This is a genomic window from Intrasporangium flavum, assembly GCF_001956915.1.
GTDB classification, from domain to species: Bacteria; Actinomycetota; Actinomycetes; order Actinomycetales; family Dermatophilaceae; genus Monashia; species Monashia flava.
In genome coordinates, this window is record NZ_MLJO01000004.1 from 1 (window position 1) to 57,671 (window position 57,671).

The following is a 57,671-nucleotide window of genomic DNA, read 5'->3' on the forward strand; positions in this document are numbered from 1 at the left end:
CCCCACGGTCCACCAGTGAGAAGTCAGGCGTCGACGGGGGCGGACCGGCGGATGGCGGGCGCGTCGAGGGCCCGGGTCCCGGCGCTTCGTCAGCCGCTCTCGGCGTACCAGGTCTGCTGGACGGTGCGGCGCATCGCGAGCCGCTGCCGGGTCTGGGCCACGATGCCGATCACGGCGAGGACGACCAGGGTCAGGTACCAGCCCCAGCCGGCGTGCACGGCCTGCGAGAAGTCCCCTCGGGTGAAGTCGGCGGAGTTGATCGTGCCCACCAGCAGCATCAGGCCGGCGACGACGCTGACGGCCCCGGCCAGCGCGCTGACGACGGCTAGGACGATCATCGGCAGGTTCGCGACGACCGCCACCAGGCCGAGCGCGGCGCCGACGACGATGCCCACGAGCACGGCGACCCAGTTCCAGCTGATGCCCAGGGCGACGACGAGGCCCGAACCGATCGCGAAGCCGAACGCGGCCATGGCGATGACGACGGCCACCGCGAAGTAGAGGTACGCCAGGAGGGCGAAGACCAGGGCGCACACGAACCCCGACACCCAACCCAGCACGGTGCCGAGGAAGTGCTCATCGGCAAGTTCCGCGAAAAGCCCTGCCCCGAAGGCGAATCCGGCGAAGAAGCCCCAGATGGGGAGGATCAGGCGCAGCACCAGTTGTCCGGCGAAGAGCATGAAGCCACCGGCAACGATCGCGAAGAGGCCCAGCACGATGTCTGCCATGCCCCAATGTAGGGCGCCCCGCGGTCGCTGCGTGCGTGAACGCAGCACCTTGGGTTCGGGCAGCCGCGCGGGTGGGCCCCCGACCGGCAGCGCGGTGTCGCTACTGCCACCAGGTCGCGGCCAACCAGACGGCCAACGCGACCTCGACACCGGCTCCCACCAGCAGCGTCGCGACCAGGAGGGCGGCCTTGGCGACGTTGGTCCGCGACGACAAGAGGATCCTGCTGTTGCACGGCAATGCCAACGCGACGACCAGCCACCCCAGGCTGCCCTTGATCGGCAGCCCCAGCAGGAACGGCAGCAGCGCCAGGACCTTCAGGCCGAGCGGGACCGGCGGCCCGACGGGGTACGCCGTACCGTCGACGACCAGCCGATGGGTCCCCGGCAGGGCACCCGTGACCGTGGCCTCGACGTTCGTCGGGATCCCCGGGAGGGTGACCCGGCGATGGAAGATGCCGCGCGGCCTGAAGCGCCGACCCTCCACCGTGAAGGCCAGGCCGTCCCAGAGCGAGAAGTCGCTGAGGACGGGGGCGGTCACACGGGGGATCCTCCCCACCTCGAACGGCATGGACGCGATGCTGGCAGATGGTCGTCGTCCACGGGGCCTTTCGGCCCCTCGCGCGCCCGAGACCGACGGCGGACGCCGGCCGAACCGTCCCGCCGCGCGGGTCAGCCCCGGTGGGTCACGCCGGGAAGCACGACGCGTTGGCGGACCCGGTGATCCGGACGTCCAGGCTCGCCACGTTGTTCGCGGGGTTCGGGTCGGTCGCGGTCCACGCCGACGCCGTGACCCACCACAGGCGTCGGGCCGGAGGGCCCCCGGCCTGAATGAGGCACGCAGTCGCGGAGAAGGTGACGGTGCGGGACTGCCCCGGCGCCAGGTCACCGATGACGCAGAACTGGTCCCCGCAGTCGGAGGTGAACCGGCCGAACTGGTCCGACCCGCTGGCCAGCACCTCGGCCGCAGGAGCGGTCGCGTCGCCCAGGTTCGTCACGGTCACCGTCCACGTCGCGGTCTCGCCGGACCGCACGTGTGGACCACCGGGTGCACCCCACGTGATCGTCACGCCGAGGTCCGGCGTGCCGTCCTCGGCCGAGGCCGGCCACGCGGTGCCGACCACGGCCAGCAGGGCCGCAAGTGTCGTCATGGCTCGTTTCATCGGATGCCCCCTGCACCAGTAGAGCCTCGAGCCGACCTCTGGCCGAGGAAGGCTCCTCGTGCGTCCACCGTCCTCCGCGGCGCGGCCGGGCGCCTCGTGCATCTGCGGTAGGCGCCCGCCCGCGAGGCACCCCGCCCGCGAGGCACCCCGCCCGCGAGGCGCATCGCCGCGCCGTCGGCGGTGGCTCAGCCGCGCAGCTCCATGCGCGTCTCCGGGGGCTCGTCGTCCGGCCAGCCGTCGGGAACTCCCTTGTCCACGAAGCCGACCCGCTCGTACGCGGTGCGGGCCCGGGTGTTGTCGCTGCGGACCATGAGGTAGGTCCTCCTGCCCTGACCCGCAGCCCAGTCCACCACTGCGCCGATGAGCCGGCCGGCGACACTCGTGCCGCGTGCAGACGGGTCCACCCACATGGAGATCAGCTCGACCCAGTCCTCTCCGTCGGGCTGCCCGCTCACGACGCCGAGCACCGCCGAGTCCTCGCGCGCCAGCAGCGTGAGCGGCACCTGCGTCAGGCGCGACCGCCAGCGCTCCGTGGGGGCCTCGACCCAGTCCCGGTAGCGGGAGCCGAAGGCAGAGGGGGACTCGGACAGCGAGGCCAGCCGCACCGCCCGGAACGTCTCCCAGTCGTCGGGCCCGATGCGCGTGATCTCCACGCGGCAGAACCTAGCAAGGGCCGACGCCCCGCCGGTCGTCAGAGGGGGACGAGACGGAGCGAGGCGAGCACGCGTTGCTGGTCGGCGAGGACGCGATGGCTCGTGTCCGGGAACCACGACCGCTCGACGAGAACCCGCTCGCGTCGCACGACGACGACCCACAGCTCGACGAGCTGGTGCTGGCCCGCCATCGGGCGGTAGGTCATGAGGCCGTTGTTGTCGCACAGGCCGGCCTTCGGGTCGTCGAGCCGAGCCACCAGGTGGACACCCGACCCTCCGAATCGCGTGACGGGAGAGGCGGGTTCGATGATGCGGAGCGGGTACCGCGTGACGATGGCGCGCGCCAGGTCGGCCGGGGTGGGGCCCGGGTCCGCAGGCGGGTGCTCCTGGTCCTGGCACGGTCCGTAGGGGATCGTCCCCAGCTCCATGACGCGGACGCCGGCGTCCTCCTGCACGAACGACGGCTGCTGCGTCACGACGCCCTGCTCGAAGAGCCACCAGCCGCCGCCCGGGACGGTGAGCTCCACGGCCAGCCGCGACCCTGACGCGACGGGGTAGAGGTTGCCCGGCATGCGCAGCCGGTAGGTCGCCCCGGGCCGGACGGCGCTCAGGGTCCGGAACGCGTACGCGTCCCGGTCGACGAGGGCCGGCGCCTCGGCGACGGTGTAGTCGCGAGACGCGCCCGCCGGCAGGGGCGTCGCGTCACCGTTCGCCTCGGGCGCCGACGCTCCGCCGGGCCGCGCGTCCGGGCGCGCGTCGGGGAGCACGCCCACCGGAGGCGACGCGGACCCACCTCGCGTCGAGCCGGTGCAGGCCGCGAGCCCCATGAGGAGCCCGACGAGGAGCCCGACGACGAGCGCGACGCCACCTGCGCCGCGCACCCCGCGGCCCCGACGCCGCCCGGTGACCGGGTGTCGCGGCGTCGGCCATCGTCGGCGACTCGCCACGCCGGCCACGGCGCCTCCTGCTCAGACCGTGCGGGGCCGAGAGGGTCCGGCCCCGCCACCCCCAGTCTGCGCCTGCCCACCCGGCCCGGCCCAGCACCGAACCGGTCGCCGACCGTCGAAGAGGGGTCAGCCGAGCGACTCGGCGAGGGAGACGATGATCCCGGACGGCCCGCGGACGTAGCAGAGCCGGTAGAGGTCCTCGTACTGCACGACCTCGCCGACGAGCTCGCCCCCGTGCGGACGCAGCGCCGTGACTGTGGCGTCGACGTCGTCGACGGCGAACATGACGCTGCGCAGGCCGAGCACGTTGCCGAGGGCGTTGCGCGGCTCGGGCTCCACCGAGGCAGGGGAGTGGAACCGCGTCAGCTCGAGACGGCCCTCACCGCCCGGGGTGCGCATCATCGCGATGTCGACGCGGATGCCGTCGAGTGCGTTGAGGCGGTCCACCGCCTCGCCCTCGATCGGCGGCTCTCCCTCGAGCTCGAGGCCGAGCGCCCCGAAGAACGCCTTGGCCCCCTCGAGGTCGTCGACGACGACGCTCACGTGGTCCATCCGGATCGTCATGCTCGTTCTCCTCCGTCATCGTCGCGGCCCGTCGTGGCCGCTCCTGCCCCCTGGGACGGAGCCGGCGTCGCGTTCTCGACATCGCCCGGCCCACCCCGCCGGACATCTCGGACGCGTCCGGCGTGCCCGACGTAGCAGAGCACGACCGTGGCCACGAGGTAGACGACGACCGGCCAGGTCCACGCCTCACGCGCCTGCAGCACGAGGACCGCGAGCACGGCCTGCATCGCGGCGAAGGTGTGACGCCGCACGCGGAACCGGCGCCGCAGGCCGACGGCGAGGGCGGCGAACACGGCGGCACCGCCCACACCCAGCACGGCCACGACGATCCCGATGCCGACGCCCAGCCCGGCGAGGTCGCTGCCGTTGTCGGGGCTGGCCGACTCGAGCGCGTAGACGACGCCGAAGCCCGCGGCGACCGCCGACGCCAGAGCCTGCAGGCACGCGATCACCACCACCGAGCGCTCGGCCACCCTTGCGAAGCCCGCCGGCGAGCCGGCGCCCGGAGGCGTCGGGTGTCGCTCGTCGGCGGAGGACCGACTCGTGCTGCGCATCCCCGTAGTCTGCTGCGCCGCCGCAGGACCCGCACCCCGGCCGATCCGGCGCTAGGGTCGGTGCCCACAGGGGAAGGGTTCGACATGGCCATCTACCGCAAGGGCGCCGACCCGGTCGCGCTGCGTGCCTCGGCACGCCGCCTCGAGCTGTGCGCGACGACGGCCGGCGAGGTCTGCGACACCGCCGGGCGGGCCGTGTCCTCGCTGCGCTCGCAGTGGGGCGGCGGTGACCTCGAGCACCTCGCCGGGTCCTGGCCGGCGGCCGAGTCGCAGATCCGCGCCCTGCGCGACACCATCACCCGGATGAGCCGGACGCTCGAGCGCCAGGCCGGCCAGCAGGACGACACGAGCACCGGCACCGGCACCGGCCCGTTCGCCGGCGGAGCAGGCGGCTCGGGAGGCCCTGCGCCCGTCCCCGACGGCGGCGACCCGCCGGCCGGGCCGACCCCCGGTCCGAAGCCGTACGTCCCGCCCGGGCCGTTCGACCAGGAGCACGTCGACGCCGCGAAGGACGCCGTCAAGGACGTCCTCGACGGACCGGGCTTCTGGTCGATGGACGGCAACCGCGACGACCTCGAGACGATGCGCGACCGCATCAACGAGCTGACACCCGCCGAGGCCGAGGCCTTCATCCAGCGGATGAGCCCGGAGGACCTCGCCCGTCTCGGCCGGATCATGAAGGACGAGGGCGGCTTCCTCTGGGTCGACGACGGGCTCGACCCGTTCGACCGGTCCGAGGTCACGAGCGGACTGCTGTCGAAGATCACGCCCGCGTCGGCGACCAAGCTGCAGGCGGCGATGCCGTGGAGCCAGCCGGGCTTCGACACCACCGACGTGGCCCTCGACGGCCAGCAGAGCCAGGACGGCGAGCACCGCAGCGACCTGCACTACGGCCTGCCGAGCGGCGAGCTCGGCACCGACGACCTCAGCGCCCAGGACGTCAACCAGGGCAGCTTCAGCGACTGCTGGGCCATCGCCTCGCTCACCGCGACGACCCAGGCCGACCCCGACTTCGTCAGGGACAACATCACCGTCAACCCCAACGGCACCGTCGACGTCCGGCTCTTCGACCACGACGGCAACCCGCGTGTCGTCACCGTCACGGCCGACCTCCCGCTCGACGCCAACGGCAACCCCGTCGGCGCACACGGCACCAACGGTGAGACGTGGCCGGCCTACTACGAGAAGGCGTTTGCCGTCGTGTACGGGGAGGACGACGGTGGCGCGCCCGACGGCAAGAGCGGCGCCCCGTACGACGTCGAGGAGCAGGGCACCTACGGCGCCGTCGAGTGGGACTACAACGACAAGGCACCCTCGTACATCACCGGCAACGAGGCCCACGGCGTCGACGGGTTCGACGGCGCCGTCCGGGCGTTCAACGACAAGCAGGGCGTCATCGTCAGCACGCCCTCCGACGCCCCGGCCGACGCGCCCGAGGGCTACGTCACCCGGCACGTGTACTACGTCCAGAGCGTCAACGCCGACGGCACCGTGACCCTCGGCAACCCGTGGGGGCCCGATGCCACGAAGATCACCGTGAACCACGACGAGTTCGACCGACTCTTCGACGACCCCCAGGCGATGCAGCCGAGGAGCTGACGTGACCCGCGACCCCCGCCCCGCCCGACGCGCCCGCACCCCCGCGCTCGCCGTCGCCGCCCTCGCCGCCCTCGCCGTCGTGCTCGGCGGCTGCCAGAAGGAGACCCCCATGAGCGACCCGACCTCGAGCGCCGACGCCTCGGCCTCGGCGTGCGAGAAGCAGCCCGGCGACGTGTCGGTGCTGCGCGGCGGCACCTTCCCGCTCGACGCCGCGGCGACGCTGCGCGCCGGCCTGCAGTACGAGGTCAAGGCGGACCCGCGCACGTGGAAGGTGATGTTCATGGGCGCCGGCGTCAGCGAGTCGCACGACCTCGCCGCAGGTGACACCGTCACGGTCGCCGGCCACACCGTCACCGTCCGCGACGCGTGCGCCGACAAGATCGTGCTCACCCTCGGCGACGGCGGTTCGGGCGCCACGGGCTGATCCCGTCGCCCCGGCCCGCCCCGCACCGGTCCCGTGCCCGACACCCCGGACACCGTCGACCTCACCCTCGAGGAGCTGCGAGAGGTCACCGCGTTCGCGACGCGCTGCGCCGAGACCGTCCTGCCGCTGTACGAGCGGGCCCTGCCGGACGACCCGCGCCCTCGCGAAGCCGTCGAGGCCGCAGGGGAGTTCGCGGGCGGAGCCGCGCGCAGCAAGGCCTTGAGGACGGCGGCCTGGGCCGCCTACCGGGCTGCCCTAGAGGCGCCCGACCCTGTGGCGTCGAACGCCGCGCACGCGGCCAGCGCCGCGTGCGGTGCAGCCTTCCTGCACCCGCTCGCCAAGGCGACCCAGGTCAAGCACGTCGTCGGCTCGGCGGCGTACGCGGCCCTCGCGGTCGAGCTGGACGCAGGCGACTCGGGCGCTGCCGACGCCGTCGTCGCCCGGGTGGTGGGCCACGCGTCGCCGGTCGTGGTGGACGTGCTCCGGCGCTTCCCCGACGCTCCCGGCGGTGGCGGACGCGTCGGTGGGCTCGTGCGGGCCGTCGACGCGGCCCTCCGCGCGCGCTGACCGTACCCGCCGGCCTCGCCCATCGATCTCGCGCCGTCCGGCGAGCCGCGCGGCCCGGCGGGCGGGATACTGGCCGGCAGGGACCGAGACACCCGACAGACCCGACGATCGCCGACGGAGGGCCGCCATGGGACGGACGCGTGCGCAGCTGTGCGCCGCCGCGGGCTCCGTCCTGCTCGCCCTCGGCGCACCTGCGCTCGGCGGCTGCACCTCGGCCGGGCCCGACCCGGGGCTCACGACGCGCGTCGGGACCTCCCTGGCGGGCGTCGAGGTGCTCCTGGAGACGCACTGCGGCGTGCGCTACCTCGTCGTCGACGGCAACTGGTTCGAGCGGGCCGGGGGACTGCTCGACGACGGTCAGGGCAACCCGCCCGCGGGCTGGGGCAACCCCTACCACGCGGGGCGCGTCGTCCTCCTCGACGGCATCGCACAGTTCTCCGACGACGCCGGGCACCACGAGACCTTCCACCGCCTCGGGGTCGCCCCGACGATCCGCTGCGCCTGACCGCGGCGCACCCAGCCGACGCACAGGCGTCGGTCCCGGGCCGGGCGTGTCCCATTGGTTAGCCTGCAGGAATGACCGAAGCCCCCAGGCGCGACCCTGCCCTCACGGCCGAGTCCACCTCGGGCGATCCCCGTGCCGACCGCGTCGCCGCGGCGGTGCGCACGTGGCAGCGCGCCCTCGTCGACCTCGGCGGTCGCAACACCCTGCTCTGGTACCGCGACCTGCCCTCCGGCACGCTCGACCTCACGACCGCCCACCCCGGCGGCGTCTCGATGCTGCTCGCCGGGCGCCGCACGCGCCTGTCCGACCTCTTCCGCGAGCCCGCGGCTCTGGAGGAGGCCCGACGCCGGGCCCGCGCCATCCGGTCCAAGGCCCTCGAGCTGCGCGAGGAGCGCGGCATCGCGGCCGGGTTCGTGGCCATCGGCATGGCCACGTGGTCGGTGCCCCGGGCCGCCCGCCCGCCGGCCGCCCCGGTGCTGCTGCGCGCCTGCGTGCTGCGCCCCACCGGCGCCGCCCAGGACGACTTCGAGATCGACCTCGGCCCCGAGGTGGAGTTCAACCCGGTGCTGCGCGAGTACCTGCGCTCCGAGCAGGGCATCGAGGTCGACGGCGACGCCCTGGCCGACCTCGCCACCGGTCCCGCAGGCTTCGACGCCCTCCCCGTGTACGACGCGCTGCGCGCGCAGTGCGCGCACGTGCCCGACCTGCGGGTCGAGGAGCGCATCGTCCTCGGCACGTTCTCGTACGCCAAGCTGCCGATGGTGGCCGACCTCGCCCTGCAGGGCGGGTCCCTGGCCGACCACGACGTCGTCGCGGCCCTCGCCGGCGACGAGTCGGCGCTCGCGGCGGTGCGCCTGCGCGTGCCCGACAGCGAGCCCGACCCCGACCCGGAGCACGAGTACCTCGTCCTCGACGCCGACTCCTCGCAGCACGCGGCCATCGACGCCGTGCGGGCCGGGGCCCACCTCGTCGTCAAGGGACCGCCCGGCACCGGCAAGTCGCAGACCATCGCCAACCTCATCGCGGCGCTCGCGGCCGAGGGCAAGTCGACGCTCTTCGTCGCCGAGAAGCGTGCCGCCATCGACGCCGTGCTCACCCGCCTCGACCGTCTCGGCCTCGGCGACCTCGTCCTCGACGCCTACGACGGCCCGACGAACAAGCGCGCCACGGCTCTGCAGTTCGCCCGCAGCCTCGACGCCGCGCTCCAGCACGCCGACGTCCGGGCCGACGGCACGGGCGCCGAGCTGCGCGACCGCCGCGCCCGCCTCCAGCGCCACGTCCGCGCGCTCCACGACGTGCGCGAGCCGTGGGGCGTCAGCGCGCACGACGCCGAGGAGGCGCTCGTCGAGCTCGGCATGCGCAAGCCGCCGCCGACGTCCCGGGTGCGCATCGGGGGCCGCGAGCTGTCGGCGACGAGCCGGGCCCGCGCCGTCGAGCTCGGCCGCCGGCTGCGCGACGCCGCAGGCCTCGGCGCCTGGGTGCGCGAGGGCGACGACCCGTGGTTCGGGGCCCGCATCCTCAGCGCCGACGACGCGTCGCGCGCCCTCGAGGTGACGACGCGCTACAGCACCACGGGCCTGGACGACACTGGCGACCGCCTCAACGGCATCCTCGACGAGTCCCAGGTGCCGGCCGCCGAGTCCATCAACGTGTGGGCCTCGGCCTTCGAGACGATGTCGCGCGTCCGCGAGACGCTCGAGGTGTTCCGGCCGGAGGTCTTCGACACCCCGCTGCGCGAGCACATCTCGGCCACGGCCACCCGCGACTGGCGCGAGGCCCGCGGCATCGAGATGGGCTGGATGGACCGCTGGCGGATCCGCCGGCAGACCAAGCGGCTGCTGCGCCCGGGCCGCCCACCGGCCGACCTGCACGACCGGCTCGTCGCCGCGTCCGAGCAGCGGGAGCACTGGTACGCCCTCGTCGGCGGCGGCGGCCGCCCCGAGATCTCACCGCGCCTCGACGAGGGGCTCGCGCTCCTCGCGGAGGTCAAGGGCGACCTCGACTGGCTCGACGACCGGCTGCCGCCGCACGACAGCCGGCCGCCGCTGACCGACCTGCCCCTCGACGAGCTGCGCGAGCGTCTCGCCGCGCTCGCGGCACGTCCCGACCGCGTCGGCGTCCTGCCGCAGGTGACGAGCATCCTCGACGAGATGCGCTCGGCCGGGCTGGGCCCGCTCGTCGACGACCTGGCGCGCCGGGGCGTCGGCACCGAGCAGGTCACGGCCGAGGTCGACCACGTCTGGTGGGCCTCGGTGGCCCAGGAGGTCACGGTCCGCGACCCCGCCTACGGTGCCCACGACGGCGCGGGCCTGCGCCGGGACGTCGCCGAGTACGTCGAGGCCGACCGCGCCCACCAGGACGCGACCGTCGCCCGCGTGCGCGACGCCGTGGCCCGCAACGTCCGTGAGGTGCTCGAGGACCACCCCGCGCAGGAGGCGCTGGTTCGCGCCGAGGCCGGAAAGGCCCGACGGCACAAGCCACTTCGCGACCTCGTGCCGCAGGCGTCGGCTGCCCTCACGGCGATCAAGCCGTGCTGGGCGATGAGCCCGCTCGTGGTCGCCTCGACCCTGCCGCCCGGCAAGTGGTTCGACGTCGTCGTCTTCGACGAGGCCTCGCAGGTCCAGCCGGCTCAGGCGATCTCGGCGATCAGCCGCGCACGCCAGGTCGTCGTCGCCGGTGACGAGCGCCAGCTGCCGCCGACGAACTTCTTCACGGTCGTGTCCGACGACGAGACCGCTCCGGCCCAGGCCGACGACACCCTGACCGAGGGCTTCGAGTCGGTCCTCGACGTGCTCGCCGCGACGCTGCCGACGCGCAGCCTGACGTGGCACTACCGCAGCCGCGACGAGCGGCTCATCGCCTTCGCCAACGACGCCGTCTACGACGGTGGCCTGACGACCTTCCCGGGCACCTCGATCGAGTCGGCGGTCACCTTCGAGCCGGTCGACGGCCAGGCCACGCTGCAGCCGGGGGTCGACACCATCGAGACGACCGACGCGGAGGTGGCGCGGGTCGTCGAGCTCGTCCTCGAGCACGCCCGCACCCGCCCCACCGAGTCGCTCGGCGTCATCGCGCTCGGCATCAAGCACGCCGACCGGCTCGACGACGCCGTCACCGACGCCCTGCGCCGGGCCCCCGACGTCGCCGACTTCTTCGACACCGACCGGCCCGAGCGGTTCTTCGTCAAGAACCTCGAGCGGGTCCAGGGCGACGAGCGCGACGCGATCATCCTGTCGATCGGCTACGGCAAGACCCCGCACGGCCGGGTGCTGCACCGGTTCGGACCCCTCAACATCGAGGGGGGCGAGCGGCGGCTCAACGTCGCCATCACCCGGGCCCGGCAGCGGATGACCGTCGTGTCGGCGCTGCGGGCCTCCGACCTCGACCCCGAGCGGCTCAAGGCCCGGGGCGCGGTCATGCTGCGCGACTTCCTGGCCTACGCAGAGACCGGCGGCCGCCGCGGCGACGACGGCACTCTCTTCGCGGCCAACCCGCCCAGCGGCGACCCGCTGCGCAGGGACCTCGCCGAGCGGCTGCGCCGGGAGGGCCTCACCGTCCACGAGGACTACGGCTCGGCGAGCCAGCGCATCGACCTCGCCGTGGAGGACCCGTACCACCGGGGTCGCGGCCTCATCGCCGTCGAGACCGACGGCGACCGCTACGCCGCCCTGCGCAGCACCCGCGACCGCGACCGGCTGCGCCCCGAGCAGCTGACCCGTCTGGGCTGGATCCACGAGCGGGTCTGGAGCACCGACGTGTTCCGCGACCCCGCACGCGAGATCTCCCGCATCGTCACGATGGCCCGAGAGACCCGACCGCCGGCGCCCGAGCCCGGACCGGTGTCCGGGACCCCATCCGCCGAGCTGCCCGGGGACGCGGCCCCGACGCAGACCGCGCCGACCGCGGCGGACGCGTCCGGCGACGGCACGAGCGCCGACGCCGCCACGCCGGACGCCGGTGCCGAGGCCCGCACCGACGAGAAGGTCGGCGCGGCGCCCCGGCGCAAGCGGCGTCGGGTGTTCCGCCGCGGGACCGCCGAGACCGCGGCCGACGACCCGATCGAGGACCTCACACCGGCGCCCACGGGCGGCCGGAGCCGCGACGACACCGACCTCGGATGGGGTGGTGCGCGTGGCGGGGACTCCGACAGCCGCGACCAGTGGCTCCAGGACCAGCGCCCGCCCCACTACGAGTGAGGGTGACGGCCGGGCGCAGCGATGGTCGGGGGTTGTGCTGGGCAGGGCGGGCCGCGGGAATGAGCCGTGCACCCGGGGCGTTGGTGAGCGCATGAACACCACCCCTTTCCAGCTGCGACTGTCGTTCGCGCAAGGGCTCTTCGAGCGGGGTGACCACCTCGCCGCTGCCACTGCGCTCGCCAACCTCGTCGACGAGGCCGACGCGCAGGCCGTGGAGCTCACCACGGCCACCGAGGCCGGCTGGGCGCCGCACTCGACCACCGACCTGCGTCTGCTGCTCGCCCGCGCCTACTTCCACTCGGCGCAGTTCCGGCATGCCGAGGAGACGCTCCAGCGGATCATCGAGGAGTGCCCGACCGACGCGTACGCGCACCTGCTGCTCGGGCGCACGCTCCAGCGGGCCGGGCGGCACGCCGAGGCCGCGCGACCCCTCGCGCTCGCGGAGGTCTACGGCGGCTACGAGCGGCCGCAGGCCTACGGCGGCCCGGTCCTCGGTCACGGCGACGGCGACGACGAGGCCTGACCCCCCGCGCCCACTGCTGCGTCACTGCCCCTCCACGCGGGGCACTGACGTAGGGGGTGGGGTCCCGGCGCTACGTCACTGCCCCTCCTCGCGGGGCACTGACGTAGCGGGTGGGGTCCCGGCGCTACGTCACTGCCCCTCCTCGCGGGGCACTGACGTAGCGGGTGGGGTCCTGGCGCTACGCCGATGCCACCCCTCGCGGGGGTTCGGTGTCCGCGGCGCCGGAGGGTGAGCGCGTCCAGACGACGGACGGGGCGGGAGCATCGTGCTCCCGCCCCGTCGCGGCGTCATGGGGTCCGCCGTCGCGGACCGGGCGGCTCAGCGTGCCCGCAGCGCGTCGCGGATCTCGGTGAGCAGGATGATCTCCTCGGAAGGCGCCTCGGGCTCGGGCTCGATGCCCTGCTTGCGCCGCTCGGCGAGCTTGTTCAGCGGTGCGACGACGATGAAGTACACGGCGGCCGCCACGATGAGGAAGCCGACCAGGGCCGTGAGGAACGCGCCGATGGCGACGCCGCCGGGCTTGAACGACGAGAAGTCGGGCTTGCCGCCGATCTTGCCGATGAGGTCCATGATGACGACGACGAACGCGTCGACGACCTTGGCGAACGCCGTGCCGATGACCACTGCGACAGCGAGGTCGACGACGTTGCCCCGCATGATGAAGTCTTTGAATCCCTTGAGCACTGAAGGTCCCCTTCACGTCTGCCCCCGAACCGGGATCGGGCGTCGCGACGAGCCTACTGCGGCGTCGCGACCGGCTGCCGGATGGCGACGACGAAGCTCTGCCCGGCCTCGAGGGCGCTGAGTCCGCGGGCGACCCGGGTGGCGTCGTCGGGCCCGAGGGACAGGGTGACCTGCGGCGGGTGCGAACTGCCCAGTGCACCAGACTCGCTCGCGTCGCGGACGGCGAGCACGACGACGTCCGAGGCGGCGCGCTCGCCGGTGCCCGTGGCGTAGAGGTCGACGCGCGCACCCGGCCGTGCGCCGGCGCCGGTGGCATCGACGACCGGCACGGTGAGCGCCACGTGGTCGGCGGGTTGCCCGGCCAGGACCGACCCGCCCAGCAGCCGGTTTGGGGTCACGGCCTCACGGGCGAGCAGCGGCCCGGCGGCGGCCCGGCCCACGACGGCGGCCGGGTCGGAGACGGCGCCGTCCGGTCGGTCGGCGGCGGCACGCTGCACGACGGCGAGGTCGTCGGCCACGAGCACGGCCCCGGCCGCGACGTCGCGGGCGGCGACGACCGTCGGCACCCCGGCGGTGCCGGCCGCTCGCGGGGAGAGGGCTCCGAGGCCGACCCACACCGCGACCCCGGCCAGCAGCGCCGCGACCACCCGCCGCCGGCGCAGCCTGCGAGCCGCCCGCCGGCGCGGGCCGGCCGGAAGCGGTCGACCGCGCCGGCCGGCCCGCGCGAGGCCGGCTCCACCGAGCGCCCTGCCGAGCGCCGAGTCGCCGGCACGCCCGGTCGGCGGGCCCGTGAGACGCGGTGCGCGCGGCTGCGAGGACCCCGAGCCGGACATCAGGGGAGCGGGAAGGGCAGCTCGAGGCCGTCGAGGGCCCGGCGGCACGGGCACGTGGCGTCGTCGTCGGCCTCGTGCGCGGGCAGCTGGCCGATGGCGTCGCGCAGCACCGACTTGAGCCGCTCGACGTTGGTGCCGAAGACGCGCAGCACCTCCTCGTGGGTGACGGCCTCGCCGCCCTCGACCCCGGCGTCGGCGTCGGTGACGAGGGCGATCGTCGTGAAGCACATCGCGAGCTCGCGGGCGAGCGCAGCCTCGGGCATCGCCGTCATGCCGACGATCGACCACCCGGCCTGCTGGTGCCACACCGACTCGGCCCGCGAGGAGAACCGCGGCCCGTTGACGACGACGAGCGTGCCCTCGGGCTCGACCTCGAACCCGGCCAGGCGCGCCGCGTCGACGGCGACCTGCCGGCCGTTCGGGCAGTACGGGTCGGCGAAGCCGACGTGCACGACGGGGCCCTCGACGTCGTACACCGTGTGCTCGCGACCCCACGTGCGGTCGACGACCTGGTCGGGCACGACGACGGTGCCCGGCCCCTGCTCGGGGCGCAGCGACCCCACCGCGCACGGTGCGAGCACCTGGCGCACGCCGACGGCGCGCAGCGCCCAGAGGTTGGCGCGGTAGTTGACCCGGTGCGGCGGGAACCGGTGGCCCTTGCCGTGCCGGGCCACGAAGGCGACGGACCGGCCCTCGACCTCGCCGATGACGAGGGGGTCGCTCGGGCGCCCGAACGGGGTGTCGACCTCGACGGTGTCGTAGTCGTCGAGGAAGTCGTAGAGCCCGGACCCGCCGATGACGCCGATCTCGGCGCGTGGACCGCCCACGGTCGACGCCGACCCGACGGACGCGGACGCGTCGGCGGAGGGCGCGAGCAGGGCGGTGGGCTCGGCGTCGGGGTGGCTGCCGGGGGAGTCAGTCGTCATGGCCCGAGCCTAGGGCGCGGACCGGCGGCCGACGCGGGGGTCAGCCGGGGCTGGGGACGACGGGCCGCCGCCTCAGGAGGCTGTGGACGACGAGCTCGTGGCCGCGGTGGACGAGCCCGAGGAGGACGACGAGGAGCTCGACGTCGAGGAGGACGAGGACGACGAGGAGGACGAGTCGGACGAGCCGGTCGACCCCGTCGACGTGGCGCCGCTCGAGGAGTCCTTCGACGCGGAGCCGGACGACGTCGAGCCGTTGCCCGACGTGCGCGAGTCGGTCTTGTAGAAGCCGGAGCCCTTGAACGCGATGCCCACCGGGTGGATCACCTTGCGCAGCCGCGGCTCACCGCACTCCGGGCACACCGTCAGGGCGTCGTCGGTGAACGACTGGCGGATGTCGAAGGCGTGCCCGCACTCGGTGCACGCGTAGGAGTAGGTGGGCATGGAGACCTCGGTGATCGGGAGAGGAGCGGGAGACCGTCGTCCAGTCTACGTCCAGCCCGCGAGGCGTCCGTCGCGGCTGACCGCGCGGATGCGGTCGACGGTGCGGCGCCGCACCCGCGAGGTGGCCACGACGAGGAACTGGTCGCCGTGCCGCAGTGTCGTGTGCGGCTCGGGCACGAACCCCTCGCCGCCGCGCACGACGAGGGTGACGTTGGCGCCCTTCGGCAGGCGCAGCTCGAAGACCGCGACGCCGTGCAGCCGCGACTCGGCGCCCACCGAGACCTGCACGACGTCCGCGCCGATCTCGATGAGCGAGGTGGACTCGAGGTCGACGTCGACGGAGTGGACGCCCTCGGTGAGCCCGAGGCGGCGGGCGATCCACGGCAGCGTCGGGCCCTGCACCACGGTGAAGATGACGACGAGCATGAAGACGAGGTCGAAGATCCACTCGGTGTCGGGCGTGCCGGCCGTGAGGGGCACCGTGGCCAGGACGACCGGCACGGCCCCGCGCAGGCCCGCCCACGACAGGAACGCCTGCTCGCGCCAGGGCACCCGGAACCACACGGTCGACAGGACCACCGACAGCGGCCGGGCCACGAGCAGCAGCACCAGGCCGATGACGACCGCCGGCACGAGCTGCTCGTCGAGGCGGTTCGGGTCGGCGAGCAGGCCGAGGAGCACGAACAGGCCGATCTGGGCGATCCAGCCGAGCGCGTTGGCGAAGCTCTGTACGGGGGTGCGGTTGGGCAGGCCCATGTTGCCGAGGACGAGCGCCGACAGGTAGGTCGCGAGGAAGCCGCTGACGTGGATCTGCGCCGCCACGGCGTAGGCGAGCACGGTCAGGGCGACGACGCCGATGGAGAAGAGGGCCGAGGAGCCGCCGGCGACGCGTCGGAGCAGCTGGCCGCCGAGCCAGCCCACCGCGACGCCCACGACCGCGCCGCCCACCAGCTCGACGCCGGCGTGGAAGAGCAGCATCCACCACGGCTCGCCGTGGCCACCGGGAACGCCCTGCGCCGCGAAGGCGACGACGAGGATGACGACGGGCGCGTCGTTGAACCCGGACTCGGCCTCGAGCATGCCGGACAGCCGTTTGGGCAGCGGCACGTTGCGCAGCACGGCGAACACGGCGGCCGCGTCGGTCGAGCTGACGATGGCGCCGACGAGCAGCGAGATGGTCCACGAGAGCGGCAGGAACGCGTGGGCCGCCACGGCCACGACGAGCACCGACACGACGACGCCGAGGGTCGCGAGCACCGACGCGGGTGCCACCGACTCGCGGATGTTCTCCCACGACGTCGTCAGGCCGCCCTCGGCGAGGATGAGCACGAGGGCCGCGTAGCCGAGCACCCGGGTGATCGACGCGTCGTCGAACTGGATGCCCGCGCCCGCGTTGCCGAGCACGAGGCCGATGCCGAGGTAGATGAGCAGCGAGGGCAGGCCCGACCGGACCGACAGGCGCACCGCGGCGACCGCGACGAGGAGCACGACCGAACCGACGAGGAGCACGCCCGTGAGGTCGTCGAGCGTCATGGTCGACGACGTGATGGACGGCGCTCCGGTCAACGGCGGCTCCTCGGGTTCGGGCCAATCCAACCATCCGGTGCCGCCGCGCCGTGGCACGGTCCACGCCGGGTCACCCGTCGGCGGCCGGTGGCCTAGGCTCGTCGCGTGTCACGGTTGAAACGCGCCCGTCGGATCCTCCTGCTCGTCGCCGTACTCGTCGTCTTCGTGCTCGTCGGGGCCGGCGTCCTGTCGGTGGGCGTGGTGCGGCAGACGTTCCCGCAGACCACCGGCACCCTGCAGATCGAGGGGCTGAGCAGCTCGGTGTCGGTCAAGCGCGACGACCGCGGCATCCCGACGATCTACGCCGACAACGCCCAGGACCTCTTCCGGGCGCAGGGCTTCGTCAGCGCGCAGGACCGCTTCTTCGAGATGGACCTGCGCCGCCACGTGACGGCCGGGCGCCTGTCCGAGCTCGTCGGGTCCGGCGGCATCGACAGCGACAAGGTCATCCGCACCATGGGGTGGCGACGGGTCGCGGAGGCCGAGCTGCCCAAGCTCGCGCCCGAGACGCGTCAGTACCTGCAGGCCTACGCCGACGGCGTCAACGCCTACATCAAGCAGGCGGAGTCCCCGGAGAAGATGTCGCTGGAGTACACCTTCCTGCGGCGCACCAACCCCGGCTACCGCGTCGAGCCGTGGACGCCGGTCGACTCCCTCGCGTGGCTCAAGGCGATGGCCTGGGACCTGCGCGGTGACTACAACGACGAGCTGGCCCGCGCGCGCCTCTCGCGCAACCGCAACCTCAAGCAGATCCAGCTGCTCTACCCGCCCTACCCCTACGACCGCAACCAGCCGATCCTGTCCGCCGACGACTGGCAGCCGGCCGCCGCCCAGCAGGCCGCGAGCATCGAGCCCCCGGCCCTGAAGCAGCTGCGCGGCACGGACGGGCGGCACGCCGTCGACACCGCGCTCGCCGCGCTCGAGGCGGTGCCCGCGAGCCTCGGCCGCGGGTCCGACATCGGCTCCAACTCGTGGGTCGTCTCCGGCTCGCGCACGACCACGGGCAAGCCGCTGCTCGCCAACGACCCCCACCTGGGCCTGTCGATCCCGAGCGTCTGGAGCCAGGTCAACCTCCAGTGCCGCACCGTGTCGGAGGCGTGCCCGTTCCGCGTGTCGGGCTTCACCTTCTCCGGCGTGCCCGGCGTCGTCATCGGCCACAACGACAAGGTCGCGTGGGGCATGACGAACCTCGGACCCGACGTCACCGACTTCTACCTCGAGCAGACGAGCGGCGACACCTATCTGCGCGACGGCAAGCACGAGCCGGTGCGCACCCGCGACGAGACGATCAAGGTGGCCGGCGGCCCCGACGTCACCATCACGGTGCGCGGCACGGCCCACGGCCCGATCATGAGCGACGTCGTGCCCTCCATCGACGACGCCGGCGACCGGCTCGCCGTCCGTGGCGCCGCCCAGACCAACCGATTCGCCGTCTCGCTGGCGTGGACCGCGCTGACGCCGGGCACGACGGGCGATGCGATCTTCGCGCTCAACAAGGCGCAGGGCTGGGACGACTTCCGCAAGGCCGCGGCGCTGTTCACCGTGCCGTCGCAGAACCTCGTCTACGCCGACACCGAGGGCCACATCGGCTACCAGTCCCCGGGCCGCATCCCGGTGCGCCGCTCGGCCACGCCCGGCTCGCCCCCCGGCTACTGGCCGGCGCCCGGCTGGGACAGCCAGTGGGACTGGAAGGGCTACGTGCCCTTCGAGGACCTCCCGCACACCTTCGACCCGCCGGAGGGCTTCGTCGTCACCGCCAACCAGGCCGTGACCGCCAGCCCCGAGCCGTTCCTGACGAGCGAGTGGGACTACGGCTTCCGCGCCCAGCGGATCCGCACCCTGGTCGGGGGCGCGGCGAAGGTCTCGCCCGAGCTCATGGCGCAGGTGCAGGGCGACGTCCGCAACACCTACGCGCCCTCGCTCGTCGAGCGGCTGCTCGCGGTGCAGGTCGACGACTTCACCGGCCAGGCGCAGCGCCTGCTCCGCGACTGGGACGGCAGCCAGCCGGGCGACAAGTCGCGCGACTCGGCCGCGGCCGCCTACTACAACGCGGTGTGGAAGCACCTGCTCGAGTACACCTTCGACGAGCTGCCGCCGGAGATCGCCCCCGACGGCGGGAGCCGCTGGATGGTCGTCGTCGAGCAGCTGATGAAGGACCCCAAGAACGACTGGTGGGACGACAAGACGACGCCGGGGCTCACCGAGGGTCGTGACGAGATCCTCAAGCGGGCCCTCGTCGAGGCGCGCCTCGACCTCGCCCGCGAGCTCGGCAAGGTGCCCTCGACGTGGCGCTGGGGCCGGCTGCACCAGCTCGACCTCAAGCACCCCGTCATGGGCGACCCGTCGGTGCCCCAGGTGGTGCGCGGCCTCTTCGACCGCGGCGGCATCGAGCTCGGCGGCGGCAACTCCATCGTCAACGCCAACTCTTGGAACGCCTCCGAGCCCGGCTACGGCGTCACGACCGGCCCCTCGATGAGGATGGTCGTCGACCTGTCGAACCTCGACGCGTCGACGTGGGTCAACTCGACCGGCCAGTCCGGGCACGCCTACCAGGACCACTACTCCGACCAGATCGACGCGTGGGCCGCGAACGAGGCGTTCCCGTGGCCGTTCTCCCAGGGCGCGGTCTCCGAGGCCACCGACGACGAGCTGACGCTCGTGCCGCCGGGCACGCCCCAGCCCTGAGCCGTCGGTCCTGAGCCGTCGACCCGGACGCGTCGGACCTGCCGTTCAGCGGAGCAGGACGACGCGTCCGGTGGTCGTGACCCAGCCGTCGACCGGCTGGTCGTGCGCGTCGCGCGGCAGGTCGGACTCGCTTGCCTCGCCCTCGTGCAGCAGCGTGATGACGAGCGCACCCGGCGCCCGGTGGAGCAGGGCCCGGTCGTAGCAGCCGCCGCCCTGGCCCAGGCGCGTGCCGTGGCGGTCGACCGACAGGCCCGGCGTCACGACGACGCCGCACGTGGCCAGGGCGTCCTCGCCGAGCCAGGCCGCGCGCTCGGCGTCGGTGGGCTCGCGCCGCAGCCGGCGCACGACCGACGCGTCGGCCCGCGCGCCGCGGACCGCGTGCCGCCACTGCAGCGCGTAGTCGTCAAGGACCACGGGTACGAGCACCTCGTGACCGGTATCCAGCAACTCCTCGACGAGCGGCCCGGTGGGCGGCTCGTCCGGCAGCGACTCGTACACGGCGACCCGCGCACCCGCGGGCACGAGCGGCAGGACGGCGCGCGCGAGCGCGGCGCCGGCGTCCTCGAGCCCGGCGGCGTCGAGCGCGGCGGCGACCGAGCGACGCCGGAGGCGGGCCGCGTGACGCACCTCACGTTTGTCCGGCCCGGTCACGTGCGGGCCCACAGCGGGCACTTCTCCTGCTCTCGGCTGCCGCACATGCGGCCCATCGTAAGGTGATGCCCATGAGTGACCAGGGGCTGCGCGCGTCGGTCGAGCTGATGGAGCGACGAGGCCTCGGGCCCGAGGCCATCAAGGTCTTCGAGTACTACTACGAACAGCTCGAGGGTGGCGCCCAGGGCACCATCCCGGAGGACTCCATCGAGCCGCTCGGGCAGGTCACCGAGCTGCGCAAGGTGTCGGTCACCGACGAGGAGGCGCGCAACGCGCTGTCCCAGACCGCCGTCATCAAGCTCAACGGCGGCCTCGGCACCGGCATGGGCATGACGGGCGCCAAGTCGGCCCTCGACGTCAAGGACGGCCTGACCTTCCTCGACATCATCGCCAAGCAGGTCCTCGCGCTGCGCGAGCGGTGGGACGTCGAGCTGCCGCTCGTGCTCATGAACAGCTTCCGCACCCACGACGAGTCGCTGCGGATCCTCGAGAAGTACGACAGCCTGCCCGTCGAGGGCCTGCCGCTCGACTTCATCCAGAACGCCGAGCCGAAGCTGCGCCCGGGCGACCTCACGCCGGTCCAGTGGCCCGAGGACCCCGAGCTCGAGTGGTGCCCGCCCGGCCACGGCGACGTCTACGTCTCGCTCGTCACCTCCGGCGTCCTCGACGCGCTGCTGGCCAAGGGCATCCGCTACGCGTTCCTGTCCAACTCCGACAACCTCGGCGCGACGTGCGACCCCGACGTCGCGGCCTGGATGGTCGAGCGCGGGCTGCCGTACGTCGCCGAGGTGTGCAAGCGCACCAAGAGCGACCGCAAGGGCGGCCACCTCGCGGTCCGCCGCTCCGACGGGCGGATCGTGCTGCGCGACACCGCGATGGTCGCCGAGGGCGAGGAGCGCTACTTCCGCGACATCCGCCGGCACAGCACCTTCAACGCGAACAACGTGTGGATCGACCTCGAGGTGCTCCGCGAGCGGATGACCGCCCGCCAGGGCGTCCTCGGCCTGCCGATCATCGTCAACCACAAGAACGTCGACCCCGCCGACCCCACCTCGCCCGAGGTCATCCAGATGGAGTCGGCCATGGGCACGGCCATCGAGGTGTTCGAGGGCAGCGAGGCGATCCTCGTGCCGCGCACCCGGTTCCGGCCGGTCAAGACGACCAACGACCTGCTCGTCATCCGCTCCGACTTCTTCGCCCTCGACGAGAGCTTCCACGTCGTGCAGACCGCCGAGGGGCCCGAGCCGTACGTCGACCTCGACTCCGCCTACCGGTTCGTGCCCGGCTTCGAGAAGCGCTTCCCGTACGGCGTGCCGTCGATGAAGGAGTGCACGAGCCTGCGCGTCATCGGCGACCCGGTGTTCGGGCGCAACGTCCGGTGCGTCGGCGAGGTCCTCATCGACGGCTACCGCCGCGTCCTCGACGACGCCGTGCTCGGCGAGCCCGTGGTCGCCACGCCGGAGCCGGTCGAGGGCCGCGGCGACGTCCGGTCGGTCGACGAGCACCTGCGCGCCATCCTCTCGACGCTCGAGCCGATGCCGAGGGAGTGGACGCCGCTCACCGAGTCGCTCGGGCTCGTCGTGGCCCGCGACGTCCGCGCCCGCGTCGACCTGCCGCGCTTCGACAACTCCTCGATGGACGGCTACGCCGTGCAGTCCGCCTCGCTCGAGGGCGCCGACGCCGCTCCTGTCCGGCTGCGGATCGTCGGCGAGGTGGCCGCCGGCGACGACCCGGCCTTCGAGGTCGGGCCGGGGGAGGCCGCGCGCATCATGACCGGCGCGCCCCTGCCGGCCGGGGCCGACGCCGTCGTCAAGGTCGAGGACACCGACGCCGCCGCGTCCGGCGAGGTCGAGTGCCGCGCGTCCGTGGCGGCCGGCACCTTCGTGCGGCCCGTGGGCGACGACGTGCGCAGCGGGGCGGTCATCGTCTCGGCCGGCGAGGTCGTCGGGGCTCGCACCATCGCCCTGCTCGCGGCGTGCGGGTACGCCGAGGTGGAGGTGCACCGGCGCCCGCGCGTCGTCGTCATGTCGACCGGCTCCGAGCTCGTCGAACCCGGACGGCCTCTGGGAGCCGGGCAGATCCACGACTCCAACTCCTCGATGCTCTGGGCCGCGGCGGTGTCCGCCGGGGCCTCGGCCGAGATCCGCCAGGCCGTGGGCGACTCCGAGGACGAGCTGCTCGAGCAGCTCAACGTGGCGGTCAAGGACGCCGACATCGTCGTGACGAGCGGCGGGGTGTCGATGGGTGCCTACGACGTCGTCAAGAGCGCGCTGGCCTCGCGCGGCGTCGACTTCGTCAAGGTCGCCATGCAGCCGGGCAAGCCGCAGGGCTACGGGATGCTCGAGGCGCCCGACGGCCGGCGCGTCCCGATCTTCACGCTGCCGGGCAACCCGGTGTCCTCGTTCGTTTCCTTCGAGGTGTTCGTACGGCCGGCCCTGCGCCGCCTCATGCGCCTGACGCCGGAGAAGCGCCGGATGCGCCCGGCCACGCTCATCTCGGGCGTCACCTCGTTCGAGGGCCGGCGCCAGTTCGGCCGCGCCGTCGTGTCCCGCTCGGCCGAGGGCACGCTCGTCGCGGTGCCGGTGGCCGGCCAGGGGTCGCACTTCGTCGCCGACCTCTCGCGGGCCAACGCCCTGTTCATCGTGCCCGAGGACGTCACCGAGCTCGTCGCCGGCGAGGTCGTCGACGTCCTGGTGCTGGACCGGGAGGGCTGAGGTGGCCGCGGACCCCGACGCGACCCCCGGCGTCCCCGACGCGTCCGACGCGCCCGGTGGGCTGACGCACGTCCGCGCGGACGGCAGCGCGCACATGGTCGACGTCTCGGCCAAGGCCGTCACCGCGCGCGAGGCGAGCGCGGCCGGACGCGTCCTGCTCTCTGCCGCAGCGGTGTCCGCGCTCCGCGACGGCGTCGTGCCCAAGGGCGACGCGCTCGCCGTGGCCCGCATCGCCGGCATCCAGGCGGTCAAGCGCACCCCCGAGCTCATCCCGCTCGCGCACCCGATCGCGGTGCACGGCGTCGCGGTCGACCTCACCGTCGCCGACGACGGCGTCGACGTCACCGCCACGGTGCGCACCGCCGACCGCACCGGCATCGAGATGGAGGCGCTCACGGCCGTCGCCGTCGCCGCCCTCGCCCTCATCGACATGGTCAAGGCGGTCGACAAGCACGCCCGCATCACCGACGTCCGCGTCACGGCCAAGTCCGGTGGCCGGTCGGGGGACTGGCATGAGTGACGCGTCGGCGATCGGCCGCGGCCGGCGCGCCGTCGTGGTCACGGCCTCCACCCGGGCCGCCGCCGGCGTCTACCCCGACCGGTCCGGACCGGTCATCGTCGAGCGGCTGCGCGCGTGGGGGTTCGAGGTGGGCCACCCCTTCGTCGTGCCCGACGGCGACGAGTTCGGCTGGGAGCTGCGCGACGTGCTCGCGAGCGAGCCCGACCTCGTGCTGACCACCGGCGGCACGGGCCTGACGCCCACCGACGTCACGCCCGAGCAGACCGCGCCCCTCCTCGACCGCCTCGTGCCGGGGGTCGCCGAGGCGATCCGGGCGGCCGGCGTCGCCAAGGGCGTGCCCACGGCGATGCTCTCGCGCGGGCTCGTCGGTGTCGCGGGGCAGACCTTCGTGGCCAACCTGCCCGGCTCGCGAGGCGGGGTCGTCGACGCCCTCGACGTGCTCGAGCAGGTCCTCGGACACGCGCTCGACCAGATCCCCGGCAGTGACCACTGACCGGCCCGGGCCTCGGCGTGTGCAGCCGTGTCGGCAGCCGTGCCTGCGGCCGTGCCTGCAGCGAGGCTCGCGATGAGGATGCCCTGGCGCCCGGCGCGTGACGGCCGGGCCCGCTGGCCGGTCGTGCTGCGCGACGCGTCGGCCGAGCCCGCCGTCCTACTGCGCCCGCTCGTGGCGGGCGACGAGCGGGAGTGGCAGTGGGTGCGCCGCGAGAACGCCGACCACGTCAAGCCCTGGGAGCCGACCCTGCCGCCCGGTGCCGACCCGCGGGCTCCCGTGTCGTTCCGCGACTTCGTCCGCGAGCTCGACGCCGAGGCGCGCGCCGACCGCGCGATGCCGTGGGCCATCGAGGTCGAGGGGCGCATCGTCGGGCAGGTCCACCTCTTCGGGATCGTCCGCGCGGCGCAGCAGTCGTGCGCCGCCGGCTACTGGGTCGCGCGCGGGGTGACGCGACGCGGCATCGCGACGCGCGCGCTGGCCCTCGCCATCGATCACGCGCTGGGCCCGGCCGGCCTGCACCGCGTCGAGGTCAACATCCGCGTCGACAACGAGCGCTCGCTCGGGGTGGCGCGGCGGCTCGGGCTGCGCGACGAGGGCGTCCGGGAGCGCTACCTCCACATCGACGGCCGGTGGCGCGACCACCGCTCCTTCGCCGTGACGCGCGAGGAGCTCGAGGGCGGCACGCTGCTCGACCGTTCGTCACAGGTGTAACACCAGCCTCTTGCGCGACACGCCACGAATGTGCAGGGCGTGCGTGCACGGCGCCCCTACCGTGGGGTCCGTGCCAGTCAGCAGCCTCATCTTCGTCGTCATCGTGGCGATCTGGGCTGCCTACCTCGTGCAGCACTGGATGCGCCGCCGCGAGGACGCCGCCGCCAACCGGTCGGTCGACGGGTTCTCCGAGGCGATGCGCGTCCTCGAGAAGCGCCCCGTCCTGCCGACCGCCGAGCCGCGCACCCCGCGCCCGCACTCCTACTCCGTGACCCCGGCGCGCACCGCCCGGCCGACCGTCGACGTCAAGCGGGCCGTGCCCGCCGGTCGGCGCCAGTCGCCGCTCGTGGCGCGTCGCACCGAGGAGCACCTCGAGGAGTTCCACGTCGAGCACGAGGTCGGCTACGACGCACGTCCTGACGCTCCGCGCGAGCAGGCCGAGCGGCCGGCCCGTCGAGTCTCCATGGCGCAGAGGCGGATTCGCGCCGTCGTGCTCCTGGCAGCCATGCTGTGGATCCCGGCGTCGATCGGCCTGGCCGTCACGGGGGTCCTCATGTGGATCTCCGTCCCGTTCGCGGTGCTCACGGTCGTCGCCGTGCTCGTGTGGCTGCGCACCGAGGCCCAGCACGACCGCATCCGCGCCGCGGCCGCGCGTCGGGTGCGCCGCGTCCGTGGCTCGCGTTCGCGCGTCGCCGACGAGCCGGTGCTGACGGCCGACGACACCCAGGTCATCCAGTCCACCGCGGGTGCCACGGCGTCCGCGGCCACGCCGGTGCGTGGCACGCGCACGCCGCTCGGCGTCGACCGCGTCGTCATCCCGGCCGTCGAGGCCGCCGCCCCCGAGTCGGTCGAGGCTCCGGTCGGCGACCGGGTCTTCGACGTCCAGGCCGCCGCCACGGGCGCCGTCCCGGTCGCGTCCGCGGGCGTCGCCGTCGCGGCCGGCGCCGAGGCCGGCGTCCACCCCACGACCGACGCCGGTGCCTCCGAGGGTCTCGAGGCCGCGCAGGAGCTGCCCCCGGGCAGCTGGAGCCCGGTGCCGGTGCCCAAGCCGACGTACGCGCTCAAGGCCAAGGCCGAGCCGCGCTACACCGAGGGCGGCATCCCCGCCGACGTGTTCGACACGCCGGAGTTCGCCGACGAGGCCGAGGAGCTCGACGACCGGGCCCTCTTCGCCCGTCGCGCCGCCTCGCAGTAACGCGCCTCTCCCGCCCGGCCCCGGAGCGCTCCGCCTGCGCCCGACGCGACGCGTGACGCGTGAGGTTTCGTGCTCACTCGATGGGTGGGGTGCGGGGTGATGGGTCACGGTGGCCTGTTGGCAGTTGCCGCATGCCCGGCAATATGACAACTTGGTTGTCATGAATCGGGTCGAGGCCGCCTACGCCGTCCTGCGTCACGTCCGGCCGTTGCACCAGTACTCGGCCCGCGCCGTCGCGGACCTGCTCGAGGGCACCGACCTCACCCTCCCGCTCCGGGCGATCCTCGTCCTGCTGCTCGAGGGTGGCCCGCAGACCGTGCCGGACCTCGGCCGCGAGCTGCTCGTGACGCGTCAGGGCATCCAGAAGGTCGTCGACGAGGGCGTGCGCCTCGGCCACCTCGAGCTGCGCGACAACCCGGCGCACGCCCGGTCGCGCCTCGTCGGGCTGACCGGGCACGGCCGCGCCACCCTCGCCGACCTGCAGCGCGCCGAGGGCGCCAACCTCGAGGCCGCCACCTCCGGCATCGACCCGGAGGACCTCGCGCGGTGCGCCGACGTGCTCGCCCGGCTCACCGACGGCGTCCGGCGCATCGCCGGTGCGGACGCCCACTGGCTGCACCCCGACGTCGCGGCCGCCGACCGCGCCCGCGACGACTGACGCCGGTACACCGACCCGAGCCATCCGACCAGACCGTCCCACCCACCTGCTCGCACCACTGACAGCCCACAGGGAGTGACCCATGCACCGCCTCGACCTCGACCACGGCCACCTGACCTACACCGACACCGGCGAGGGCGAGCTCGTGCTGCTGCTCCACGGTGGCGGCGTCGACCACCGGATGTGGGACGACCAGGTCGGTGTCCTCGCTGCCGCCGGCCACCGCGTCGTCGTGCCCGACCTGCGCGGCCACGGCGAGGCCTCGACCCTCGACGTGCCGAGCCGGCACTGCGACGACGTCGCCGCGCTCGTGCGACAGCTCGACGCCGGGCCGGCCGTCCTCGTCGGCCTCTCCATGGGTGGCGGCGCCGCCACCGACACCGCTCTCGAGCACCCGGCCCTCGTGCGGGCCCTCGTCGTGAGCGGCACGGCCACGAGCGTCCCGACCTTCACCGACCCGTGGGTGCTCGGCATCCTGCAGGAGTGGCAGCGGGCGATCGCCGAGCGCGACGCCGCGGCCTACGTCGAGGCCAGCCTCGCCTTCTGCGCCGGCCCGACGCGCACCCTCGACGAGGTCACGGGCGACACCGTGCAGCGGTGCCGGCAGATGCTGACCGACACGCTGAGCCGTCACGCGAGCCCCGACGCCGTCATGCCCGAGCCGGTGCGCGACGCCGAGGCCCGGCTCGGTGAGATCACCGTCCCGGTCCTCGCGCTGTGCGGCGGGCTCGACTCGCCCGACCACCGCGACATGGGCCGCCGGCTCGCCGCGGGCGTGCGCGACGGCCGGTACGCCGAGGTGCCGGGGACCGCCCACTACCCGAACCTCGAACGCCCCGACCTGTGGGACGCCGCCGTGCAGGACTTCCTGACGGCGTCGCTGGCCGCGACGCGCTGAGCCGAGGTTCGCGGCGGCCCGGTGCTCCGGCGCCGGGCCCTCAGGCCTGGGCTGGGGTGCTGCCCTCGTCGGCGGCGTGCTCGAGCTCCCCGTCGAGCTCGGCGCGCGACTCGCCCGAGAGCAGGTGCTTGCCGACCGCGTTCGAGACCGCCGCGAACGGCACGGCCACGAGGGCGCCGACGATGCCGGCGATGATCGACCCGCACGCGATGGCCAGGATGACCGCGAGCGGGTGGACGCTGACGGCCTTGCCGAGCAGGAACGGCTGGAGCACGTGCGACTCGAGCTGCTGCACGCCGATGACGACCGCCAGCATGATGATCGCGACCGCCGGCCCGTGCGCCACGAGGGCGAGCAGCACCGCGACCGCGCCCGACAGCAGCGCGCCGACGATGGGGATGAAGGCCAGCAGGAACACGAGGATGCCGATGGCGAAGGCGAAGGGCACCTTGAGGATCGCCGCACCGACCGAGATGCCGATGGCGTCGACGAGGGCCACGATCATCGTGGCGCGCACGAACGCCGACAGCTGGCCCCAGGCGACGATGCCGGAGGAGTTGACGCGGTCGCGAGCCGCGTGCGGGAACAGCCGCACGATCCAGCCCCAGATGCGCGGCCCCTCATAGAGGAAGAAGAAGAGCGAGAAGAGCGCGATGAACAGACCCGCGATGAAGTGCGTCGCGGTGAGCCCGACCGCCGCGGCGGTGTCGCCGAGGTTGCCCGACTGGCTGACCTTCTCGCGGACCGTGTCGAAGTACTCGTCGAACTGGGCGTCGGTGATGTTGAACGTCGTGCGCACCCAGTCGCGGATCTGGCCCATGCCGGTGGCGACCTGCTTGGTCAGGTCGGAGAACCCGGCCGTGAACTGCGTGCCGACGAGGGTGAACAGCCCGCCGATGACGATGATGGTGCCGAAGACCGTGATGCCGGCCGAGGCACCCGTGGGCAGCTTCCGGTGCAGGCGCGCGGCCAGCGGGTGCAGCAGGGCCGTGAGGAGCACCGCGATCGCGACGGGCACGACGACCTCGGACACACCACGCAGCACCATCGCGAGGGCGTAGAGGGCGACGCCGATGAGCAGCAGCCGCCACGACCACTCGCTGGCGGCCTTGACGCCGGCAGGGACGGCGGAGGGGGAGGCGTCGGCACGTACGTTGTCGGTCACGTGCACACCGTATGCTGCCGCGCCGCACCAGCGGTGGATGACCGCTCCGTCAGCGGCGCAGGTCCCGCACGACGGTCGTCTCGCCGGAGTGGTGGGTGACCGTCACGTCGCCGAAGGTGAGGTAGGTCGTGGACCGCTCGCCGGGGGCCCGGTAGAACGAGCTCGTCGTGGCGAGGGCGATGCCGAGCAGGGCCAGGCAGTCGCCGTCCTCGGCGGCGAGGTGCAGGTGCTCGGTGCGCAGCAGGTCGTGACCGTGCTCGATGCCGTAGTCGAGCAGCCGGAGCGAGTCGGCCTTGACGGCCGGCAGCACGCTGTCGTTGGCCCAGCTCCACAGCCACGTGCCCGGGCGGTGGGCGTAGCTGCCGAGCAGCTGGAACGGCGCCGTCGCGACCCGGTCGGGCCAGGTGAAGGTGATGAGGCCGGTCTCCTGGTCGAGGTCGTAGCGGTCGGCCGAGCCGAGGCCCCACCCGAGGTTCGCGGTGGTGGCGCGCTGCGCGAGGTCGTTGCCGTGGTTGAGCAGCTCGTTGAGCTCGCCCTCGAGGGCGGCCGTGACGGCCGGGTCGGTCTCGTGGGGTGCGGTGCCGGCCTCGGGCTCGGGCTCGGGCTCGCGGCGGCGGCTTAGCCATGACATGTGCGGCATCCTGCCAGCCGCCGGCCCGTGCCGGGGCGCCTACGCTCGGAGGATGACCGATGCCGCGCCTGCCGACCTGCCGACGCTCGCCGTGACCGGGGCCACCGGGTGGCTCGGCGGCCTCGTGGCGCGCGACCTCGCCGGCCGTGGCGTCGCCCAGCGACTCCTCGTCCGCGACGCGTCGCGGGCCCCCGACCTGCCCGGCACCGTCGTGCGCGAGTGCACGTACGCCGACGGCGACGCCGCCCGGGCGGCCCTCGACGGCGTCGACACCCTGTTCATGGTCTCGGCCGCCGAGAACGCCGACCGGCTCGCCGAGCACCGGGCCTTCGTCGACGTGGCGGTCGCGGCCGGCGTCGGGCACGTCGTGTACGTCTCCTTCTTCGGGGCGGCACCCGATGCCACCTTCACCCTGGCGCGCGACCACGCCGCCACCGAGACGTACCTGCGCGAGTCGGGCCTGGCGTGGACCTTCCTGCGAGACAACCTCTACCTCGAGTTCGTGCCGCACATGGCCGGCGAGGACGGCGTCATCCGCGGGCCCGCCGGCGACGGCCGGGCGGCGGTCGTCGCGCACGAGGACATCGCCCGGTCGGCGGTCGCCGTGCTCCTCGACCCCGCGGCGCACGCGGGCGAGACGTACAGCCTCACCGGCCCGGAGGCACTAACGCTCACCGAGGCGGCCCGCACCTTCAGCGAGGTCACCGGGCGGCGGGTGAGCTTTCACGACGAGACGGTCGAGGAGGCCTACGCCTCTCGCGAGGTGTACGGCGCCCCGCCGTGGCAGGTCGACGCGTGGGTGTCGACGTACACGGCGATCCGGGCCGGCGAGCTCGACGGGGCCACCGACGACGTCGAGCGGCTGACCGGGCGTCGGCCGGTGTCTCTGCGGGAGTACCTGGAGCGCGAGAAGCACTGAGCCACCAGCGTTCCCGGCGGTCCGGGGCTGGTTCGGCTCAGGCGTCCCGGCCGACGAGCTCGGCGGTCTGCCGGGCGATCGCGAGCTCCTCGTTGGTGGGCACGACGGCGACGACGACCGGCGAACCGTCGGGCGAGATGACGCGAGCCTGCCTCGACCGGGCGCCGTTGCGGGCCCGGTCGACCGCGATGCCGAGCCCCTCGAGGCCCTCGGTGACCGCGGCGCGCAGGGCGACGCTGTTCTCGCCGATGCCGGCGGTGAAGACGAGGACGTCGATGCCGCCGAGGATCGCCAGGTAGGCGCCGATGTAGTGCCTGAGGCGGTGGACGACGACGTCGAAGGCGAGCCGGGCGTCGGCGTCGCCGGCGGCCAGACGGTCCTCGAGCTCGCGGAAGTCGTTGACGCCGCTGAGGCCCAGCACCCCGGACCTCTTGTTGAGCAGGGTGTCGACCTCCTCGAGCGTCAGCCCGGCCTCGCGGCCGAGGTAGGCGTGCAGGCCGGGGTCGACGTCGCCGGAGCGGGTCCCCATGACGAGCCCCTGCAACGGGGTCAGGCCCATCGACGTGTCGACCGCGACGCCGCCGCGCACCGCCGAGGCTGAGCAGCCGTTGCCGAGGTGCAGGACCACCTGGCGCAGCTCGCCGACGGGGCGGTCGAGCAGGTCGGCCGCGGCCTGCGAGACCCACTGGTGCGACGTGCCGTGGAAGCCGTAGCGGCGGATCGAGTGCCGCTCCGCGAGGTCGGCGGGCACGGCGTATGTCGACGCCTCGGGCGGCAGCGAGGAGAAGAAGGCCGTGTCGAAGACGGCGACGTGCGGCACGTCGAAGTGCTCACGAGCCGCTTCGATGCACGTGACGGCCGCCGGGTTGTGCAGCGGCGCAAGGGCGCTCAGCTCGCGCACCCGGTCCAGGACGGCGTCGTCGATGACGACCGGCTCGGAGAAGCCCGGGCCGCCGTGGACCACCCGGTGCCCGACGGCGCGCAGCCGCACGGCTGCCAGGTCGACCCCGTCGGCGCGGAGGTCCGTAGCCATCTGCTCGAGCGCCGCAGCGTGGTCGGCGACGCCGCTGCCCGCCTCGCCGATGCGCTCGACCGTGCCACCCGCCTGCTTCTCACCGGTCTCGGGCACGACGAGCTGGTACTTCAGCGACGACGACCCGGCGTTGAGCACGAGCACGGGTTGGGTGGCGTCGGTCATGCCTGCTCCTGCTCCGGGGACTGCGAGGACTGCGGGGTCTGCTGGGCCTGGACGGCCGTGATGGCCACCGTGTTGACGATGTCGTCGACGAGCGCGCCGCGCGAGAGGTCGTTGACCGGCTTGCGCAGGCCCTGCAGCACGGGGCCGATGGCGACGGCGTGCGCGCTGCGCTGGACGGCCTTGTACGTGTTGTTGCCGGTGTTGAGGTCGGGGAAGACGAACACCGTGGCGCGCCCGGCGACGTCCGAGCCCGGCAGCTTGGCCCGCCCGACGGCCGGGTCGATCGCGGCGTCGTACTGGATCGGCCCTGCGAGGGCCAGGTCGGGGGCGCGTTCGGTGACGAGCTCCGTTGCGGCACGGACCTTCTCGACGTCGGCGCCCGACCCGCTCGAGCCGGTCGAGTAGGACAGCATCGCCACGCGCGGCTCGATGCCGAACTGGCGGGCGGTCTGGGCCGAGGAGACGGCGATGTCGGCGAGCTGCTCGGCGGTGGGGTCGGGGATGACGGCGCAGTCGCCGTAGACGAGGACGCGGTCGGCGAGGCACATGAGGAAGACGCTCGAGACGGTCTTGACGCCGTCGCGCGTCTTGACGAACTCGAGGGCAGGACGGATCGTGTGCGCCGTCGTGTGGACGGCCCCGGACACCATGCCGTCGGCCAGGCCGAGCTGGACCATCATCGTGCCGAAGTACGACACGTCGGTGACGACCTCCCGTGCCTTCTCGAGGGTCACGCCCTTGTGGGCGCGCAGCCGGGCGTACTCGGAGGCGAAGCGCTCGACGAGGTCGGGGTCGGTGTTCGACACGACGCGCGCCTCGTCGAGGTCGAGCCCGAGCGTCGAGGCCCGGGCGCGCACGGTCGTCTCGTCGCCGAGGAGCGTCAGGTCGGCGACGCCGCGGCGCAGCAGCACGTCGGCGGCCTCGAGGATGCGGTCGTCGCCGCTCTCGGGCAGCACGACGTGGCGACGGTCCGAGCGGGCCTGCTCCATGAGCTGGTACTCGAACATCAGCGGGGTGCGCACGGGGGAGGCCGAGACGTCGATGGCGGCGAGCAGCGCGGCCTGGTCGACGCCCTCGGAGAAGAGGCGCCGCGCCACCTCGATCTTGTTGCGCGAGGACCGCGTCATCGGCCCGAAGACGCGGGCGGCGCGGGCCGCGGTCGTCATCGTGTCGGCGTCGGTCAGCGCGATCGGCAGGTCCTGCTGCACACCGGCCGACAGGCGCACGATCGCCTCGGGGAGCTCGTAGCCGCCGGTGAGGATGATGCCCGCGAGGCTCGGGAACGTGCCGGACTGGTGGGCGAGCAGCAGCCCCGGCACGAGGTCGGTGCGGTCGCTCGGGGCGATGACGGTGACGTCGGTGCGCAGCCGCGGCAGGACGTTGGGCAGGCTCATCGCCGCGACGACGAGGCCGAGGCTGTCGCGGTCCGTCCACGCCTCGGTGCCGAGGACGAGCCGGGCCCCGGTGGCCACGCTGAGCTGCCGGAAGCTCGGCGCCCGGAGGAGCGGGTTCTCCGGCAGGGCCGCGGTGACGGCGAAAGGCAGGTCGGCGAGGGCCGCGCGCACGGCGTCGACGTCGTCGGGCTCGACGCGGTTCGCGATGACGGCGACCGGCTCGGCGTGGTTGGCGCGCAGCTCGGCCAGGGCGCCGTCGGCGGCGACGCGCACCTGCTCGGGGGACCGGTCGCGGCCGTGGACGACGAGGACGACGGCCGAGCCGAGGTTGGCCGCGACACGGGCGTTGAACGACAGCTCGGTGCCGGTGGAGACGTCCGTGTAGTCGGATCCGAGCACGAGCATCACCTGGAAGCGGCTCGCGAGCCGGCCGAAGCGCTCGACGATGGCGTGCAGCGCCTCGTCGGGGTCGTCGTGGGCCTGGGCGTAGGTGACGCCGAGGGTCTCCTCGTAGGTCTGGTCGGTGCCGGGCTGGGCGACGAGCATCTCGACGACGGTGTCGACCTCGTCGTCGGGCCCGGTGCCGCCGAGCGTGGTCAGCGGCCGGAAGATGCCGACCGACCCGACCTCGCGCACCAACGCGTCGAGCAGCCCGAGGGCCACCGCGGACTTGCCGGTGAGGCCCTCCGGTGAGGCGAGGTAGACGCTGCGGCTCACGCCCCGAACCTAGCCGGTCGTCCGCGTGCGGGAGCGGCGGGCGGGTGGGATGTCGCGGAGCGGCGGCACCGGAGCGGCGTCGAGGCGCTCGAGCAGGGCGACGGCGTCGTACGGGGCACGGCCCTGGATGTCGTTGTCGCAGTAGACGTACACGTCGTGGCCCTCGTCGGCCCACGCACGGCACTGGCGGGCCCATCGGTCGAGGGATGCGTCCGAGTAGCCGCCGGAGTACAGCTCGGTCTCGCCGTGCAGGCGCACGTAGCGGAAGTCGCTCGTCGCGTCGCGCATCACGGGGAATCGTCCAGCGGTGTCGGCGACGACGAGCGCGACGTCATGGCGGGCGCACAGGGAGCGGGCCGCGTCGGTGTCGAAGCTCGGGTGACGCGGCTCGAGGGCGTGCCGGACGCGTCGGTCGGCGTCGGTGCTCGTCAGCGCGTCGTCGGCGTCCAGCTTGTCGTCGTGGCGGCTGGCGAGGTCGGCCAGCTCGGTGGTCGTGCGCGGCAGCAGCTCGAGGAAGGCACCGAAGCGGTCGGCGTCGAAGGCGACCCGCTCGGGCAGCTGCCAGAGGAAGGGGCCGAGCTGGTCGCCGAGCGCGAGCACGCCGGAGGCGAAGAAGTTCGCGAGCGGCGTCTCGACGTCGCGCAGCGCCTTGAGATGGGTGATGAACCGGCCGCCCTTGACGGCGAGGTCGACCGACGGCGGGACGGCCTCGCGCCAGCGCACGTACGACGTGGGTCGCTGCAGCGAGTAGAACGAGCCGTTGAGCTCGACCGAGGTCATCCGCTCGGCCGCGTACGTCAGCTCGAGCCGCTGCGGCAGGCCCTTCGGGTAGAAGTCGCCGCGCCACGACGGGTAACGCCACCCGGAGACCCCGACGTGGAAGCGACCCATGCCGCCACCGTACGCGTCAGGCACCCCGCGGGGCGTACATGATGACCGCGACTCCGACGAGGCACACGAGCGCGCCCGCGACGTCCCACCGGTCCGGCCGGAACCCGTCGACGACCATGCCCCAGAGCAGCGACCCCGCCACGAACACGCCACCGTACGCGGCGAGGATCCGCCCGAAGTGGGCGTCCGGCTGCAGCGTCGCCACGAAGCCGTAGAGCCCAAGCGCGACCACGCCTGCACCGATCCAGGCCCAGCCGCGGTGCTCGCGGACCCCCTGCCAGACGAGCCACGCGCCGCCGATCTCGGCGAGGGCGGCAAGGGCGAAGAGCAGCAGCGAGCGGGCCACGGTCATGTCCTGATCCTGCCCGAGCCACGGCCCGGCCCGGGGCCCAGGGGCAGGACGGGGGGAGCCTGGGGAACCTGGGGAGCTGAGGGGACTCCGTCGCCTCCGCTTCGCTCCGGCTCCTCCTCGAATCGGGGGCCAGCTCCATCGCACAGCAGAAGGGCCGCCACGGAGTGACGGCCCTTCTGCTGTGTGGTGGAGCTGAGGGGATTCGAACCCCTGACCTTCTCATTGCGAACGAGACGCGCTACCAACTGCGCCACAGCCCCTTGGTGCGGAAGGAACGATAACACTCGCCGCGTCGACGCATCCAATCGGTCTGGCACCTCGCTGGACCTCCACTGCTGCCGCCGTGTCGTCGCGCGCAAGCCGACCGGTGACAGCCGGTCACCCAGCCCTTCGCAGAGCGCCCGTCGGCCGGGAGGCGGCTGACCGAATCATTCTCCGCTGCAATCGAACTCGATGTGGGTAACCGTTGATCTGCCGACCCGAGAAGCGTAGAATCGAACACATGTTCGAAGGCCAAGAGCTTGGCGGTGCTGGGGTGGTGAGCCGCCTGGAGGCGGGTACTGCCGCCCTGCAAGCCGAGCTCACGGGCCTGGCGCCGGAAGCGCTCGACGACGCGTCGCTCGTCGACGGGCTCGCCGCCCTCGAGGTCGCGAAGGCCGCGTGCGCGGCGGCCCAGGCGCGCCTGACCGAGCGGTTGGTCGAGTCCCGCGCGCAGGCCGCGCGACGCCTGCGGCACGAAGCGCGCGCGTGCGCGGACGCCGGCGACTTCGACGGCTGGGTCCTGGCGCGCGACCGCGCCCGCACGCTCGAGCTGGAGCCCGAGGCGCCCGGCACGCTGGGACCACGCCCACGGGCTGCGTCGGGCGGCGACCGTGACGGCGCCCGCTCCCGGTCGGCCCGGCGTCTGACGCTTTCACGCACCGGCCTCGCGGCCGAGGTCGCCCTGGCCCGTCGTGAGTCGCCGGCTCGGGGCTCACGCCTCGCCACGACGGCCGTCGCGCTGGTGCGCCACCTGCCTCGCACGCTCGAGGCCCTGTCGGCCGGGGTCCTCAACGAGCGACGTGCCGAGATCGTCGTCCGGGTCACCAGCCACCTCCAGCCGTCCGTGCGGTCGAGGGTCGATGCCGAGGTGGTCGGCGCCCACCTCGACCCCGCCGACGCGGCTGCCGGGGTCGGCGGCTGGGGCGACCGCGAGCTCGAGCGCCGCGTCCGTGCGTGCGCCGACCGGCTCGACGCCGAGGCGGCCGTCGAACGGTGCCGCATCGCCGAGGCGGAGCGACGCGTCACGATCCGACCCGTCCCCGACACGATGGCACTCGTCACCGCGCTGCTGCCGGTCGCCGAGGCCGTCGCCGTTCATGCGGCCCTGACCCGGGCCGCCATGTCGGCCAAGGCTCTCGGCGACGAGCGTGGCAAGGGTCAGGTCATGGCCGACACGCTCGTCGAGCTCGTGACCGGGCAGGCGACGGCCGTCGACATCCCGGTCGAGGTCCAGGTCGTCATGACGGACCGCGCCCTGCTCGCCGGTGACGAATCCCCGGCCCACGTGCCCGGCTACGGTCCGGTTCCCGCGGGTTGGGCCCGCGACCTGCTGTCCCGTGCTGTCCACTCCCCGTCCGACGCGTCGCGCTGCGGTGGCCAGGGCGGCCAGGGCGACTCGGACGGCTCGGACGGCTCGGCAGACGCGGTGTCGCCGAGGACGGCCAAGGTGTGGGTCCGGCGGCTGTTCACCCACCCCCGCTCCGGCACCCTCGTCGCGATGGAGAGCACGCGTCGCCTGTTTCCGGAGGCTCTGCGCCGGTTCGTCGTCGCCCGCGACGGCACCTGCCGCACCCCGTGGTGCGACGCGCCGGTGGCCCACCTCGACCACGTCGTCCCGCATGCGAACGGCGGGGCGACGAGCGCCACGAACGGCCAGGGCCTGTGCGTGCGGTGCAACATCGTCAAGGAACAACCCGGGTGGCGCTCTCGCGTCGTCGAGCCTCCACCCGTCCACGGCGACGACCCGCCCCACACGGTCGAGACCACCACCCCCACCGGACGGCGATACAGCTCGACCTCCCCACCGGTCCTGCCGCTCACCGACCGAGGAGAAGGGCCATCCCACGCGCAGGCGCCGAGGCGACCGGCGGCGACGAGCCAGGTCGTGGTCCTCGAGCTCTACCGCACGGTCGAGACCGAGCTGGCCGGCTGATCGACCGGACCGATCGACCAGCCGGCCGCGCCGGCCCGAAACCGGACCGGCGATGCCGGACGCCGCGCCGGAGGGGTTCGACGCGGCGCCCGGAACTCATGGCCGGAAGGTCAGCACGAGGGCCGCCCACGTCCCCGACGTGGTGCCGTCGGCCCGGAAGGTGCCGGTCGACGTCGGCAGCTGGTAGGCCCGGCCGAGGTTGGTGCTGCCCGTCGCCTGCGGGGTCAGCCCCGTCCAGGCCGAGGTCCACGTCGGGTTGCTCGAGGAGGTGAACGAGGCCACCGCCCCGAACACGACCTCGCGGGCCGCCCTCGTCGTCTGGGTCGAACCGGACGAGAAGGACCGGTTCGTGCCCGTGGCCGACGCAACGCGGTCGACCTGGCTGACGCCCACCAGGTCGTCGGCGACCATCCGGTAGGTCGTCGCGCTCGGGAACGTGACCGTGATCCTCGCTCCGGTGGGCAGCGGCGCGATCGCCTGGGCCGTGAGGACGACGAGGCGTCCGCCGCTGACCGTCACCGACCGCGCCACGGTGTAGGTGTTGCCGGCGGTGTCGGTCGCGGCGACCGTGCCGTTCGTCGACTGGGTCCGCATCTGCAGGGTGAGGACGACGGTGTGGTTCTGCTGGACCGTCGTCGTCCCGGCGAGCGTGAGGACGCCACTGGTGCTCGTCGACGTCGACGAGACGGTGCCGATGGTCCCGACGTAGCCGGGGAGCGGTGCCGTCACCGTCACCGTCCGCTGGGCGGTGCTCGTGAGGCCCGAGGTGTTCCTCACCGTCACGGTCACCGTGTAGCTGCCCGCGGTCGGGTAGGTGTGGGTGGCCGACGACGTGGCCGAGGCAGCCGTCGTCGTGCCGTCACCCCAGGCGAAACCGTAGGTGAGGCTCTGGCCCTGCGGGTCGGTCGAGGCCGACGCGTTGGCCGTGACCGTCACCGGCGCGGTGCCGCTGGACGGCGTCACCGTCAGTGCAGCCGTTGGCGCCTGCGGTGCCGTCACCGTGACCGAGCGCGACGCCGTCGCGGTCTTGCCGGACGTGTTGGTGACGGTCACCGTCACCGTCCGGGTGCCGGCCGTCGCGTAGGTGTGGGTGGCCGTCGCGGTGGCCGAGGCGGCCGTCGTCGTGCCGTCACCCCAGGCGAACCCGTAGGTCATTGTCTGCCCCTGCGGGTCGGTGGAGGCCGACGCGTCGGCGGTGACCGTCACGGGTGCCACGCCGCTCGAGGGCGTGACGGTGAGGGCCGGCGTGGGCGGCAGGATCGGCGCCGCCACGCTCACGGTCCGCGTGGCGGTCCCGACGAGTCCGGACGTGTTGGTGGCCGTGACGGTCACCGTGTAGCTGCCGGCGGTCGTGTACGTGTGCGTCGCGGTGGTGGCGGCCGACGCCGTCGTCGAGCCACCGTCGCCCCACGAGAACGCGTACGTCAGGGCCTGGCCCTGCGGGTCGGTCGAGGCCGACGCGTCGGCCGTGACGCCGACCGGCGCGGTGCCACTCGACGGGGTGACCGTCAGGGCGGCCGTCGGCGGCCGGATCGGCGCCGACACCGTGACCGTGCGCTGTGCCGTCGAGGTGCGACCCGAGGTGTTGCCCACCGTGACGGTGACGGTGTAGCTGCCCGCCGTCGAGTACGTGTGGGTCGTGCTGGGCAGCGACGACGCCGCCACCGTGACCCCGTCACCGAAGTCGAAGGCGTACGAGAGTGCTTGTCCCTGTGGGTCGGTCGAGGACGACGCGTCGGCCGTGACGCCGAGCGGAGCCGTGCCGGTGGAGGGCGTGACGGTGAGCGAGGCCACGGGCGGCAGGATCGGCGGTGTGACGGTGACGCCGCGGCTGTCGGTGCCGGTCAGGCCCGACGCGTTCGTCACGGTGACCGTCACCGCGTAGCTGCCCGCCGTCGAGTAGGTGTGGCTGGCGCTCGCCGTCGTCGACGCGGGCACCGTCGTGCCGTCACCGAAGTCGAACGCGTACGAGAGTGCCTGTCCCTGTGGGTCGGTCGAGGCCGACGCGTCGGCCGTGACGGCGAGCGGTGCGGTGCCGCTGGACGGGGTCACGGTCAGCGCCGCTGTCGGCGGCTGGATGGGTGGCGGCGGCGTGTCGGCCGTGACGGCCCGCTGGGCGGTCGCGGTCAGCCCCGACGTGTTTGCCACCGTCATCGTGACGGTGTAGCTGCCCGGGATCGAGTAGGTGTGGCCTGCCGTGGCCGTCGCCGACGCCGGCACGGTGGTGCCGTCACCGAAGTCGAAGGCGTACGAGAGTGCTTGTCCCTGTGGGTCGCTCGAGCCCGACGCGTCCGCCGTGACCACGAGGGGCGCGTCGCCGCTCGACGGGGTCACGGTCAGCGACGCCGACGGCGGCTGGAGGGGTGGTGGCGGCCCCGAGACCGTGACCGACCGGGTGTCGGTCGCGGTCAGCCCCGACGTGTTCGTGACGGTCACGGTGACCGGGTAGGTGCCGGCGGCTGTGAACGTGTGGTTCGCGGTGGCCGTCGCGGAGGCGGTCACGCTGGTGCCGTCACCGAAGTCGAAGGCGTACGAGAGCGCCTGTGCCTGCGGGTCGGTCGAGGCCGACGCGTCTGCCGTCACGTCCAGGGGAGCGGTACCGGTCGACGGCGTGACCGCGAGCGTCGCGACCGGCGGCTGCACCGGTGGCGGCGGCGTCGTGACGGACACCGTCCGTGCCGCGCTGTCGCTGAGGCCCGACGTGTTGGTGACCGTGACGGTGACCGTGTAGCTGCCGGGCGTCGAGTAGGTGTGGTTCGCCGTCGCGGTCGTCGACGCGGGCACGGTGGTGCCGTCACCGAAGTCGAAGGCGTACGAGAGCGTCTGCGCCTGTGGGTCGCTCGAGGCCGACGCGTCGGCCGTCAGCGACAGCGGCGCGTCACCGCTCGCCGGTGTCACCGAGAGCGCGGCCGTGGGCGGCACGACGACGGGCGGGTTCGACGTGGTCACGGTCGCCGTCGTCGTCGTGCTCAGGCCGCTCGTGTTGCGGACCGTCACCTTCGCCGTGAACGTGCCGACGGCGGTGTACACGTGCGACGCGGTGGGCGAGGGCTGCGCGGCCGACGTCGAGCCGTCACCGAAGTCGAACGCGTACGTCAGGGACTGGCCCTGCGGGTCGCTCGAGGCCGACGCGTCGGCGGTGACCGACAGCGGCGCGGTGCCGTTGCTCGGCGTCATGACGAGGCCGGCCGTGGGCGGCTGGACGGGCGGCGGCGGTGCGGCCACGGCGACGGTGCGGCTCGCGGTCCCTGTGAGGCCGGAGGCGTTGCGTGCCGTCACGGTGACGGTGTCCGTGCCGGCCGTGTCGTAGGTGTGGGTCGCCACGGCGGAGGCCTGACCGGTGAGGGTCGTGCCGTCGCCGAAGTCGAACGTGTACGTCATGGCCTGGCCCTGCGGGTCGGTCGTGGCGGACGCGTCGGCGCTCACGAGCAGCGGCGCGGTGCCGCTCGTCGGCGTGACGCCGAGGGCCGCGACCGGCGGCTGGACCGGCGGCGGCAGGTCGGGCTGGAACTCGTAGGCGCCCAGGTCGTCGTAGAGGCGCGGGCCGGCCGCGAACGTGTTGGTGACGTTCGGGTCGCGCACGCGCGGGGCGCCGAGGATGTCGGCCGCCTGCGCACCGGGCACGCCGCTGTCACCACGGTCGATGGCGGGCGAGCCCTCACGCAGGGTGAGGTCCCACGCGCCCGGGTCGGTGAACTTCGCATCGGCCTGGATGCCTGCGGCCTCCTGGCCGGAGACGGTGCGCATGGCGGCGAGGCTCGTGTACGTCGTGCCCCACGCGTACATGACCCCGGTCTTGCTGAGGTAGACGAGGTTGTGGTCGACGAGCGTGCTGTTCTGGGCCCCGTCCCAGACGCCGATGTTGCCGGCGCGCCGCGCACAGCTGATGCCGGCGTACGCGGGGTAGACGGCGTTGTCGACCGCGATGTTGTTGGCGATCCGGTAGCTGCCCGAGGAGGCTCCCTCGAGGTTGATGCCGCTCGTGCAGTTGCGGAAGACCGTGTTGCCGACGATGGTCCCGCCGGTCACGTTGAGGTCGTCGATGCCGTGGTCGCCGTTGTTGTACGTGACGTTGAGGGTGACGAGGTTGTTGTTGCCGCCGGTGTAGAGCTGGATGCCGGAGTCCTCGTTGTCGTGGGTCACGTTGGACGAGATGACGTTCCCCGGGCTCGTGACGTTGATGCCGTTGGCGTTGCGCTGCCAGCCCTGGGCGTTGAAGCTCGACTGGTTGTTCGTCACGGTGTTGCCGGTCGAGGTGTTCGTGACGTAGATGCCGGTGTCGCTGTTGTGGTTGGTGTTGTTGTCGGCGACGAGGGAGTTGTTCGTCGTGCGGATGCTGATGCCGGGCGCCGTCGCGCTCTGCGCCGGACGTCCGGCGTTCGTGACGGTGTTGCCACGGACCGTGATGTGGTCGCTCTTGGTGACGTAGATGCCGTCGCCGGTGGTCCCGGTGAAGGTGAGGTTGGACAGGGAGATGTAGCTCTTCGTCGAGATGTACGCGCCGTTGGTCACGCCGGTGCCGATGACGGGGTTGCGCCCGGGCCAGCTCGTGATGGTGATGGGGGCGCTCGCGGTGCCCGACGCGGACGGCTTGATCGTCTCGGCGTACGTGCCGTCACCGATGTAGAGCGCGTTGCCGGCCTGGAGGCGGCTGACGCCCTTGGTCACGGTGCAGAACGGGGCGCTCGCCGTGCCGTTGCCCGCGTCGCTGCACACCGGGCTGGTCTTGTCGACGTAGTAGTCGGTGGCCACCGGGATCACCGGCGGGGTGCCGATGACGTACTCGTCGATGACGCTGCCCGCGGTGCACGTCATGTCGTCGCGCGAGGCGGCCTCGTCGCACACGGCCTGCAGCTTGAGGCCGGTGCTGCCGACGTCGACCCGCATGTGCGACAGGTGGAAGGTGCGGAAGGCGGTGCGCGGGTCGGTGCTCGTCCACGGCGTCTCCGCCGAGGACGGCGCCCCGACGGTCACGTGGGTGACGCCCTGGATCGGCTGGAAGCGCTCGTAGTCGTGGGAGTGGCCGTTGATGTTGAGGACGTACTTGCTGTAGGTCTGCCCGAAACCGTCGAGGATCGAGGCGATCCCGGTCTCGCCCGGGTGGTAGCCGGTGGAGTACGCGGGCCGGTGGCCGTAGGTGACGATGTACTTGATGTTCGGGTCGTCCTGGGCCTGGCGCATCAGCGGGCCGGCCTTGGACTGCCAGTCGCTCCAGGCGCCCGTCCACGGCTCCGGGTAGGCGATGAAGCGCACCGGACCGGCGTCGAACCAGCCCCAGTCGTTGCCCCCGGAGGAGATCGCCGGCGACCCGGGTGACGCGGCCGCGTGCGGCATGAGCAGCCGGCCCTTGTAGTTGCGCAGGTCGTCCGAGCCGGCGACGTCGTACTCGTGGTTGCCCCACGCGGGCATGTAGGCGGCCCGGGTGCTCCAGCGCATGACGTCGTTGAAGTGCTGCGCGACGGCCGAGAGCGAGGAGCTCGTCCCGTTCGCGTACGTCAGGTCGCCGACCATGAGGACGAACGACGGGTCGTCGGCACTGATGTTGTCGAGGGTCGCCCCGAGGTGGGAGAAGTGCACGCTGTCACCGACGTCGCCGATGGCGTCGAAGCGGAAGCTCGAGCTCGCGGAGGGAGGCGCGTGGAAGGTGTAGTCCGGTCCGCCGCCGATCGAGTAGTGGTACTCCGTGCCCGGCACGAGGCCGCCCAGCTCGAGCTGCCAGAAGGGCCCGGTGGAGTCCCACGGCGTCCACCCCGGCGCCACGCCGGTGGCGGTCTGGCCGTAGTCGGTCGACGTGCCCCAGCGGACGTCGTTCGCCGTGCCGCGCCAGTCGATGGCCACCGACGTCGACCCGGTGAAGGTGTAGTGCACGTTGTCGACGGCGGTGTCGGCCCAGCCCGGTGAGGCCGGTGCCCCCACGAGCAGCGCCAGCGCGGCGACGACGGCGGGCGGCAGGACCCGGGCCAGCCACCGACCGCGTCGGCGGGGGCTTCGGGCAGGAGACAGCGGCGACCCCACGTTCATGGCCCGACGCTAGGGACGCGTCGGGCCCCGTACGACCGGTCCGCGGCGGAGGGCCGACTACGTCATCGGCTGTAGCCCCTCAGACAGCCCCTCAGACCCAGCTGGGGAACCACATCCGCGCCTGCCACTCCGACAGCGGTATGACGTCGGCGACGTAGATCGGCAGGAAGAAGGCGAAGAGGGCCATCGTCAGCAGGACGAACCCACCGATGACACCGAGGCCGACGCGTCGGCGCGTCGCCGACGCGTCGCGCCCGCCCATCACCAGGCCGAGCACGTACACGCAGGCGAGGACGACGAACGGCACGAACGCGACCTCGTAGAAGGAGTAGATCGTGCGGTTGCCGAGGAAGAACCACGGCAGGTAGCCGGCGAAGAGGCCGCAGAGGATCGCCCCGGCGCGCCAGTCGCGCCGCAGCGCCCACATGAAGAGCAGGACGAAGATCGCCAGCGTCGCCGTCCACCAGATCGAGACGGTGCCGATCGAGGTGATCGCCTTGCTGCACTGGTCGACGAGGCAGCCCTCCGCGCCCTTCTTGGGACCCTCGTAGAAGAACGACGTGGGACGGCCCTGGATGAGCCAGGACCACGGGTTGGTCTGGTACGGGTGCGAGGACGTGATCGCCTGCGTCGAGGCGTACATCTGCTGGTGGTAGGCCCACAGCGACCGCCACCAGTCGGGCAGCCAGGCGTAGCGGGTGTCGGGGTTGTTCGCCGCCCAGGTGCGGAACGAGCCGCCCTGGGTGAGGATCCAGCCGGTCCAGCTGGCGACGTACGTGACGACCGCGGTGCCGACGACCTGGACGAAGGCGAACGGCCCGTCCTTGACGAGGGCGCCGGAGAACCAGCGGCGCACCCCCGCTGCACGGCGCGCGCCGACGTCCCAGAGGACCGTGAGCAGGCCGAACGCGACGACGAAGTAGAGGCCCGACCACTTGGTGCCGGCCGAGAGCCCGAGCATGACGCCGGCCACCCAGCGCCACGGTCGCCAGCCCAGCCACGGCCCGAGCCGTGTCGTGGCGGCCCGGGGTCGGTCGCCGACCTTGCGGGCCAGCACCTCGCGCGCCCGGTCGCGGTCGATGAGCAGGGCCCCGAAGGCGGCGAGGCCGAAGAACATGACGAAGATGTCGAGCAGGCCGGTGCGCGAGTGGACGAAGTGGTGGCCCTCGAAGGCGAGCAGGGCGGCGGCGACGGTGCCGAGCAGGTCGGAGCGGAAGAGGCGGCGCGCGATGCGCCCGAGCATGAAGATCGAGATCGTGCCGGCGAGGGCGACGGCGAAGCGCCACCCGAAGGAGTTGAGGATGCCGAACGGCATCTCGCCCCACCCGATGAGCCACTTGCCGACGGGCGGGTGCACGACGAAGTCGCCCTCGGTGCCGTAGACCATCGGGTCGTTGGCGGTGAAGTGCTGGTCGACCTGGTTGGCCTGCTGCAGCACCTCGTCGTTCTTCATCTCGAACCAGTACAGGACCATCGACCAGCCCTGCTTGACGTAGTACGTCTCGTCGAAGACGAGCTGGTGCGGCGCCCCGACGTGCCAGAAGCGCATGAAGCCGCCGACGATCGTGAAGAACAGGGGGCCGGCCCAGCCGAGCCACGCGACGCGTCCGGCGACCCGACGCGTCAGGCGGAAGTCGTCGGCGGGGTCCCCGAGCAGGCGGACGCGCACCTGCCGGGTCGAGTTCATGCGCGCCATCGTATGCAGTGCGGCCGCACGGCTCAGAGGGAGATGCCGCGGGCGCGCAGCACCGAGTAGCCGAGGAAGGCGACGACGTCGAGGATCGTGTGGCACACGACGAGGGGCATGACGCGTCGGGTGCGCACGAAGACGAGCCCGAGGATGAGCCCCATGGCGATGTTGCCGACGAAGCCGCCGAAGCCCTGGTACAGGTGGTAGGAGCCGCGGACGAGCGCCGACAGGGCGATGACGAGCGGCCAGGCCCAGCCGGACTGCCGCCAGCGCGTGAAGAGGTAGCCGACCATGACGACCTCCTCGAGGACCGCGTTGCCGACGGCGGCGAGCACGAGCACCGGGACGGTCCACCAGGCGGCCTCGAGGTTGGCCGCGGAGACGTTGGTGTTGACGCCGAGCGCGCGGGCCAGCAGGTAGAGGCCCAGGCCGGGGATGCCGATGACGGCGGCGAGCCCGACGCCACGGAGCAGGTCGCGGCCCGGCTCGGTGCGGTCCAGGCCGACGAAGCGCCCGGCCCGCACGTCGACGGACGGGCGCCGCACGTGGCCCAGCAGGTACAGGGCGAGCAGCACGGGCACGAGCGGCAGCAGGATGTTGGCCAGCTGGTAGGCGAGGTCGAGCCAGGGCCGGTCGGGCGTCGCGGACTGGTTCATCGCCGTCGTCTGCTGCGACAGCGGCACGGCGCGGGTCAGCTTCTCGACGATCGACAGCACGGCGTACACGGCCGAGGAGCCGAGGCTGACGCCGAGGACGAGGAGCGTCTCGCCGCGCAGCGAACGCCGGGCCGCGGGCTCGTCGACGAGCACGGGGTCCCACGGTGAGGGGCGCGACAGGAACCGGGCCAGGGCACCGGGGGACGACATGCCGTCACTGTAGTCATCGTGGGTACGTTCCAGACGTGTCGTTGCTCTCCGGCTGGCGGCGCGGCGACCACGCCGCGGACGGCTTCGCCTACCCGGTCTACGAGCGCGGCACCGGCCCCGGGATCGTCCTCGTGCACGAGAGCCCCGGCCTGACGCCGGAGGTCATCGAGCTCGGCGACGAGCTCGTCGAGGACGGGTTCACCGTCGCGATGCCGCACCTGTTCGGCTCCTCCCACGCGCGGCCGCGCACGTGGGAGGCCGTGCGGGTCGTGCCGCGGCTCTGCGTCACGCGGGAGTTCACGATGGTCGCCACCGGCCGGACGGCCCCGCTCGCCGGCTGGCTGCGCAGCCTCGCGCGCGACCTGCACGGACGCGTCGGGGGCCCGGGGGTGGGGGCGCTCGGCATGTGCGTCACGGGCGGCTTCGCCCTGGCCATGATGGTCGACCCCGTCGTCGTCGCGCCGGTCGTCGCCCAGCCCGCGACGCCGCTGCCGCTGGGCGCCCGACGGGCCGCCGACGTCAACCTCGACGCGGACGACCTCGACGCCGTGCGACGCCGCGTGGCCGCCGGCTGCCCGGTGCTCGGCTTGCGCTACCGCGACGACTGGGTGACCGGCACCCGTTTCGACACGCTGCGGCGCGAGCTCGGCGACGGCTTCCTCGCCGTCGAGCTCGACGGGCACGGCCACGCCACCCTGACCGACCACCGCCACCCCGAGGCCGTCGACGCCGTGCGCACCTTCTTCCGCGAGCGGCTCCGCTCGACCCCTTGAGCGGCAGGACAATCCGGGTACAACGGACACCTTCACCGATCCCTGCACGAACGGGTCCCGCACGGCCCTACGCTGCGCTTGCGCCGGACATCGCCGGCGGCTCGGGGGAGTCCGTCGTCGAAGGGCTTATCCATGAGGAAGAGAGTTCTGGCGGTCCCGGCAGGGGTTCTGGCCGTCGCCCTGACCCTCGGGTCGTACACCACGGCGGCCTCGGCCGTCACCGCAGCGAACGGCAAGGGGGCCGGCGCGCAGCAGGGCAGGGACAACCCGGCCCACCCGCTCGGCAAGAAGCAGGACTCCTTGCGCACCAAGGGTGTCCAGATGAAGCTGTCCGGCAAGCTGGCCGCCGACGCCAAGGTGGCGAAGGTGGCGGGCGGCCAGTACGTCGAGCTGGCCCGCGAGGGCGAGGACTCGATCTGGACCGTCACGGGCGAGTTCGGCACACAGTCGAGCACCAGCTTCGGGGGCCTGCCCGGCCCGATGCACAACCAGATCCCGCAGCCCGACCGGTCGGTCGACAACACGACGATCTGGGCCCCGGACTTCTCGAGCGACTACTACGAGAAGCTGCTCTTCTCCGACACCGCCGGTGACGTCTCGATGCGCAACTTCTACAAGGAGCAGAGCTCGAACCGGTACACGGTCAACGGCGAGGTGACCGACTGGGTCCAGGTGCCGTACAACGCCGCGTACTACGGCTCGAACTACTGCGGCGGCATCACCTGCGCGCGCACGTGGCTCTTCGTCCAGGACTCGGTGAACGCCTGGTACGCAAGGGAGGTCGCGAGCGGCAAGACCGACGCGCAGATCGCCCAGGAGCTCGCCAAGTACGACGTCTGGGACCGCTACGACTACGACGACGACGGCAACTTCAACGAGCCCGACGGCTACATCGACCACTTCCAGTCGATCCACGCCGGTGAGGGCGAGGAGACCGGCGGCGGCGCCTACGGCACCGACGCGATCTGGTCGCACCGCTGGTACGCCTTCTACAACAACATCGGCTCGACCGGGCCGGCCTTCAACAAGCTCGGCGGCGTGCGCATCGGCTCGAGCAACCTCTGGATCGGCGACTACACCGTCGAACCCGAGAACGGCGGCGTCGGCGTGTTCTCGCACGAGTTCGGCCACGACCTCGGACTGCCCGACCTCTACGACACGTCCGGCAACACCGGCGGCGCGGAGAACTCGACCGGCTTCTGGACGCTCTACTCGTCCGGGTCCTACGGCAGCAGCGGCCGCCCCGAGGACGGCATCGGCAGCGAGCCGATCCCGATGTCGGCCTACGAGAAGATCTTCCTCGGCTGGTCGAACTACACGGTCGTGCCCTACGGCAAGAAGGCCTCGATCAAGCTCGGCCCGGCCTCGGCCAACACCAAGCAGGCGCAACAGGTCGTCGCGATGCTGCCCGACAAGGCCGTCACGACCGACATCGGCGCGCCCTACGCGGGCTCGTACTTCTACCACTCGGGCTCGGGCAACGACCTCGACACCTCGATGACGAAGTCGGTGACGCTCCCGGCCGGCACGGTCTCGCTGTCGGCCAAGGTGCGCTACGACATCGAGCAGGACTGGGACTACGCCTACCTCACGGTCAACGGCAACCCCGTGGCGACCAGCCGCTCGACGTCGACCAACCCGAACGGGCAGAACTTCGGCAACGGCATCACCGGCTCGACCGGTGGCGCCTGGGCCGACCTCACGGCCGACCTGTCCGCGTATGCCGGCCAGACGGTGACCCTCGGGTTCCGGTACTGGACCGACGGCGCCGTGGCGCCGGCCGGCTTCGGCGTCGATGACGTGGCCGTCACCGGTCAGGCGGTCGACGGGGCCGAGTCCGACACGGGCTGGACGCTGTCCGGCTTCTCGCGCACGACGGGGTCGGTGACGAAGAAGTACTTCAACGCCTACTTCGCCGAGCTGCGCAACTACCAGGGCTACGACCGTGGTCTGAAGACGGGGCCGTACAACTTCGGCTTCCTCGACAACCCGAACCTGCAGAACCAGGTCGAGCACTTCCCGTACCAGGACGGCCTGCTCGTCTGGTACTACGACACCTCGTTCGCCGACAACAACGTCGGCGACGCCTGCCTCGCGGGCCGCTGCGGTGGCCTCTACCTGCCGGTCGACGCCCACCCCGGGATGCTCCTCCGGCCGGACAACGGCAAGGTGTGGCGGCCGCGCATCCAGTCCTACGACTCGACCTTCGGGCTCGAGCCGACGGACCGGATCACGTTGCACGCGGGCTCGATCGGGCAGACGTACGGCGGTCTCGCGGCCAACCCGCTCTTCGACGACACGAAGAGCTACTGGGTCGCGCCCGACGCGTCGACCGGCAACCTCGGCTGGTCCAGCGTCCAGGTGCCGAAGACCGGCACGAAGATCCGCGTCGTGTCCTCCTCGACGCAGGGTTCGTTCATGCAGGTGGCGGTCAACCAGTGAGGGGCTGAGACCTCCGGAGGGGAGGGCGGAGGGGTGGACGGCGCGGGCCGGCCACCCCTCCGTCGCGTCCGCGGGGCCCCGGACGGCGGACGTGGGGGAGCCAAATGCGTTGGCGCCGTGGACGGTCCAGCCCTAGCGTCGGTGCCATGACGACCTCTCGCCTGCGCCTGGCCCTCCGCGCCCACCTCACGGCCGCGATGCGTGAGCGCGACCGGGTCGCGGTGTCGGCGGTGCGCACGACGCTCGCCGCGCTCGACAACGCCGAGGCCGTCCCGCTGGACGCCGTGGCCGGCGGGCCCGGTCCCGTGACGGGGTCCGAGCACGTCGCTGCCGCCGCGATCGGCGTCGGGGCGGCGGAGGTGGACCGTCGGGAGCTGAGCGAGGACGACGAGCGCGCCCTCGTCGCGGCGGAGGTCGCCTCGCTCCTCGAGGCGGCGCGGCACCGCCGTGCGGCCGGCGACCCGACGGAGGCCGAGGACGCAGAGGCGGCCGCCCGGCTGCTCGAGGCCGTCGTCGCGTCCGTCGCCTGACACCCGCGGCGCGGTCCGCCGTGTCCACAGGCGGCGGGGGACAACCTGTGCACAGCGGCGTCGACCGTGTGGACGACGACCCCGTTGCTGTGGACGACACGCCGCCAGCCTGTGGACGTTGACTTTTCTTCGCGAAAACGCTTGTGGGGCAGCGGAAGACGGGATAGAAATCTCTCACGCACTCCCCTCGGGGAGAGCGGGACGGAACGGGGACGACGGTCCAGACGGTGGGGCAACCCACCGCGGCAGCCGGGTGACGAGGCTGGCGGGACCGAAGGAACCGAGTCGTCGGCCGGGAGCGTCACCAACGACCGGTCGCCAGAAGGGCCCTTGGAACTCATACTTCCAGGGGCCCTTCGCCCGTCCCGGGCCTCAGGCCTGCGTCGGCACGGGCGCCCGCCACGGCTTGAGCCACGGCGTCTCCGGCCAGCCCTCGCGCCCCGCGACGAGCTCGTACATCGTGGCGCCGTCGATCGACTCACGGACGATGTCGGCGTGCCCCGCGTGGCGGGCCAGCTCCTCCACGAGGTGCAGCGCCACCCAGCGCACCGACCACGCCTGCACGTCGCGCGGGAACCACGGGGCGTCGCGCGGCACCGGCACCGGGGCGTCGAGGTCCGCGGCCCGCAGCACCCGGCGCGTCACCTCGCCCTGCGCGGCCAGGGCCGCGAGGAGCGAGTCGAGGGTGTCGGCGTCGGTGACCCTGAAGTCGTCACCCCACGCCTGCGCCTGCTCCTCCACGGACGCGTCGGGCGGCGTCGGGGCGTCGGGAGCGGCGGCCATCCGCTCGGTCCAGCCGCGCTCGCACGTCGTGACGTGCTTGACGAGGCCGCCGATCGACAGCGTGCCGGCGGTGGGGGCCAGGCGGATCTGCTCCTCGGTCAGCCCGAACGCGGCCGCCGCGAAGGCGTCGCGTTGCTGGTCGAGGTAGGCGATGAGGCCGTCGCGCTCGTCGGCGACGGGTGGGACCTGTGCGGGCATGGGGAGCTCCTTCTCGGTGGGGTGGCGGCGTCGGGTGGCCGCGGGTGTCGGCGGTCGGGTGTCGGCGGTCGGGTGTCGGCGGTCGGGAGGGGCTCAGGTGGTGCGGTGGGCCCAGAGGTCGCGCAGCAGGGCGATCTCGGCGCCGTGGTGGATCAGCTCGCGGTTGATGTGCAGCACGAGCGTCGCGCGGGAGGCGTCGGCGAACGGGCCCTCGGCCGGACCGCACGGCTCGGCCAGCCCCTCGGCGCCCCAGCTGCGCACGCCGTCGAACCACGCGGCGTACGCGCTGTCGAGCTGGGCGAGGGCCTCGTCGGCCGTCGCGGCGTAGTCGAAGGTGAAGTAGTCGGCCTCGGGGGCGCCGAAGTGGCTGTGGGCCCGCGCGCCGAGGACCCCGACGATGACGTGGGCGAGGCGCCAGGCGATCGTCGTCACCGGCGTCGGCTCGGGGGCGGGGTAGGCCCAGTCGATGGTCATGGCGCCGGTGCCGCCCTGGATCTCGGTGCTGCCCTCGCCGCGGCGGTGGACGTTCCAGGCGCCCGGGACGGGCTCCCAGAGGTACTCGTCGTCGGTGAGCCCCTCGAAGCGGGCGCGCAGCTGGTTCTTCCAGTGCCAGTCGGCCTGCTCGACGAGGGTCTCGTTCCAGTCGATGGTGGTGCGCGTCGTCTGTGTCATGACTCGATCGTGGCAGCCATATAGGACAGAAACTGTCCGCAGTGGCTGGCAGACTCGGGCCATGTCCACGACGAGCGACGGGAACGGCACGACCGCCCGCGTGCTCCGGCTGCTCGACCTGCTCCAGAGCCGTCCGGTGTGGAGCGGCACCGAGCTGGCCGAGCGGCTCGGCGTCACCACCCGCAGCGTGCGGCGCGACGTCGACCGCCTGCGCGAGCTCGGCTACCCCGTCAACGCGGCGCACGGCGCGGGTGGCGGTTACCAGCTCGGGGCCGGGCGCCGGCTCCCGCCGCTGCTGCTCGACGACGACGAAGCCGTCGCCATCGCCGTGTGCCTGCGACTCGCGGCCGGCGGCACCGTCGAGGGCCTCGGCGAGGCCGCGGTCCGCACCCTGGCCAAGCTCGACCAGGTGCTGCCCGCGCGGCTGCGCTCGCAGGTCGAGGCCATCCACGAGGCCACCGTGACGCTCGACGGCACCACCTCACCGGTCGACGCGTCGACGCTCCTCGTCCTCGCGCGGGCCTGCCGCGAGACCGAGCGGGTCATCTTCGCCTACGACGGACCGCGCGGCGCAGGGGAGCGCCGCGTCGAGCCCTACCGCCTCGTCGCGACCGGCCGCCGCTGGTACCTGCTCGCCTACGACCTCGACCGGCAGGACTGGCGCACCTTCCGGCTCGACCGGATCAGCGCTGCGGAGTCCCGCGGCTGGCGGTTCCGCCCGCGGGCCGATGCCCCCGACGCCGCCGAGCACGTGCGTCGGTCGATCTCGCGCGACGCCTACGACCACGTCTGCCGCGTGCGCATCCACGCGTCGAGGTCCGTGGTGGAGCAGCAGATCCCGCCGTCGGTCGGCACCGTCACGGCCGACGGCCGCTCGCACTGCATCTTCGAGGCCGGTGGCAACCACCTCGGCTGGATGGCGATGCACCTGGCCGTCCTCCCCTGGGAGATGACGGTGCTCGACCCGCCCGAGCTGCGCGAGGTCATGCGCGAGCAGGCTGCGCGCCTGGTCCGCGCCGCGACCACCGACCCCGCCTGACGCGTCAGCCGGTGTTGCGCAGGCCGGCCGCGATGCCGTTGATCGTCAGCAGCAGCGCCCGCTGGACGTCCTCGTCGGGCTCGACGTCGTCGGGCACGGCGCGCGACCGGGCGAGCAGCGAGGTCTGGAGCGCGTGCAGGGGAGCGAGGTAGCTGTCGCGCAGCTCGAGCGTGCGGCGCAGCACCGGCGCCGACTCGAGCAGCTCGTCCTGCTCGGTGACCCGCAGCACCTCCTCGACGGTGCGCGCGTGCTCGGCGCGGATCGTGTCGAAGATGCCGGCGACGTCGTCGGGCACGAGGGCGCGCACGTAGCCCGCGGCGATGTCGAGGTCGGTCTTGGCCAGCGTCATCTGCACGTTCGACAGGAAGGTGCGGAAGAAGGCCCACGACCCGTACATCTCGCGCAGCAGCTTCTCCCGACCGTCCTCGCGCGCCGCCGCCAGGCCGGAGCCGACGCCGAACCAGCCCGGCAGGATGATCCGCGACTGGGTCCAGCCGAACACCCACGGGATGGCGCGCAGGTCCTCCAGGCCCCCGGCGCCGCCGGGACGCTTCGAAGGGCGCGAGCCGATGTTCATCTTGCCGAGCTCGTCGACCGGGGTCGCCGACACGAAGAACGGCACGAGCCCGGGGTCGCGCACGAGCGAGCGGTAGGCGTCCTGGCCGCGGCCCGCGACGAGGTCCATCGTGGCGTTCCAGCCGTCGAGGACGTCCTGCGGCAGCAGCGAGCGCCGGTGCAGGGCCGAGGCCTCGAGCACCGCGGCGAGGGCCACCTCGAGGTTGAAGCGGGCCAGGCCGGGCAGCGTGTACTTGTCGCTGATGACCTCGCCCTGCTCGGTGATCTTGATCGGGCCGTCGAGGCTGCCGTAGGGCTGGGACAGGATCGCCTCGCCGGTGGGGCCGCCGCCGCGCCCGACCGAGCCGCCGCGTCCGTGGAAGAGCCGCAGCACGACGCCGTGGCGTCGGGCGATGTCGCGCAGCGCCCGCTGCGCGCGGTGGATCTGCCACTGCGACGCGGCGATCCCGGCGTCCTTGGACGAGTCGGAGTAGCCGAGCATGATCTCCTGCACGTCGCCGCGGGCGGCCACGACGCGTCGGTAGGACGCGTCGGACAGCAGCGCCTCGAGCAGCGGGCCCGCGGCCTCGAGCTCGGCGACGGTCTCGAAGAGCGGGGCGAAGCCGATGCGTGCGGTGGCCGGCGACTCGGGGGAGCCGGTGTCGACGAGCCCCGCCTCGCGGGCCAGGACGACGACGGCGAAGAGGTCGTCGACGTCGTGGGTCATCGACACGATATAGGTCTCGATGCACTCGTCGCCGTAGGTGTCGAGCGCGCGGCCGATCGCCGACATGAGCGACAGCGACGCGGACGCGGCCTCGCCGAGGTCGTGCGCGCCGGTGCCGGTGAGCGGCCGGCGCGAGGCCATCTCGCGGGAGAGCACCTCGATGCGGGCCGGGTGGTCGAGCGTGCCGTAGGGGGTGTCGAGCTCGCCGAGTCGGTCGTAGAGCTCGGCGAGGGCGGCGTGGTGCTTGGCGCTGTGCTCGCGCACGTCGAGGGTGGCCAGGCCCGTGCCGGTGGCGACCGCCGCGCGGATGAGCCGCAGGATCGCGCCGTCTGCCGTCAGGGTGTCGCCGCCGGCGAGCATCGACTCGCGGATGAGGACGAGGTCGGCGAGCAGCTCGTCGAAGGTGGCGTAGTCGCGGCCCGGCTCGTGGGCCGTGCCGTGCGCGAGGCGGTCACGGGTGCGCAGCAGGCGCACCCGGACGAAGCTGAGCTTGAGCCGGTAGGGTTCCTCGGCGTTGAGCCGGCGCACGGTGTCGTAGGTGACCGGCAGGGCCCTGGCGTCGCGCTCGAGGCTCTCGCGCAGGGCGTCGGTCACCTCGACGAACCGCGTCGAGCTCGACAGCTCGTGGAGCATGTGGTCGAGCTTCTCGACGAGCTCGCTCAGGCCGGCCTCGTGCTGCAGGCCGATGACCTCGAGGGTCACCTCGGGCGTCACGTTGGGGTTGCCGTCGCGGTCACCGCCCGCCCAGGCGCCGAAGCGCAGCGGCCGCGCCGACGCCGGCAGCTCGACGCCGATGCCGCCCAGGGTGCGGTCGAGCTCGGCGAGCAGGTCTGGCACGACCTGCCCGGCGAGGAAGCGCAGGGTGTGCATCGCGGTGCGGGCCTCGTCGGTGGGCTCCGGGCGCACGATCCGCAGCTCGTCGGTCTGCCACAGCATGTCGACGAGCTCGGCGAGGCGGCGCTCGGCGCGCGGGCCCTCGGTGGCCGGGCGGCGCGGGTCCTCGAGCTCGCTGACGGTCACGGCGATCCGACGCATGAGGTTGAGGACGGTGCGGCGCGTGGCCTCGGTCGGGTGGGCCGTGAAGACGGGCCGGTACTCGAGGCGGGCGAGCACGTCGTCGAGCTGCTCGCGCTCGAGGCTGCCGGCGTCGAGCGCCTCGCCGATGCGCCGGACCGTCGCGGCGAGCGGGCCCTCGTCGACGGCGCTCAGCTCCTGCCAGCGGTGCAGCTGCTCGGTGACGTTGACGAGCTGGAAGTAGGCGGTGAAGGCGCGCGCGAGCACGACCGCGGTCGCGGGGTCGACGCCCTCGAGCACCGCGCGCAGCTCGTCGTCCTCAGGCTGGCGGGCCAGGCCGCGGACCTGCTCGACGAGGGCGAGCAGGTCGGGGCCCTCGTGGCGGGTCAGCGCCTCGCCGAGGAGCGTGCCGAGCTGGCGCACCGACGCCCGGAGCGCGGCGTGCTGCTGGGCCGAGGAGACGCCGCCGGCGAACGTCGCGACGTTCGGCTCGCGGCGGTCGGCCTCGAGGAGCTGCTCGGTGGTGGCCCGGTCCTGGGTGCTCATGGCTCAGTGGTACCCCGAAGAGGTTTCCGAGGGGTTACCGGTCCACGATGGGGGACGGAATCTGGACAGGAGAGCGCCGGGAAAGTGCCCACTCGACCGGGGGGGAGCCGGGCCGGGCCCCGTCCTGTCGAGTGGGCACTTTCTCCTGAAGGGGACGCCGTCCTCGCCCTGCGAGGATGGCGCCATGAGCACCGGCACCCTCGGCACCCTCGTCCTCGCGGCCACCCCCATCGGCGACCCGCGCGACGCCGCGCCCCGCCTCGGCGCCGAGCTCGCCGACGCCGACGTCGTGGCCGCCGAGGACACCCGGCGCCTGCGCCGCCTGCTCACCGACCTCGGCGTCACCCCGCGCGGCGCCGTCCTCAGCTACCACGAGCACAACGAGGCGAGTCGCACGCCCGAGCTCGTCGAGCGGCTCGTCGCCGGCGAGCGCGTCGTCGTCGTCACCGACGCCGGGATGCCCTCGGTGAGCGACCCCGGCTACCGCCTCGTCGCCGCGTCGGTCGAGGCCGGCGTCCGCGTCACCTGCGTGCCCGGACCGAGCGCCGTCCTCATGGCGCTCGCGGTGTCGGGGCTGCCCGTCGACCGGTTCTGCTTCGACGGTTTCCTGCCGCGCAAGCCCGGCGAGCGGGCCCGCGCCCTCGCGGAGGTCGCCGACGAGCGCCGCACCATGGTCTTCTTCGAGGCCCCGCACCGCCTCGCCGACACCCTCGCCTCGATGCGCGAGGCGTTCGGCGCCGACCGGCCGGCCGCGGTGTGCCGCGAGCTGACCAAGACCTACGAGGAGGTCCGGCGCGGCAGCCTCGCCGAGCTCGTCGAGTGGGCGGCCGACGGCGTCAAGGGGGAGATCACCGTCGTCGTCGGCGGCGCACCGCGCCGGGTCGCCTCGGTCGAGGACGCCGTCGAGCAGGTGCGCCGACGCGTCCGGGAGGGTGAGCGGCTCAAGGACGCCGCCGGTGCCGTGGCCGCCGAGAGCGGGCTGTCGAAGAAGGCGCTCTACGACGCCGCCGTCGCCCGGGGCTGACGCGCCCGACCCCATCGCCCGAACCCATCGCCCGACGCGTCCCGCCACCCGGTGGGCACCCGTGGCGTCGCGTCCCGGTGCCGCGAGAGGGTACGAGGTGGAACAGGGCGACGTCACACGACGTTGCCGACCACGGTGGCCGGCGCCGACCGCCGGCCCGCCGATGACACCGTCGACACCGTCGACACCGCCGACACAAGGCAAGGAGCAGGGATGGCTACGATCCGCAACGCGTCCGCGCACTGGGAGGGCTCGCTCATGGAGGGGGCCGGCCAGGTCACCTTCGAGTCCTCGAACCTCGGCACCCACGAGGTCACGTGGGCCTCGCGTGCCGAGGAGCCGGGTGGTCGCACGAGCCCGGAGGAGCTCATCGCCGCCGCGCACTCGACGTGCTTCTCGATGGCCCTCTCGCACGGCCTCGCCCAGGCCGGCACGCCGCCGGAGAGCATCGACACCCAGGCCGCCGTCACCTTCCAGCCCGGCACCGGCATCACCGGCATCGTGCTCACGGTCACCGGCAAGGTCCCGGGCCTCACCGCCGCCCAGTTCGAGGAGGCCGCGCAGGCCGCCAAGGAGGGCTGCCCGGTGAGCCAGGCGCTCAAGGCCGTGCCGATCAGCCTCGAGGTCAGCTTCACCGAATGACGCGAGTGGCGCGTCGGCCTCGGCCGATCACGCAGTGACGCGCGAACCGGCGCTCTCCTCGACGGAGAGCGCCGGTTCGTCGCTGTCACAACGGTTTCCGGTGACTCAGCTGCCCTCGGCGGCTTTCTTGAGGCCCTCGAGCATCGACTGCCAGTTCTGCGAGAACTGCTCGGCCTGCTCCGCTGAGTCGTTGCCGTCCTGCTCGAGCGCCACGGTCGTCGGCCCCTCGCCCTCGCCGTCGAGGGTGTAGGTCAGCGTGTGGTAGTTCTCGGGCCGGTCCTCCTGGCCCATGAGCGGGCTGTAGTGCGTCACCGAGAGCCGTCGCGGCTCGTCGACCTCGAGCACCTCTCCCTTGTCCTCGTAGGGGCGGCCGTCCATCTCGCCCGCCCACGTGATGGGTCCGCCGACCGACCAGTCGGTCGTCAGGGTCGTGCCGGCCATCCACTCCTTGACCCGGTCCGGGTCCGTCAGGGTCTGCCACGTCCGTCCGGGGGACGCGTCGACCGCCACCTGCGCCTTTGCCACGTGTCCAGTCATGCCTCCGTCATACCCGCCCGACGCGTCCGCGCCTTGAAGGTTCCCGACACCGCCGACGTGGGACGGACGCGGGACGGACGCGGGCCGGACGCGGGCCGGACGCGGGTGCCGCGGGAACTCGTGCGCGGCCCGGTCCGCCGGGTGCCTAGGATTCACGGCATGAGTCACGTCCTGTCTGCCGTCGCCTGGCCGTACACCAACGGCCCGCGCCACATCGGCCACGTGGCCGGTTTCGGCGTGCCCTCCGACGTCTTCAGCAGGTACATGCGGATGGCGGGCCACGAGGTCCTCATGGTCTCGGGCACCGACGAGCACGGCACGCCGATCCTCGTCCTCGCCGAGGAGGAGGGCCTGACGCCGCAGGAGCTCGTCGACAAGTACAACGCCGTCATCGCCCAGGACCTCACCGACCTCGGCCTGTCCTACGACCTGTTCACGCGCACCACGACGCGCAACCACTACGCCGTCGTGCAGGAGCTCTTCCGCCAGGTCCACGCCAACGGCTACATGATCGAGCAGACGACGAGGGGCGCGATCAGCCCCTCCACCGGCCGCACCCTGCCCGACCGCTACATCGAGGGCACCTGTCCCATCTGCGGCTTCCCCGACGCCCGCGGAGACCAGTGCGACAACTGCGGCAACCAGCTCGACGCCGACGAGCTCATCGACCCGCGCAGCAAGATCAACGGCGAGACCCCCGAGTTCGTCGAGACCCAGCACTTCTTCCTCGACCTGCCGGCGCTGGCCGACGCGCTG

49 protein-coding genes and 1 tRNA gene (1 of these 50 running past the window's edge) are annotated in these 57,671 nt (G+C 73.2%); 23 read left to right on the forward strand and 27 right to left on the reverse strand.

All coding sequences use genetic code 11. The features are described 5' to 3' along the window. Positions 1–89: 89 nt before the first annotated feature. From BIV28_RS03920 to BIV28_RS03950, 7 genes are all read right to left on the reverse strand, one after another. Positions 90–728, reverse strand: a complete 639-nt coding sequence (locus BIV28_RS03920) for a DUF4203 domain-containing protein (RefSeq protein ID WP_076259503.1) — start codon at positions 726–728, stop codon at positions 90–92. 100 nt (positions 729–828) lie between these two features. After that, the gene (locus BIV28_RS03925; protein WP_207555758.1) at positions 829–1,266 is read right to left on the reverse strand and encodes a hypothetical protein; all 438 of its coding nucleotides are present in this window, start codon (positions 1,264–1,266) and stop codon (positions 829–831) included. Positions 1,267–1,411: 145 nt separating this feature from the next. Further along, on the reverse strand, positions 1,412–1,876 hold the full coding sequence (locus tag BIV28_RS03930; protein WP_076259507.1) for a CARDB domain-containing protein: 465 nt from the start codon (positions 1,874–1,876) through the stop codon (positions 1,412–1,414). 197 nt (positions 1,877–2,073) lie between these two features. Further along, a complete protein-coding gene (locus BIV28_RS19875; protein ID WP_076259509.1) occupies positions 2,074–2,541 on the reverse strand; it encodes a GNAT family N-acetyltransferase in 468 nt (155 codons plus the stop codon). A 38-nt stretch (positions 2,542–2,579) separates the two neighbouring features. Then, a complete protein-coding gene (locus BIV28_RS19880; protein ID WP_076259511.1) occupies positions 2,580–3,422 on the reverse strand; it encodes a hypothetical protein in 843 nt (280 codons plus the stop codon). Between the two features lie 192 nt (positions 3,423–3,614). Continuing rightward, positions 3,615–4,052: a VOC family protein gene (locus BIV28_RS03945; protein ID WP_207555759.1), complete on the reverse strand. Its 438-nt coding sequence runs from the start codon at positions 4,050–4,052 to the stop codon at positions 3,615–3,617. Next, positions 4,049–4,606: a hypothetical protein gene (locus tag BIV28_RS03950; protein WP_207555760.1), complete on the reverse strand. Its 558-nt coding sequence runs from the start codon at positions 4,604–4,606 to the stop codon at positions 4,049–4,051. Before BIV28_RS03950 ends, BIV28_RS03945 begins: the two co-directional genes overlap by 4 nt. Before the next feature lie 84 nt (positions 4,607–4,690). On the opposite strand from BIV28_RS03950, the gene BIV28_RS03955 reads away from it, so the two are divergent. The 6 genes from BIV28_RS03955 (at position 4,691) to BIV28_RS03980 (ending at position 12,420) form a co-directional block, all read left to right on the forward strand. Further along, positions 4,691–6,205, forward strand: coding sequence for a C2 family cysteine protease (locus BIV28_RS03955; RefSeq protein ID WP_076259515.1), 1,515 nt, complete (start codon positions 4,691–4,693; stop codon positions 6,203–6,205). A 1-nt stretch (position 6,206) separates the two neighbouring features. After that, positions 6,207–6,629 carry a hypothetical protein gene (locus BIV28_RS03960; protein ID WP_076259517.1) on the forward strand — a complete coding sequence of 141 codons (423 nt, stop codon included), beginning with the start codon at positions 6,207–6,209 and terminating at the stop codon, positions 6,627–6,629. 33 nt (positions 6,630–6,662) lie between these two features. After that, positions 6,663–7,196 (forward strand): putative immunity protein, encoded by a 534-nt coding sequence (locus tag BIV28_RS03965; RefSeq protein ID WP_076259519.1) that lies wholly within the window; start codon positions 6,663–6,665, stop codon positions 7,194–7,196. A 127-nt stretch (positions 7,197–7,323) separates the two neighbouring features. Further along, a complete protein-coding gene (locus BIV28_RS03970) occupies positions 7,324–7,701 on the forward strand; it encodes a hypothetical protein (RefSeq protein WP_076259521.1) in 378 nt (125 codons plus the stop codon). A gap of 71 nt (positions 7,702–7,772) precedes the next feature. Next, positions 7,773–11,897, forward strand: a complete 4,125-nt coding sequence (locus BIV28_RS03975; protein WP_076259523.1) for an AAA domain-containing protein — start codon at positions 7,773–7,775, stop codon at positions 11,895–11,897. 91 nt (positions 11,898–11,988) lie between these two features. Beyond that, entirely contained in the window at positions 11,989–12,420 is a 432-nt protein-coding gene (locus BIV28_RS03980; RefSeq protein WP_076259526.1) for a tetratricopeptide repeat protein, read from the forward strand. A 318-nt stretch (positions 12,421–12,738) separates the two neighbouring features. On the opposite strand, the gene mscL is transcribed toward BIV28_RS03980, so the two are convergent. The 5 genes from mscL to BIV28_RS04005 form a co-directional block, all read right to left on the reverse strand. Then, positions 12,739–13,104, reverse strand: coding sequence for a large conductance mechanosensitive channel protein MscL (gene mscL / locus BIV28_RS03985; RefSeq protein ID WP_076259528.1), 366 nt, complete (start codon positions 13,102–13,104; stop codon positions 12,739–12,741). 53 nt (positions 13,105–13,157) lie between these two features. Then, positions 13,158–13,751 (reverse strand): SAF domain-containing protein, encoded by a 594-nt coding sequence (locus BIV28_RS03990; protein ID WP_207555761.1) that lies wholly within the window; start codon positions 13,749–13,751, stop codon positions 13,158–13,160. Positions 13,752–13,936: 185 nt separating this feature from the next. Continuing rightward, a complete protein-coding gene (locus BIV28_RS03995) occupies positions 13,937–14,863 on the reverse strand; it encodes an S-methyl-5'-thioadenosine phosphorylase (protein ID WP_083707018.1) in 927 nt (308 codons plus the stop codon). Between the two features lie 72 nt (positions 14,864–14,935). Then, positions 14,936–15,304 carry an FmdB family zinc ribbon protein gene (locus BIV28_RS04000; RefSeq protein WP_076259529.1) on the reverse strand — a complete coding sequence of 123 codons (369 nt, stop codon included), beginning with the start codon at positions 15,302–15,304 and terminating at the stop codon, positions 14,936–14,938. 45 nt (positions 15,305–15,349) lie between these two features. Further along, the gene (locus tag BIV28_RS04005) at positions 15,350–16,870 is read right to left on the reverse strand and encodes a potassium/proton antiporter (RefSeq protein ID WP_242652754.1); all 1,521 of its coding nucleotides are present in this window, start codon (positions 16,868–16,870) and stop codon (positions 15,350–15,352) included. 105 nt (positions 16,871–16,975) lie between these two features. Between BIV28_RS04005 and BIV28_RS04010 the strand changes: the two genes are divergently transcribed. After that, the gene (locus BIV28_RS04010) at positions 16,976–19,555 is read left to right on the forward strand and encodes a penicillin acylase family protein (RefSeq protein ID WP_242652755.1); all 2,580 of its coding nucleotides are present in this window, start codon (positions 16,976–16,978) and stop codon (positions 19,553–19,555) included. A 45-nt stretch (positions 19,556–19,600) separates the two neighbouring features. Here BIV28_RS04010 and BIV28_RS04015 read toward each other — a convergent pair whose 3' ends face one another. Further along, positions 19,601–20,182 (reverse strand): 5-formyltetrahydrofolate cyclo-ligase, encoded by a 582-nt coding sequence (locus BIV28_RS04015; RefSeq protein ID WP_242652756.1) that lies wholly within the window; start codon positions 20,180–20,182, stop codon positions 19,601–19,603. A 95-nt stretch (positions 20,183–20,277) separates the two neighbouring features. Here BIV28_RS04015 and BIV28_RS04020 point away from each other — a divergent pair, with 95 nt between their 5' ends. From BIV28_RS04020 to BIV28_RS04050, 7 genes are all read left to right on the forward strand, one after another. Continuing rightward, positions 20,278–22,920, forward strand: a complete 2,643-nt coding sequence (locus BIV28_RS04020) for a UTP--glucose-1-phosphate uridylyltransferase (RefSeq protein WP_076259533.1) — start codon at positions 20,278–20,280, stop codon at positions 22,918–22,920. 94 nt (positions 22,921–23,014) lie between these two features. Further along, a complete protein-coding gene (moaC, locus tag BIV28_RS04025) occupies positions 23,015–23,440 on the forward strand; it encodes a cyclic pyranopterin monophosphate synthase MoaC (protein ID WP_242652770.1) in 426 nt (141 codons plus the stop codon). After that, positions 23,433–23,933, forward strand: coding sequence for a MogA/MoaB family molybdenum cofactor biosynthesis protein (locus tag BIV28_RS04030; RefSeq protein WP_076259536.1), 501 nt, complete (start codon positions 23,433–23,435; stop codon positions 23,931–23,933). Before moaC ends, BIV28_RS04030 begins: the two co-directional genes overlap by 8 nt. Before the next feature lie 51 nt (positions 23,934–23,984). After that, the gene (locus BIV28_RS04035) at positions 23,985–24,644 is read left to right on the forward strand and encodes a GNAT family N-acetyltransferase (RefSeq protein WP_242652757.1); all 660 of its coding nucleotides are present in this window, start codon (positions 23,985–23,987) and stop codon (positions 24,642–24,644) included. 70 nt (positions 24,645–24,714) lie between these two features. Continuing rightward, complete coding sequence (locus tag BIV28_RS04040; RefSeq protein ID WP_207555762.1) at positions 24,715–25,839, forward strand: hypothetical protein; 1,125 nt, start codon at positions 24,715–24,717, stop codon at positions 25,837–25,839. A 160-nt stretch (positions 25,840–25,999) separates the two neighbouring features. Then, positions 26,000–26,497, forward strand: a complete 498-nt coding sequence (locus BIV28_RS04045; RefSeq protein WP_076259539.1) for a MarR family winged helix-turn-helix transcriptional regulator — start codon at positions 26,000–26,002, stop codon at positions 26,495–26,497. Between the two features lie 82 nt (positions 26,498–26,579). Further along, positions 26,580–27,395: an alpha/beta fold hydrolase gene (locus BIV28_RS04050; protein WP_076259541.1), complete on the forward strand. Its 816-nt coding sequence runs from the start codon at positions 26,580–26,582 to the stop codon at positions 27,393–27,395. A gap of 40 nt (positions 27,396–27,435) precedes the next feature. Here BIV28_RS04050 and BIV28_RS04055 read toward each other — a convergent pair whose 3' ends face one another. Both BIV28_RS04055 and BIV28_RS04060 read right to left on the reverse strand, forming a co-directional pair. Then, positions 27,436–28,560 carry an AI-2E family transporter gene (locus BIV28_RS04055; RefSeq protein ID WP_242652758.1) on the reverse strand — a complete coding sequence of 375 codons (1,125 nt, stop codon included), beginning with the start codon at positions 28,558–28,560 and terminating at the stop codon, positions 27,436–27,438. A 49-nt stretch (positions 28,561–28,609) separates the two neighbouring features. Then, positions 28,610–29,191, reverse strand: coding sequence for a DUF6882 domain-containing protein (locus tag BIV28_RS04060; protein WP_083707019.1), 582 nt, complete (start codon positions 29,189–29,191; stop codon positions 28,610–28,612). Positions 29,192–29,243: 52 nt separating this feature from the next. Between BIV28_RS04060 and BIV28_RS04065 the strand changes: the two genes are divergently transcribed. Further along, positions 29,244–30,110 carry an SDR family oxidoreductase gene (locus tag BIV28_RS04065; RefSeq protein ID WP_076259545.1) on the forward strand — a complete coding sequence of 289 codons (867 nt, stop codon included), beginning with the start codon at positions 29,244–29,246 and terminating at the stop codon, positions 30,108–30,110. 37 nt (positions 30,111–30,147) lie between these two features. On the opposite strand, the gene BIV28_RS04070 is transcribed toward BIV28_RS04065, so the two are convergent. The 5 genes from BIV28_RS04070 to BIV28_RS04090 all read right to left on the reverse strand — a co-directional run bounded on the left by BIV28_RS04070 (position 30,148) and on the right by BIV28_RS04090 (position 34,922). Then, positions 30,148–31,308, reverse strand: a complete 1,161-nt coding sequence (locus BIV28_RS04070) for an acetate/propionate family kinase (RefSeq protein WP_076259547.1) — start codon at positions 31,306–31,308, stop codon at positions 30,148–30,150. After that, positions 31,305–33,419: a phosphate acetyltransferase gene (gene pta, locus BIV28_RS04075; protein ID WP_076259549.1), complete on the reverse strand. Its 2,115-nt coding sequence runs from the start codon at positions 33,417–33,419 to the stop codon at positions 31,305–31,307. Before pta ends, BIV28_RS04070 begins: the two co-directional genes overlap by 4 nt. 9 nt (positions 33,420–33,428) lie before the next feature. After that, a complete protein-coding gene (locus BIV28_RS04080; protein ID WP_083707020.1) occupies positions 33,429–34,310 on the reverse strand; it encodes a DUF72 domain-containing protein in 882 nt (293 codons plus the stop codon). Positions 34,311–34,326: 16 nt separating this feature from the next. After that, positions 34,327–34,662, reverse strand: a complete 336-nt coding sequence (locus BIV28_RS04085; protein ID WP_076259551.1) for a YnfA family protein — start codon at positions 34,660–34,662, stop codon at positions 34,327–34,329. A gap of 184 nt (positions 34,663–34,846) precedes the next feature. Then, positions 34,847–34,922: transfer RNA gene (locus BIV28_RS04090), tRNA-Ala, on the reverse strand. A 242-nt stretch (positions 34,923–35,164) separates the two neighbouring features. Here BIV28_RS04090 and BIV28_RS04095 point away from each other — a divergent pair. After that, positions 35,165–36,856 (forward strand): HNH endonuclease, encoded by a 1,692-nt coding sequence (locus BIV28_RS04095; protein ID WP_083707021.1) that lies wholly within the window; start codon positions 35,165–35,167, stop codon positions 36,854–36,856. A 96-nt stretch (positions 36,857–36,952) separates the two neighbouring features. Here BIV28_RS04095 and BIV28_RS04100 read toward each other — a convergent pair whose 3' ends face one another. The 3 genes from BIV28_RS04100 to BIV28_RS04110 form a co-directional block, all read right to left on the reverse strand. After that, positions 36,953–42,877, reverse strand: coding sequence for a PKD domain-containing protein (locus tag BIV28_RS04100; protein ID WP_076259555.1), 5,925 nt, complete (start codon positions 42,875–42,877; stop codon positions 36,953–36,955). Between the two features lie 91 nt (positions 42,878–42,968). Continuing rightward, positions 42,969–44,564 (reverse strand): dolichyl-phosphate-mannose--protein mannosyltransferase, encoded by a 1,596-nt coding sequence (locus tag BIV28_RS04105; protein ID WP_076259557.1) that lies wholly within the window; start codon positions 44,562–44,564, stop codon positions 42,969–42,971. 32 nt (positions 44,565–44,596) lie between these two features. After that, entirely contained in the window at positions 44,597–45,433 is an 837-nt protein-coding gene (locus BIV28_RS04110; protein ID WP_083707022.1) for a CPBP family intramembrane glutamic endopeptidase, read from the reverse strand. A 35-nt stretch (positions 45,434–45,468) separates the two neighbouring features. Between BIV28_RS04110 and BIV28_RS04115 the strand changes: the two genes are divergently transcribed. The 3 genes from BIV28_RS04115 (at position 45,469) to BIV28_RS04125 (ending at position 49,178) form a co-directional block, all read left to right on the forward strand. Continuing rightward, entirely contained in the window at positions 45,469–46,206 is a 738-nt protein-coding gene (locus tag BIV28_RS04115) for a dienelactone hydrolase family protein (RefSeq protein WP_076259560.1), read from the forward strand. Positions 46,207–46,338: 132 nt separating this feature from the next. Continuing rightward, a complete protein-coding gene (locus tag BIV28_RS04120) occupies positions 46,339–48,648 on the forward strand; it encodes an immune inhibitor A domain-containing protein (RefSeq protein ID WP_076259562.1) in 2,310 nt (769 codons plus the stop codon). 146 nt (positions 48,649–48,794) lie between these two features. Next, entirely contained in the window at positions 48,795–49,178 is a 384-nt protein-coding gene (locus BIV28_RS04125) for a hypothetical protein (RefSeq protein WP_083707023.1), read from the forward strand. Positions 49,179–49,550: 372 nt separating this feature from the next. Here BIV28_RS04125 and BIV28_RS04130 read toward each other — a convergent pair whose 3' ends face one another. Together BIV28_RS04130 and BIV28_RS04135 are read right to left on the reverse strand one after the other, a co-directional pair. Then, positions 49,551–50,159, reverse strand: coding sequence for a DinB family protein (locus BIV28_RS04130; RefSeq protein ID WP_076259564.1), 609 nt, complete (start codon positions 50,157–50,159; stop codon positions 49,551–49,553). 93 nt (positions 50,160–50,252) lie between these two features. Then, positions 50,253–50,831, reverse strand: a complete 579-nt coding sequence (locus BIV28_RS04135; protein ID WP_207555763.1) for a DinB family protein — start codon at positions 50,829–50,831, stop codon at positions 50,253–50,255. Positions 50,832–50,892: 61 nt separating this feature from the next. On the opposite strand from BIV28_RS04135, the gene BIV28_RS04140 reads away from it, so the two are divergent. Next, positions 50,893–51,870, forward strand: a complete 978-nt coding sequence (locus BIV28_RS04140; protein WP_076259565.1) for a helix-turn-helix transcriptional regulator — start codon at positions 50,893–50,895, stop codon at positions 51,868–51,870. A 4-nt stretch (positions 51,871–51,874) separates the two neighbouring features. Here BIV28_RS04140 and ppc read toward each other — a convergent pair whose 3' ends face one another. Next, entirely contained in the window at positions 51,875–54,712 is a 2,838-nt protein-coding gene (gene ppc, locus BIV28_RS04145; protein ID WP_076259567.1) for a phosphoenolpyruvate carboxylase, read from the reverse strand. A 184-nt stretch (positions 54,713–54,896) separates the two neighbouring features. On the opposite strand from ppc, the gene rsmI reads away from it, so the two are divergent. Together rsmI and BIV28_RS04155 are read left to right on the forward strand one after the other, a co-directional pair. Further along, positions 54,897–55,736, forward strand: coding sequence for a 16S rRNA (cytidine(1402)-2'-O)-methyltransferase (rsmI, locus tag BIV28_RS04150; RefSeq protein ID WP_076259569.1), 840 nt, complete (start codon positions 54,897–54,899; stop codon positions 55,734–55,736). A 213-nt stretch (positions 55,737–55,949) separates the two neighbouring features. Further along, positions 55,950–56,378 carry an OsmC family peroxiredoxin gene (locus BIV28_RS04155; RefSeq protein ID WP_076259571.1) on the forward strand — a complete coding sequence of 143 codons (429 nt, stop codon included), beginning with the start codon at positions 55,950–55,952 and terminating at the stop codon, positions 56,376–56,378. Positions 56,379–56,483: 105 nt separating this feature from the next. On the opposite strand, the gene BIV28_RS04160 is transcribed toward BIV28_RS04155, so the two are convergent. Further along, complete coding sequence (locus BIV28_RS04160; protein ID WP_076259573.1) at positions 56,484–56,915, reverse strand: SRPBCC family protein; 432 nt, start codon at positions 56,913–56,915, stop codon at positions 56,484–56,486. A gap of 159 nt (positions 56,916–57,074) precedes the next feature. Between BIV28_RS04160 and metG the strand changes: the two genes are divergently transcribed. Continuing rightward, positions 57,075–57,671, forward strand: the beginning of a protein-coding gene (gene metG, locus BIV28_RS04165; protein ID WP_076259575.1) for a methionine--tRNA ligase. 1,278 nt of this gene lie beyond the right edge of the window; 597 of the gene's 1,875 nt are visible here — the first part of the coding sequence; its start codon is at positions 57,075–57,077; its stop codon lies off the right edge, out of view.

What these genes read in the sequence shown, in the direction of transcription:
- BIV28_RS04100 (WP_076259555.1), bottom strand. Translation starts at nt 42,877, where the DNA reads ATGAACGTGGGGTCGCCGCTGTCTCCTGCCCGAAGCCCCCGCCGACGC.
- BIV28_RS04160 (WP_076259573.1), bottom strand. Translation starts at nt 56,915, where the DNA reads ATGACTGGACACGTGGCAAAGGCGCAGGTGGCGGTCGACGCGTCCCCC.
- BIV28_RS04095 (WP_083707021.1), top strand. Translation starts at nt 35,165, where the DNA reads ATGTTCGAAGGCCAAGAGCTTGGCGGTGCTGGGGTGGTGAGCCGCCTG.
- rsmI (WP_076259569.1), top strand. Translation starts at nt 54,897, where the DNA reads ATGAGCACCGGCACCCTCGGCACCCTCGTCCTCGCGGCCACCCCCATC.
- BIV28_RS04000 (WP_076259529.1), bottom strand. Translation starts at nt 15,304, where the DNA reads ATGCCCACCTACTCCTACGCGTGCACCGAGTGCGGGCACGCCTTCGAC.
- BIV28_RS04080 (WP_083707020.1), bottom strand. Translation starts at nt 34,310, where the DNA reads ATGGGTCGCTTCCACGTCGGGGTCTCCGGGTGGCGTTACCCGTCGTGG.
- BIV28_RS04020 (WP_076259533.1), top strand. Translation starts at nt 20,278, where the DNA reads ATGAGTGACCAGGGGCTGCGCGCGTCGGTCGAGCTGATGGAGCGACGA.
- BIV28_RS04135 (WP_207555763.1), bottom strand. Translation starts at nt 50,831, where the DNA reads ATGACACAGACGACGCGCACCACCATCGACTGGAACGAGACCCTCGTC.
- BIV28_RS03920 (WP_076259503.1), bottom strand. Translation starts at nt 728, where the DNA reads ATGGCAGACATCGTGCTGGGCCTCTTCGCGATCGTTGCCGGTGGCTTC.
- BIV28_RS03945 (WP_207555759.1), bottom strand. Translation starts at nt 4,052, where the DNA reads ATGACGATCCGGATGGACCACGTGAGCGTCGTCGTCGACGACCTCGAG.
- BIV28_RS04065 (WP_076259545.1), top strand. Translation starts at nt 29,244, where the DNA reads ATGACCGATGCCGCGCCTGCCGACCTGCCGACGCTCGCCGTGACCGGG.
- BIV28_RS04130 (WP_076259564.1), bottom strand. Translation starts at nt 50,159, where the DNA reads ATGCCCGCACAGGTCCCACCCGTCGCCGACGAGCGCGACGGCCTCATC.
- BIV28_RS04050 (WP_076259541.1), top strand. Translation starts at nt 26,580, where the DNA reads ATGCACCGCCTCGACCTCGACCACGGCCACCTGACCTACACCGACACC.
- BIV28_RS03955 (WP_076259515.1), top strand. Translation starts at nt 4,691, where the DNA reads ATGGCCATCTACCGCAAGGGCGCCGACCCGGTCGCGCTGCGTGCCTCG.
- BIV28_RS04110 (WP_083707022.1), bottom strand. Translation starts at nt 45,433, where the DNA reads ATGTCGTCCCCCGGTGCCCTGGCCCGGTTCCTGTCGCGCCCCTCACCG.
- BIV28_RS04105 (WP_076259557.1), bottom strand. Translation starts at nt 44,564, where the DNA reads ATGAACTCGACCCGGCAGGTGCGCGTCCGCCTGCTCGGGGACCCCGCC.
- BIV28_RS03995 (WP_083707018.1), bottom strand. Translation starts at nt 14,863, where the DNA reads ATGACGACTGACTCCCCCGGCAGCCACCCCGACGCCGAGCCCACCGCC.
- BIV28_RS03975 (WP_076259523.1), top strand. Translation starts at nt 7,773, where the DNA reads ATGACCGAAGCCCCCAGGCGCGACCCTGCCCTCACGGCCGAGTCCACC.
- BIV28_RS04045 (WP_076259539.1), top strand. Translation starts at nt 26,000, where the DNA reads ATGAATCGGGTCGAGGCCGCCTACGCCGTCCTGCGTCACGTCCGGCCG.
- ppc (WP_076259567.1), bottom strand. Translation starts at nt 54,712, where the DNA reads ATGAGCACCCAGGACCGGGCCACCACCGAGCAGCTCCTCGAGGCCGAC.
- BIV28_RS04060 (WP_083707019.1), bottom strand. Translation starts at nt 29,191, where the DNA reads ATGTCATGGCTAAGCCGCCGCCGCGAGCCCGAGCCCGAGCCCGAGGCC.
- BIV28_RS04085 (WP_076259551.1), bottom strand. Translation starts at nt 34,662, where the DNA reads ATGACCGTGGCCCGCTCGCTGCTGCTCTTCGCCCTTGCCGCCCTCGCC.
- BIV28_RS04140 (WP_076259565.1), top strand. Translation starts at nt 50,893, where the DNA reads ATGTCCACGACGAGCGACGGGAACGGCACGACCGCCCGCGTGCTCCGG.
- BIV28_RS03950 (WP_207555760.1), bottom strand. Translation starts at nt 4,606, where the DNA reads ATGCGCAGCACGAGTCGGTCCTCCGCCGACGAGCGACACCCGACGCCT.
- BIV28_RS04120 (WP_076259562.1), top strand. Translation starts at nt 46,339, where the DNA reads ATGAGGAAGAGAGTTCTGGCGGTCCCGGCAGGGGTTCTGGCCGTCGCC.
- BIV28_RS03970 (WP_076259521.1), top strand. Translation starts at nt 7,324, where the DNA reads ATGGGACGGACGCGTGCGCAGCTGTGCGCCGCCGCGGGCTCCGTCCTG.
- BIV28_RS03930 (WP_076259507.1), bottom strand. Translation starts at nt 1,876, where the DNA reads ATGACGACACTTGCGGCCCTGCTGGCCGTGGTCGGCACCGCGTGGCCG.
- BIV28_RS03980 (WP_076259526.1), top strand. Translation starts at nt 11,989, where the DNA reads ATGAACACCACCCCTTTCCAGCTGCGACTGTCGTTCGCGCAAGGGCTC.
- BIV28_RS04125 (WP_083707023.1), top strand. Translation starts at nt 48,795, where the DNA reads ATGACGACCTCTCGCCTGCGCCTGGCCCTCCGCGCCCACCTCACGGCC.
- BIV28_RS04155 (WP_076259571.1), top strand. Translation starts at nt 55,950, where the DNA reads ATGGCTACGATCCGCAACGCGTCCGCGCACTGGGAGGGCTCGCTCATG.
- BIV28_RS04070 (WP_076259547.1), bottom strand. Translation starts at nt 31,308, where the DNA reads ATGACCGACGCCACCCAACCCGTGCTCGTGCTCAACGCCGGGTCGTCG.
- BIV28_RS04030 (WP_076259536.1), top strand. Translation starts at nt 23,433, where the DNA reads ATGAGTGACGCGTCGGCGATCGGCCGCGGCCGGCGCGCCGTCGTGGTC.
- moaC (WP_242652770.1), top strand. Translation starts at nt 23,015, where the DNA reads ATGGTCGACGTCTCGGCCAAGGCCGTCACCGCGCGCGAGGCGAGCGCG.